This window comes from Stenotrophomonas sp. GD03877 (genome assembly GCF_029840555.1).
GTDB lineage: Bacteria > Pseudomonadota > Gammaproteobacteria > Xanthomonadales > Xanthomonadaceae > Stenotrophomonas > Stenotrophomonas geniculata.
In genome coordinates, this window is sequence record NZ_JAOCCT010000031.1 from 1 (window position 1) to 56,741 (window position 56,741).

58 protein-coding genes (1 of these 58 running past the window's edge) are annotated in these 56,741 nt (G+C 60.7%); 25 read left to right on the top strand and 33 right to left on the bottom strand.

The window, feature by feature from the left end; genetic code table 11:
• Window positions 1–280: 280 nt before the first annotated feature.
• The 16 genes from N5D20_RS19200 to N5D20_RS19275 all read left to right on the top strand — a co-directional run bounded on the left by N5D20_RS19200 (window position 281) and on the right by N5D20_RS19275 (window position 12,641).
• Complete coding sequence (locus N5D20_RS19200; protein WP_279914911.1) at window positions 281–2,281, top strand: ParB N-terminal domain-containing protein; 2,001 nt, start codon at window positions 281–283, stop codon at window positions 2,279–2,281.
• A gap of 1,181 nt (window positions 2,282–3,462) precedes the next feature.
• Entirely contained in the window at window positions 3,463–3,903 is a 441-nt protein-coding gene (locus N5D20_RS19205; protein ID WP_279914910.1) for a hypothetical protein, read from the top strand.
• A complete protein-coding gene (locus N5D20_RS19210) occupies window positions 3,896–4,849 on the top strand; it encodes a DNA cytosine methyltransferase (RefSeq protein ID WP_279914909.1) in 954 nt (317 codons plus the stop codon). The genes N5D20_RS19205 and N5D20_RS19210 overlap by 8 nt, the downstream gene beginning before the upstream one ends.
• Window positions 4,850–4,929: 80 nt before the next feature.
• Complete coding sequence (locus N5D20_RS19215) at window positions 4,930–5,358, top strand: hypothetical protein (RefSeq protein WP_279914908.1); 429 nt, start codon at window positions 4,930–4,932, stop codon at window positions 5,356–5,358.
• Between the two features lie 483 nt (window positions 5,359–5,841).
• On the top strand, window positions 5,842–6,237 hold the full coding sequence (locus N5D20_RS19220; RefSeq protein ID WP_279914907.1) for a hypothetical protein: 396 nt from the start codon (window positions 5,842–5,844) through the stop codon (window positions 6,235–6,237).
• Window positions 6,238–6,283: 46 nt separating this feature from the next.
• Window positions 6,284–7,153, top strand: a complete 870-nt coding sequence (locus N5D20_RS19225) for a SprT-like domain-containing protein (RefSeq protein WP_279914906.1) — start codon at window positions 6,284–6,286, stop codon at window positions 7,151–7,153.
• Window positions 7,140–7,568, top strand: a complete 429-nt coding sequence (locus tag N5D20_RS19230; RefSeq protein ID WP_279914905.1) for a hypothetical protein — start codon at window positions 7,140–7,142, stop codon at window positions 7,566–7,568. Before N5D20_RS19225 ends, N5D20_RS19230 begins: the two co-directional genes overlap by 14 nt.
• 65 nt (window positions 7,569–7,633) lie before the next feature.
• Window positions 7,634–8,131, top strand: coding sequence for a hypothetical protein (locus N5D20_RS19235; RefSeq protein ID WP_279947596.1), 498 nt, complete (start codon window positions 7,634–7,636; stop codon window positions 8,129–8,131).
• A 522-nt stretch (window positions 8,132–8,653) separates the two neighbouring features.
• Window positions 8,654–9,103, top strand: coding sequence for a hypothetical protein (locus N5D20_RS19240; RefSeq protein ID WP_279914903.1), 450 nt, complete (start codon window positions 8,654–8,656; stop codon window positions 9,101–9,103).
• Between the two features lie 107 nt (window positions 9,104–9,210).
• Window positions 9,211–9,477, top strand: coding sequence for a hypothetical protein (locus N5D20_RS19245; protein WP_279914902.1), 267 nt, complete (start codon window positions 9,211–9,213; stop codon window positions 9,475–9,477).
• A 368-nt stretch (window positions 9,478–9,845) separates the two neighbouring features.
• Window positions 9,846–10,142, top strand: a complete 297-nt coding sequence (locus N5D20_RS19250) for a hypothetical protein (protein WP_005421392.1) — start codon at window positions 9,846–9,848, stop codon at window positions 10,140–10,142.
• The gene (locus tag N5D20_RS19255; protein WP_279914900.1) at window positions 10,139–10,552 is read left to right on the top strand and encodes a hypothetical protein; all 414 of its coding nucleotides are present in this window, start codon (window positions 10,139–10,141) and stop codon (window positions 10,550–10,552) included. Before N5D20_RS19250 ends, N5D20_RS19255 begins: the two co-directional genes overlap by 4 nt.
• Before the next feature lie 395 nt (window positions 10,553–10,947).
• The gene (locus N5D20_RS19260; RefSeq protein WP_279914899.1) at window positions 10,948–11,304 is read left to right on the top strand and encodes a hypothetical protein; all 357 of its coding nucleotides are present in this window, start codon (window positions 10,948–10,950) and stop codon (window positions 11,302–11,304) included.
• Window positions 11,305–11,678: 374 nt separating this feature from the next.
• Entirely contained in the window at window positions 11,679–12,065 is a 387-nt protein-coding gene (locus tag N5D20_RS19265) for a hypothetical protein (protein ID WP_279914898.1), read from the top strand.
• A 112-nt stretch (window positions 12,066–12,177) separates the two neighbouring features.
• A complete protein-coding gene (locus N5D20_RS19270) occupies window positions 12,178–12,366 on the top strand; it encodes an antitoxin (RefSeq protein WP_279914897.1) in 189 nt (62 codons plus the stop codon).
• The gene (locus N5D20_RS19275; protein WP_279914896.1) at window positions 12,363–12,641 is read left to right on the top strand and encodes a type II toxin-antitoxin system RelE/ParE family toxin; all 279 of its coding nucleotides are present in this window, start codon (window positions 12,363–12,365) and stop codon (window positions 12,639–12,641) included. Before N5D20_RS19270 ends, N5D20_RS19275 begins: the two co-directional genes overlap by 4 nt.
• 555 nt (window positions 12,642–13,196) lie before the next feature.
• On the opposite strand, the gene N5D20_RS19280 is transcribed toward N5D20_RS19275, so the two are convergent.
• The 27 genes from N5D20_RS19280 to N5D20_RS19410 form a co-directional block, all read right to left on the bottom strand.
• Window positions 13,197–13,550, bottom strand: coding sequence for a hypothetical protein (locus tag N5D20_RS19280; protein WP_279948136.1), 354 nt, complete (start codon window positions 13,548–13,550; stop codon window positions 13,197–13,199).
• Between the two features lie 33 nt (window positions 13,551–13,583).
• On the bottom strand, window positions 13,584–13,754 hold the full coding sequence (locus tag N5D20_RS19285) for a hypothetical protein (RefSeq protein ID WP_279914894.1): 171 nt from the start codon (window positions 13,752–13,754) through the stop codon (window positions 13,584–13,586).
• A gap of 528 nt (window positions 13,755–14,282) precedes the next feature.
• Window positions 14,283–16,082 carry an autotransporter domain-containing protein gene (locus tag N5D20_RS19290; protein WP_279914913.1) on the bottom strand — a complete coding sequence of 600 codons (1,800 nt, stop codon included), beginning with the start codon at window positions 16,080–16,082 and terminating at the stop codon, window positions 14,283–14,285.
• Window positions 16,083–17,586: 1,504 nt separating this feature from the next.
• Entirely contained in the window at window positions 17,587–18,144 is a 558-nt protein-coding gene (locus N5D20_RS19295; RefSeq protein WP_279914892.1) for a hypothetical protein, read from the bottom strand.
• Complete coding sequence (locus N5D20_RS19300; RefSeq protein ID WP_279914891.1) at window positions 18,141–18,656, bottom strand: hypothetical protein; 516 nt, start codon at window positions 18,654–18,656, stop codon at window positions 18,141–18,143. Before N5D20_RS19300 ends, N5D20_RS19295 begins: the two co-directional genes overlap by 4 nt.
• Complete coding sequence (locus N5D20_RS19305; RefSeq protein ID WP_279948137.1) at window positions 18,653–19,177, bottom strand: hypothetical protein; 525 nt, start codon at window positions 19,175–19,177, stop codon at window positions 18,653–18,655. The genes N5D20_RS19300 and N5D20_RS19305 overlap by 4 nt, the downstream gene beginning before the upstream one ends.
• A 5-nt stretch (window positions 19,178–19,182) precedes the next feature.
• On the bottom strand, window positions 19,183–20,451 hold the full coding sequence (locus N5D20_RS19310; protein WP_279914889.1) for a hypothetical protein: 1,269 nt from the start codon (window positions 20,449–20,451) through the stop codon (window positions 19,183–19,185).
• 157 nt (window positions 20,452–20,608) lie between these two features.
• Entirely contained in the window at window positions 20,609–21,649 is a 1,041-nt protein-coding gene (locus N5D20_RS19315; protein WP_279947562.1) for a type II secretion system F family protein, read from the bottom strand.
• Window positions 21,650–21,675: 26 nt separating this feature from the next.
• Window positions 21,676–23,571 carry an ATPase, T2SS/T4P/T4SS family gene (locus N5D20_RS19320; RefSeq protein WP_279914887.1) on the bottom strand — a complete coding sequence of 632 codons (1,896 nt, stop codon included), beginning with the start codon at window positions 23,569–23,571 and terminating at the stop codon, window positions 21,676–21,678.
• Between the two features lie 3 nt (window positions 23,572–23,574).
• A complete protein-coding gene (locus tag N5D20_RS19325; RefSeq protein ID WP_279914886.1) occupies window positions 23,575–24,375 on the bottom strand; it encodes a hypothetical protein in 801 nt (266 codons plus the stop codon).
• A gap of 4 nt (window positions 24,376–24,379) precedes the next feature.
• Window positions 24,380–24,958 carry a type II secretion system protein gene (locus N5D20_RS19330; RefSeq protein ID WP_279914885.1) on the bottom strand — a complete coding sequence of 193 codons (579 nt, stop codon included), beginning with the start codon at window positions 24,956–24,958 and terminating at the stop codon, window positions 24,380–24,382.
• 18 nt (window positions 24,959–24,976) lie between these two features.
• Window positions 24,977–25,993: a type II secretion system protein gene (locus N5D20_RS19335; RefSeq protein WP_279914884.1), complete on the bottom strand. Its 1,017-nt coding sequence runs from the start codon at window positions 25,991–25,993 to the stop codon at window positions 24,977–24,979.
• Between the two features lies 1 nt (window position 25,994).
• Window positions 25,995–27,788 carry a hypothetical protein gene (locus N5D20_RS19340; protein ID WP_279914882.1) on the bottom strand — a complete coding sequence of 598 codons (1,794 nt, stop codon included), beginning with the start codon at window positions 27,786–27,788 and terminating at the stop codon, window positions 25,995–25,997.
• Window positions 27,789–28,262, bottom strand: a complete 474-nt coding sequence (locus tag N5D20_RS19345; RefSeq protein WP_279914881.1) for a TcpQ domain-containing protein — start codon at window positions 28,260–28,262, stop codon at window positions 27,789–27,791.
• Window positions 28,259–28,870 carry a hypothetical protein gene (locus tag N5D20_RS19350; protein ID WP_279914880.1) on the bottom strand — a complete coding sequence of 204 codons (612 nt, stop codon included), beginning with the start codon at window positions 28,868–28,870 and terminating at the stop codon, window positions 28,259–28,261. Before N5D20_RS19350 ends, N5D20_RS19345 begins: the two co-directional genes overlap by 4 nt.
• A 16-nt stretch (window positions 28,871–28,886) precedes the next feature.
• Window positions 28,887–30,284: a TrbI/VirB10 family protein gene (locus N5D20_RS19355; protein WP_279914879.1), complete on the bottom strand. Its 1,398-nt coding sequence runs from the start codon at window positions 30,282–30,284 to the stop codon at window positions 28,887–28,889.
• Entirely contained in the window at window positions 30,274–30,732 is a 459-nt protein-coding gene (locus tag N5D20_RS19360) for a hypothetical protein (RefSeq protein ID WP_279914877.1), read from the bottom strand. The genes N5D20_RS19355 and N5D20_RS19360 overlap by 11 nt, the downstream gene beginning before the upstream one ends.
• A complete protein-coding gene (trbG, locus tag N5D20_RS19365; RefSeq protein ID WP_279914875.1) occupies window positions 30,729–31,646 on the bottom strand; it encodes a P-type conjugative transfer protein TrbG in 918 nt (305 codons plus the stop codon). The genes N5D20_RS19360 and trbG overlap by 4 nt, the downstream gene beginning before the upstream one ends.
• A 26-nt stretch (window positions 31,647–31,672) precedes the next feature.
• The gene (locus tag N5D20_RS19370) at window positions 31,673–32,353 is read right to left on the bottom strand and encodes a type IV secretion system protein (RefSeq protein ID WP_279914873.1); all 681 of its coding nucleotides are present in this window, start codon (window positions 32,351–32,353) and stop codon (window positions 31,673–31,675) included.
• A 120-nt stretch (window positions 32,354–32,473) separates the two neighbouring features.
• On the bottom strand, window positions 32,474–34,117 hold the full coding sequence (gene trbL / locus N5D20_RS19375; protein WP_279914872.1) for a P-type conjugative transfer protein TrbL: 1,644 nt from the start codon (window positions 34,115–34,117) through the stop codon (window positions 32,474–32,476).
• Window positions 34,117–34,374 carry a hypothetical protein gene (locus tag N5D20_RS19380; RefSeq protein WP_279914871.1) on the bottom strand — a complete coding sequence of 86 codons (258 nt, stop codon included), beginning with the start codon at window positions 34,372–34,374 and terminating at the stop codon, window positions 34,117–34,119. The genes trbL and N5D20_RS19380 overlap by 1 nt, the downstream gene beginning before the upstream one ends.
• A complete protein-coding gene (trbJ, locus tag N5D20_RS19385) occupies window positions 34,374–35,171 on the bottom strand; it encodes a P-type conjugative transfer protein TrbJ (RefSeq protein ID WP_279914870.1) in 798 nt (265 codons plus the stop codon). Before trbJ ends, N5D20_RS19380 begins: the two co-directional genes overlap by 1 nt.
• Entirely contained in the window at window positions 35,168–37,636 is a 2,469-nt protein-coding gene (locus N5D20_RS19390) for a transporter (RefSeq protein ID WP_279914869.1), read from the bottom strand. Before N5D20_RS19390 ends, trbJ begins: the two co-directional genes overlap by 4 nt.
• Window positions 37,637–37,682: 46 nt before the next feature.
• Entirely contained in the window at window positions 37,683–37,970 is a 288-nt protein-coding gene (locus N5D20_RS19395) for a conjugal transfer protein TrbD (RefSeq protein ID WP_279914868.1), read from the bottom strand.
• A gap of 6 nt (window positions 37,971–37,976) precedes the next feature.
• Window positions 37,977–38,396: a TrbC/VirB2 family protein gene (locus tag N5D20_RS19400; RefSeq protein WP_279914867.1), complete on the bottom strand. Its 420-nt coding sequence runs from the start codon at window positions 38,394–38,396 to the stop codon at window positions 37,977–37,979.
• 3 nt (window positions 38,397–38,399) lie between these two features.
• Entirely contained in the window at window positions 38,400–39,329 is a 930-nt protein-coding gene (gene trbB, locus N5D20_RS19405) for a P-type conjugative transfer ATPase TrbB (protein ID WP_279914912.1), read from the bottom strand.
• 240 nt (window positions 39,330–39,569) lie between these two features.
• Window positions 39,570–39,812 (bottom strand): helix-turn-helix transcriptional regulator, encoded by a 243-nt coding sequence (locus N5D20_RS19410; RefSeq protein WP_279914866.1) that lies wholly within the window; start codon window positions 39,810–39,812, stop codon window positions 39,570–39,572.
• 146 nt (window positions 39,813–39,958) lie between these two features.
• Here N5D20_RS19410 and N5D20_RS19415 point away from each other — a divergent pair, with 146 nt between their 5' ends.
• Window positions 39,959–40,924, top strand: a complete 966-nt coding sequence (locus N5D20_RS19415; RefSeq protein ID WP_279914865.1) for a replication protein RepA — start codon at window positions 39,959–39,961, stop codon at window positions 40,922–40,924.
• Here N5D20_RS19415 and N5D20_RS19420 read toward each other — a convergent pair.
• Window positions 40,914–41,408, bottom strand: a complete 495-nt coding sequence (locus N5D20_RS19420; RefSeq protein WP_279914864.1) for a hypothetical protein — start codon at window positions 41,406–41,408, stop codon at window positions 40,914–40,916. The two genes, N5D20_RS19415 and N5D20_RS19420, sit on opposite strands and share 11 nt — an antisense overlap.
• A gap of 879 nt (window positions 41,409–42,287) precedes the next feature.
• On the opposite strand from N5D20_RS19420, the gene N5D20_RS19425 reads away from it, so the two are divergent.
• A complete protein-coding gene (locus N5D20_RS19425) occupies window positions 42,288–42,710 on the top strand; it encodes a hypothetical protein (RefSeq protein WP_279914863.1) in 423 nt (140 codons plus the stop codon).
• A gap of 86 nt (window positions 42,711–42,796) precedes the next feature.
• Here N5D20_RS19425 and N5D20_RS19430 read toward each other — a convergent pair whose 3' ends face one another.
• The 5 genes from N5D20_RS19430 to N5D20_RS19450 all read right to left on the bottom strand — a co-directional run bounded on the left by N5D20_RS19430 (window position 42,797) and on the right by N5D20_RS19450 (window position 45,992).
• The gene (locus N5D20_RS19430) at window positions 42,797–43,456 is read right to left on the bottom strand and encodes a DNA-binding protein (RefSeq protein WP_279914862.1); all 660 of its coding nucleotides are present in this window, start codon (window positions 43,454–43,456) and stop codon (window positions 42,797–42,799) included.
• Between the two features lie 565 nt (window positions 43,457–44,021).
• Window positions 44,022–44,249, bottom strand: a complete 228-nt coding sequence (locus N5D20_RS19435) for a hypothetical protein (protein WP_279914860.1) — start codon at window positions 44,247–44,249, stop codon at window positions 44,022–44,024.
• A 32-nt stretch (window positions 44,250–44,281) separates the two neighbouring features.
• On the bottom strand, window positions 44,282–44,779 hold the full coding sequence (locus N5D20_RS19440) for a hypothetical protein (RefSeq protein ID WP_279914858.1): 498 nt from the start codon (window positions 44,777–44,779) through the stop codon (window positions 44,282–44,284).
• Between the two features lie 18 nt (window positions 44,780–44,797).
• Entirely contained in the window at window positions 44,798–45,562 is a 765-nt protein-coding gene (locus N5D20_RS19445; RefSeq protein WP_279914857.1) for a conjugal transfer protein TraL, read from the bottom strand.
• Window positions 45,563–45,578: 16 nt separating this feature from the next.
• Window positions 45,579–45,992: a TraK family protein gene (locus N5D20_RS19450; protein WP_279914855.1), complete on the bottom strand. Its 414-nt coding sequence runs from the start codon at window positions 45,990–45,992 to the stop codon at window positions 45,579–45,581.
• A gap of 536 nt (window positions 45,993–46,528) precedes the next feature.
• Between N5D20_RS19450 and N5D20_RS19455 the strand changes: the two genes are divergently transcribed.
• From N5D20_RS19455 to N5D20_RS19485, 7 genes are all read left to right on the top strand, one after another.
• Window positions 46,529–46,903, top strand: a complete 375-nt coding sequence (locus N5D20_RS19455; protein WP_279914853.1) for a CopG family transcriptional regulator — start codon at window positions 46,529–46,531, stop codon at window positions 46,901–46,903.
• Complete coding sequence (traI, locus tag N5D20_RS19460) at window positions 46,900–49,365, top strand: TraI/MobA(P) family conjugative relaxase (RefSeq protein ID WP_279914851.1); 2,466 nt, start codon at window positions 46,900–46,902, stop codon at window positions 49,363–49,365. Before N5D20_RS19455 ends, traI begins: the two co-directional genes overlap by 4 nt.
• Entirely contained in the window at window positions 49,362–51,281 is a 1,920-nt protein-coding gene (locus N5D20_RS19465) for a type IV secretory system conjugative DNA transfer family protein (protein ID WP_279914849.1), read from the top strand. The genes traI and N5D20_RS19465 overlap by 4 nt, the downstream gene beginning before the upstream one ends.
• On the top strand, window positions 51,278–51,880 hold the full coding sequence (locus tag N5D20_RS19470; RefSeq protein WP_279914848.1) for a S26 family signal peptidase: 603 nt from the start codon (window positions 51,278–51,280) through the stop codon (window positions 51,878–51,880). The genes N5D20_RS19465 and N5D20_RS19470 overlap by 4 nt, the downstream gene beginning before the upstream one ends.
• On the top strand, window positions 51,874–52,722 hold the full coding sequence (locus tag N5D20_RS19475; RefSeq protein ID WP_279914847.1) for a lytic transglycosylase domain-containing protein: 849 nt from the start codon (window positions 51,874–51,876) through the stop codon (window positions 52,720–52,722). The genes N5D20_RS19470 and N5D20_RS19475 overlap by 7 nt, the downstream gene beginning before the upstream one ends.
• The gene (locus N5D20_RS19480; protein WP_279914846.1) at window positions 52,712–56,551 is read left to right on the top strand and encodes a zincin-like metallopeptidase domain-containing protein; all 3,840 of its coding nucleotides are present in this window, start codon (window positions 52,712–52,714) and stop codon (window positions 56,549–56,551) included. The genes N5D20_RS19475 and N5D20_RS19480 overlap by 11 nt, the downstream gene beginning before the upstream one ends.
• Before the next feature lie 103 nt (window positions 56,552–56,654).
• Window positions 56,655–56,741, top strand: partial view of a hypothetical protein gene (locus tag N5D20_RS19485; protein ID WP_279914845.1) — the 5' portion only. 279 nt of this gene lie beyond the right edge of the window; the window shows 87 of its 366 coding nt (coding positions 1–87); it begins with the start codon at window positions 56,655–56,657; its stop codon lies beyond the right edge, outside the window.

A 56,741-nucleotide genomic window follows, 5' to 3' on the forward strand; every position in this document is an offset into this window, starting at 1 on the left:
CCTGGCCTCTGCCGGCATGCCGGCAGGGCCAAGACCTCCTCCTGCTCCCTATGGCGTCCCATCGGCGGCGGGTGCTTGGCGGTGTAGCTGCCGTTGGCCTGAAGTTGTCGCAGCCTTGCACGGCTGCCCGACGTGCAACGCCGTTGGCGTCCTCCGCTTCGCTACGTCCCTGCGGGTGCACTTTCGGGCCCCTCGCCGTGCCTGTCATCGACAACGGCCTACGGCAGCCGCCCGCCCCAAGCCGCAACAACCGACGAAGCAGACACCATAGGAAGCAGTCATGATCGAAACCGTACTCGCCCCGACCACCGCCACCGTCCCTTTCAGCCAGCTGGTGGTGTCTCCCAAGAACGTGCGCCCCGAGCCGGGTAACGTCGATGCGCTCGCCGCGTCGATCCGCACGCTGGGTCTGCTGCAGAACCTTGTGGTGTCGGCCAATGCAGAGGGCTACTACCAGGTCCATGCGGGTGGCCGTCGATTTGAGGCATTGGGTCAGCTGTTCGCCGAAGGTCATCTGACTGCTGACTTTGCGGTGCCAGTTACCATCATCCCTGCGGAGGAAGCGACCGCCGCCAGCTTGAGCGAGAACGTCCAGCGCGAGGAAATGCACCCTGCGGATGAACTGATGGCGTATCAGGCAATGGAGCGCGAAGGGCTCAGTCTTGATCGCATTGCCGAGGTGTTCAAGGTCACGGTCAATTACGTGGAGCGCCGCCTGAGAATGAGCGAGGCAGCCCCGGAACTCTTTGAACTGTTCCGGGCCGATCAAATCAGTGCTAGCCAGTTGATCGGGCTTTGCGCAACCGATGACCATGCAGTGCAGCTTGCCGTTTGGAATTCGCTGCCTGCGCACTATCGCACCGAGCGCGAACTGCGGGCCGCTGTGCTTGCCCAGGACGTCGAATCCGCGACTGACCACCGCGTTGCGTTCCTCGGTGGCATTGAGTCATACATCGCCGCAGGTGGGCAGTGTCGGGTGGATCTGTTCTCACAAGACGGTCAGGGCGCGATCCTGTCTACTCCGGCCATACTCGACGTGCTGGTCAAGGAGCGTCTTGAAGCCATGCGGAGTGACCTGCTCGCAGAGGGCTGGGGATGGGTCGATCTTTGGGATCAGGTGGATCACACCGAACTTCGCCGCCTTGGTCAGCTCCCGGCATCGGTGACGGAAGAAGCGGAGCAGGAAATCGAGAGGCTGCGCGGAGTGCAGGAAGCGGCCGAAGCCGAACGCGATGCGCTGTATGACACTGCCGAGATTGAAGAGCGCCAGCTTACGGAGAGCGAAGACAACCGCGACACCGAACTGCAAGAGCAGTTGCAGCAGCTGGCAAGTGAAATTCGCGCGACGAAGGAAGCTGGCGCGTACTACTCGGACGAGGCAAAGGCAAGCGCAGGGGTCGTGCTGTACTTGACACGGCATGGGTTGACGGTTAGCCGTGGTCGCGTTCGTCCGGCTGATCGTGAAGAAGCTGCGCAAGCATTGCCTGACGGCGGGAGTATTCAGGGCGGTCGGGAAAGCGAGGTTGGCGGACGCAAAAGCGATTCGATTCCGGACGCACTGCGCCGCTCGCTGCTCGGTCACCGCAATCTTGGCGTGCAAGTTGCCGCCTCGCAGAACGTGCGGGTGATGAAGGTTCTGCAAGCGTGTTGGGCCGTGCAGAGCTTGCGCAGGGAGGTTGGTTGCAGCACGGGCGATTCTTGCGCGCCCACCAATCTGTCAATCAGCTGCAACGGCGGTGGTACGCGGACCGGCTACCCTATCGGCGACGAAGCTGGCAAAGAAGCGTCGAGCGCCTTTGAAGAAGCAGGCAAATTCCTGGTCAAAGAGTTGCCCAACTCGGAGGCCAAGCTTTGGGACGCATTGATGGCGATGGATGATGATGAACTTGATGCGATCATTGCCATCAATGTGGCGCGCTCGATCAGTCTGCACGAACAGCACAAGGGGTTGACCGCAAAGCTGATTGAAGCGCTGGGGTTCGACATGGCTGATTACTTCACCGCGACCGCTGAAAACTACCTGTCTCGCGTTCCCAAGTCGCTCATCGTGGAGGCGCTGACTGAGGCGAAGAAGGTGAAGGGCGCTGCCGATGCGGCGGGCCTCGCGGCGATGAAGAAAGCCGCTCTTGCGGACGAAGCGGAGACGCGCTTGGCCGGTTCCGGCTGGGTGCCCAAGGGCATTCGCACGCCCAAGCCGAAGAAGCGCAAGGGCAACCTGCAGGCGGTTGCCGCGCAACCGGAGCAAGAGCCTGTCGAGTGCACTCTGGCCGAAGCCGCGTAACCGGACGCAAGGGGGAGGGGCTAACCCCTCCCTCAGTGCCGCGGCCGTCCAATCCGGGGCGCGCCCCAGGCGCGGGAGCCGCCTGGCGGCGGCCGCTGCCAGGCGGCAGCGCTCTACATCCGTGCCGCCTGTGGCGGCTCCATGCCAGCCGCCTTGCTGGCTGGCATGCGCGCACCTGGCCGGTGCGCCGCGCAGCCTAACGGCCGCGCCCGGTCAGGGCGACGTCCGTCGCCCTGAGCATCATCGCGACGTTCGTCGCGTCGGAATCACTGGAAGCCCTTTCTGTGCCCGGCACCAGCGTTCCATCCAACGCATCGCCTGTTCCTGACTTCCCGCCGTTCCGTGATGCTCCTTTCCCTGCCACCGGATGACGTGATGCCACTTCCCATCTGATCCGAGTTTGGCGTAGCCGATTCCTCGGTAGTTAAACCGTAGAAATGCGTTTCCGTCTATGAAATCCCAGTGGAGGGGCATGGCCATGCGGGAAGGCTACGCCCCCGCAGTCGCAGCGGTTGAGACCACTGAGCGTTCATTCCTGCCGCCCGCCATTGCGGCCGGGTCCATACCAGCCGCTTTGCCGGCTGGTATGCGCGCGCCTGGTCGGCACGCCGCGCGGCTCACCGCCGCGCCTGGCCAAGTCGGCTGCGCCGCCTTGTCGTCTCAGTGGGGCAGCCCAGCCGCCCCGCTTACGGCCCGATCCGCCAAGGGTGGGGCGGTGCTGGGCGGCCCGGTGGCGGACGGGTGGTGGATCGGTCGGTGATTGCTTCCGTGTGTCGTATGCAATACAATATACGATATAGACTATAGGGGGTGGCCATGTGCTCGACCGTTGACGTTGTGAATGCTGTCCGTGCGGCATTGTCTCCGCAGGCTCTGCGTGCCTTGCTGCATCCTGGGTTTCGCGCCGCTGGCTGGGAGCCGCCAGCACCAGAATGCGCGACGATCCAGGAGCTGGTCCGCGAGGGGATCCTCCGCCGTGTCGACATGCGCTGTGGTTTTGAGCGCATGCGAGATGCGGGGGTAAAGCCGACCCTTGCGGGTCTTGCCGTCAGGGCATTGCTCCTTGAGGCCGCCAACAACGGTGGCCAGGTCGCCGGCGAGGTCTCCGCATGAAGGCGCCTACCGCTGATCGTCTCCTGCAGCTAGCACGCGAGTTGTCCGGGGGGAGCATGACGCCGGAGATGCAGCGCGAGCTGGGCCGATTGCTCCATACCGCCGCCAGCTGGCAGAGCAATCCGCTTCGCCGACTTCTGCCAAAGCACGCGCCGACCGAGACCTATGCCGAGCACGATGCGGCGATGATCCTCCGCGAACTGCTGCGGGAGCGGGAGCACACGCCCGATGGCGACCTGGTGGAGCTGGCGCTTCGGGCTCTACATTTGTCTCGCGGGGACCGCGACCTGATCGCAATGCGCGGCCGCATCATCGAGAAGCTGGAAGATCGGTCGTCCGCCAGCAACGTCCCGCGGATCACGCCAGCAATGTGGCGGGCAGGCTGGAGTGCATATGCCGACTGGCTCCGAATTGCATACCGCTACGGTCAGCCGTCTGAATCCCAGGTCGACGCCGGTGTTGAGATGGCAATCACGGCCATGCGGTTGGCGGGTGCTGACCATGGCTAATCTTGCATGGGCCGTGTCGGCGGCATTGGGCCTTCGCGTGATCGATCTGTTCGCCGGCCTCGGGGGATTCAGCTTGGGCGCGGAGCAGGCCGGTTGTGACGTCGTGTGGGCGGCCAATCACTGGCCGAGTGCGGTCGCAGTCCACGCTGCAAATCATCCGCGCACCGAGCATGTTTGCCAGGATCTGCAGCAGGCGAACTGGACGCTGCTTCCGGATTTCGATCTGTTGCTTGCGTCGCCAGCATGCCAAGGGCACGCCAAGGCGCGTGGGAAGGATCGCCCGCACCACGACGCCACGCGCGCGACTGCATGGGCCGTGGTCGCCGCGCTTGAATGCCATCTGCCGCCGTTTGCACTGATCGAGAATGTGCCCGAGTTCGCCTCATGGGCATTGTTCCCCGCCTGGTGCTCAGCCATCACGGCACTGGGCTACGCAATCAGCCCCCACCTGGTGGACGCGGCCGACTTTGGCGTACCCCAACACCGGAAGCGCCTGTTCATTGCGCTCACCCGTAGCAAATACCCGATCGAACTGCGTATCCCCAAGTTGCCAATGGTCTCTGCTGCAAGCTTCATCGACTTCGATGCGGGCAAGTGGTCGCCGATCGACAAGCCTGGTCGTTCGGCGGCGACACTCGCTCGCGTGAGTGCCGGCCGACGTGCTTTCGGTGACCGCTTCGTCGCGCCGTACTTTGGGCGAGGATCCGGTACAACTGGCCGGTGCTTGTCCAGGCCGATTGGAACGATCACGACACGTGACCGCTGGGCAGTCATTGATGGGTCGCGCATGCGGATGCTGTCTGTGCCGGAGGCGGCCAGTGCTATGGGATTCCCCGCGGCGTACCAGCTTCCGGAGAAGAAGCGCGAGGCGATGCACATGCTCGGCAATGCAGTCTGCCCGCCGGTTGCCAGGGAGTTGATCCGCTCGTTGATGGAGGCCGCGTAGTCGAAGAAACCCACACAAAACGGTTGACTATGTGTGTTGTATACAGTACATTTAATCATCGCATTAAGGAGTAGAGCCGGATGTCTAGCGTGTCGACCAGGTCGTCGTTCAAGTGCTTCGCCGTCCCGATGATTGGGCTCCTTGGCGGCACCTCAATCGTTGCCGCTGTGATCGGGAACTGGGCTGATGTTCGGGAGACAATCCGGATCGCAGTTACCTTCGGGGGCATTCAGTGGATGCCGGCAACTATCGCCCTGATCGCTGGGTCCATCATTGTGGGGTGCTACTGCGCTAGCGAGCCGGAACGGGGTGAGGACAGGGACATGTCGGCCGCTATGGTTTTTACACTGATCGCGGCTTGGGTTGTGGGTGCGGTAGCATTTCTCTTCACGATCGGTGACATACAGAGCATCACCGCTTACCAGGGAACTGCAGCAGTCGTCTCGGCGGTCTGCTTGTGCTTTCCGATCTGTACAGCAATGCTCGAAATATCTCTTGCAGGGCGCTAACGGCATGAAAACACCTAACCCTACGGTTGTCCTTGTTTGCTGTGGCGTGCTGCTTGGCGCCGTCGTTGGCGTCGCAGCGCTCACAAGCTGGACAGCGCCCTTTGTCATCGGTGCGGGGGCAATCGCTGGGGTCGCGCTGGCGTCAGGCAGCGTTGTATTTGGTCGCTCGCGTCGGGGCCAACAGTACCTGAAGGATCTGCAGTCCCGCTCTGCCGGTGTGCGCTCCCAACCCAAAACCCTGGCGGATGTGGTCCGCCAGGCCACGACGCCTCCTGACAAGGAGACGTAGGGCAGGGTGGTCACATCAGTTGGCTCCCCTGTGCCACCGGAAGCCTCACCCAATGCCGCAGCCTCGCGCGGCGGTGTACGTCGCAACAACTACGTTGTCCTGCTCTTCGTTTCGGCCCTACGGGTGCATCTACACCCCGTACCGCGCAGCTCTGGCATCAACGGTTCGCGGTGAACCCATTGGAGGAAGCCAACATGCTCAAGACCAACATCAGCATCCATCTCACCCTCTCCATGATGAGGGCTGTGTACCTGGTCACCCGGATCTACCTCGGGCTGGCCTTCCACTTCGGCCGCATCGCAACGGTTGTCGGCTTCCTGATGACGGCACTGACCACTTCTGCACTCCCCAACACCCTGGTCGTCCTGGTGGTAACGGTCGCCCACTTCATTGCCATCAAGCTTCTCGATGCAGGCTACCGGCGCGCCGCTGCTGCAATCGCACGGTCCCGGCCAGTTGCTAAGCCCAGTCGAAAGACTGCGCTCAAGTCGACCGCTCCCCGAGCCGCTAACGTGGTGCAACCCCGCAAGGCGGCGCCCCTCCAGCTGGCTACCCTCAGTCTCTCCAACTTCAGCCATCTACATCACTGATCCAACCAGTTTTGCTGGCCTTGCCGATTGGAATGCACACTCCAAAATGAAGCTACCCCACCTCAAATCAGGAACCCCGACGCTTGCCTATGCCGGCGAACTACAGCAGGCGTTTGACCACTACAACGCCCAGTTGTTTGACGGTCGCCTGCCGCCCTGCCTGATGACCTTGCAGCGGACTGCTAGAACGTTCGGGTACTTCTCTCATCAGCGCTTCTTGAGCGCCAAGAACGGGGTGGCCACAGACGAGATCGCCATCAATCCGCAGTACCTGGCCAACTTCCCTCCGCTGGAGGCCATGCAGACTGTCGTGCATGAGATGTGTCATATGTGGCAGTACCACTTCGGCAAGCCAAGCAAGCGGAGCTACCACAACAAGGAGTGGGCAGACAAAATGGAGGCCGTGGGCCTGATGCCTTCGAGCACCGGTAGGCCAGGTGGCGCGCGAACCGGCGAGAAGATCGCTGACTACCCGATCGAGGGCGGCCGCTTCCTGCAGGCCACGCGGCAGCTCTTCTCCGAGGGGCCATTTCTGACCTGGTACGACCGATTCTCCGCCCCTGGACGCAGCAGGCCGGGCATCGCTTCCCAGGCAATGTCCGTGTCGATCGCAGGAGCCGCCATGTTTGCAGAGGAAGCTGAAGACGAGGACCAGGATGACGTGGAGCACGGCGCCCCGATCGGCATCATTCTTGACCTTCCGAACTGGCTCACCAGTGCTCCCTCGGCCTCGGACACGACTTTGGCCGCTTCCCTGACTGTCAGAGAAGACGGACAGGGCGGGCAGCGCCACAAGTACCGTTGTCAGGCCTGCAGCATCAATGTGTGGGGTAAGGGCGGTCTGAAAATCGTATGCGGAGAATGCGGGCATCCATTCGCCTGCGATCAGAAGGGGGCTGGCCATGAAGAGCAATAGCGTCACGTTGCCCCATGCCGGCATTCACCAGGAACCTTGCGGGCACGATTCGATCAACGCACAGCGCATGGAGTACGCCAACGAGGTGCGCGTGCTGAGGCACCAACTGCAGCTGGCTTTGCTGCGGATGGCAGGCCCCGATGCCGGCATTGATGGTCCGGCTGCATCGCATGCCGAAATCGCGTGGGTCCACGATCAGGTGATGTCCCGTCCATTCATGGCGCAGGTGGTCACCCGCTGGTTTAAACAGGTGCGCCGCGCTACGCGTGCTCAGGTACAGGCCTTGCAGGAGGTGGCCAGCATCATCGACGCGATCGAGTCCCTGGCTACGCAGCGCCCTGTAGACGACCCTCGGATGCTTCTCGCTGTCTCGATGCGCACCATCGACCAAAGTGTGCAAGAAGAAGCGATATAAGTGTTGCGTGCGTGTATTGTATGCAGTACATTTAAATTATGATCTAAACCACGAAAGGCTCTACCATGAGACTCGATAAACCCTACGCAGTAGCGCGCCCGGAGGACGTCAAGTGGTTCGCTCTGCGAGCGTACGCCGTGAGCTGTGTTACCTCGCTCGCTGGCCTTGCCCCGTGGTACCTGGTGGGCAAGTTTGTCGATCTTTCTCCCGTGAAGGAAGCGACGGCGAGGTTCACCACGAACACCGACGCGATGGAACTGCTTTTCTGGGGGTTTGTGGTTTTCGCGCCGATAACTTTTGCATTGGGTGCGTTCTTGATGAGCCTGTGGCGACTCTGTGGCGAAATGGCCATGCTCCACGAACTGAAAACTCCGGATCTCAAGAAGATTGCAGACCTATTGCAGGCTGATCTGGAAGGTGTGGAACCAATTCGTGCAGCCATTTCACAGGGAATTCCGCTGCGTTACCGAGACTTGCTTTATGTCGAATCACGGGCTGAAGCCTTTGAGCGCGCCGCCGCGCTTGCCACCGTCAAAATGAAGGCGACCTTCGATGGCCAGTAAACCTGCGAAGTCGCGCCCGCCGCAGATCATGCCGTTCATCTTGGTAGCCTGCGTGTTGGGATTATCTGCGTTTGTCACTTATAACGCCCTACGCCGCGACCCGGGGTTCACCCAAGTGGTCGCTGAACAGAACGCGCTTACAAGCGCGTACGACGCCGCGAACGAGAAGTTTATTGCAACGGCCTACCGTGATGCTGAGCGTGTCGCAGGCGCGGCTTGGCTTGAGTGCTCCCGCAGTGTGACTCTCACTACCAGGCGATACCAGGTTGCGCATCCACCGACCCCCGCGGCTCTTGATGCCTGCGAGATCCAGGCCGTCGCCCTGGCGGGGTCACGCGGGTATCCAAAGGATGAGGCCAGCAAGTTCATACAGAGTGCTCGCGCTTCGTCAAATGTCGCCTACCTGGATGCTTTGAAACGCTCGGAGCAGGCTGAGGTAGCACGAAGTAGTGACGAGCACATGGCCGATGCACCGCATTAATACTGTTGGAACTCCCTCTGAAATTACTAAAAGGATCTGAGATGAATCTGCCCCAGCCTGTAGCACCCCGGATGAAGCGGGCGAACGATGCGATGGACGACCTGGTTGGAAGCGATCTGAAGGGAAGCACCCTGCAGATCGAATCCCAGCAGATGACGTTTTCGGCCGCACAGTTCAAGTCCACTGTCAGCGGCACATCCGGCGGAGATTACGCTGGGTGGTTCTTTTCCCGCGTTCGCGAGTTGACCAAAGTCATCGAACAGCGCCTCCAGGATGCGATCGAGTTCAAGGTGGCGGACGTGTCCGGCGAGATTCGCGGTGCCGCAGCTGACCTGTCCGTGTTGCTGACGCTGCTCGCTCAGGTCGAAGAGCATTGCAAAAACCTGACGATCTACAAGACATCCATCACCAATGCGCGTCTCAGGATCCAAGCGACGTTGACGGCCAACAGTGCCTATCTTAAGGCGGCCACGGCGGGTATCGAACACTGACAAGGGTAGGGCAATCGAGCTGACCACCGCTCCAATCACAAGAGCTTGTCCAATCCAGAGTTGTCAGGACGGCTCAACCAACAATCTAATCCCGAAGGAGTACGAACATGGAATTCTGGAATAGCCAGGCGAAGCAGTTGGAGAAGAAGCTGCTGGAGCATACGCCGGAACTGCTGCTGCATTTCCTCCGCACAGCGAGCGACGAATCGATCAAACGCCTCGCTGGCGAAGCGTTGCCCGAGAGTGACAACACGCGGGCCTCGATCATCTCTCACCTGGCCGCGAGTTTGATGACTCAGGACCAGAGTGACGTTTCCCGCATCACGCCCCAAATGGCCAGTGCGATCAGCGCGAATTGCCATCACGCGGTGTAGCTCATGTCAGATGTCAAAGCGCCACTGGCACCTGGTTATTACTGGTATCAAGAGAAGCCGGGATCAAAGGCGATCTTGGTGGAGGTCCATGCCGATGAGGTGTATTCGACCGAGTGGTCAGAGCACCACTATTTGCCCTGTGGTGAAGCAGTGGATCCGCCGTTCCTTACGTCCTACGCGACTGGCGTTTATGCGGGACCAATTACGGTCCCAGAGGACCTTACAAGCTGTGGGCTGCCAATTGTCACTGTCACTGCAGGCCCTGGTGACGCGTAAAGGAGCTTCGTCATGACCAGCGAAATCAACTTCCAAACAGCGAGCAGTTCCGAAATCGCCGCTGGAAACGCCGACGAAAGGAGCGGACTGAAATGTTGAACGCCTACGACCTACTGCTGGTCGCCCTGGCTGTGTGCATCATCATCATGCTCACCATTTCGTCGCGACGTAGGGGTGCGTCACTGAGCGCAGCCCTATCAGCGGCAAGCATGTCGACCGCAGGCGGGGTATTTTGGTCCTTGCTGCTCTATATCTATCATGGTGTGGGTCACAGCCTTGAACCTCAGCATGGAGTTCTTTACGCAGTAATTGCCGTCCTGATGCTCCTGGCGTCCTGGTTGACTTACAGATTCTTCTTTGCCCCCCAAAAGAAAGAACGATACCCGTGAAAGCGCGAAAGTCACACGTTGTCTTCTCCGAACGTCAGGCTCGCCGACGGCTAGTGATCATTCAGTTTGTCGCGTACACCGCAAGCGCGTCCATCGGCACAGCGGGAGCGATCATCGGGTTCGAGCTGGCTGGGCAGGGAGGGCGCGAAATCGCTGCAACCGCCACGTCTGTAATGGCCATCGTCTGTGTGATCGCACTTTTCGTTTGGGCATCAATCTCAAAAATTAACTACACACCTGCGAGCCCGCACGATGTTCAGGAGGTCTTGGACATGCTGGAAGCCGGTGTGCCGAACTTAGAACCCATTGCCAAGGCTGTGGGACAGGGAACTCGACTGGCGCACAGGGACGCGGAATTCGCAGCCCGCATGGAGAATGCATGGCATCGACGAATGACCCGACCACATTAGAACTTGGGCACGTCACCGGGGCGGTCGAACTGTCATTCGGTTCGGGACAGTGACGCGCAACACCCCCAAGAAGTACCACTTTTTCGTATAACGTATCTTATGTTTCACAAACATGAACAGGAGCTAGCGGTGAATAAAAGAGCCTTGTTGACGTTCGCGGTGTGGTTTTTTTCTTCTCTCGCATTCTGCCTAATCATGTTGCTTGCCCATTTATCGGACGAAGGTAAATCAATTAGCTGGGTCGGGGCGTTAATTTTTTTTGTTCCACCTTGTTTGATTCTTGCTGGTGTCGCAGCGCTTTCTATCAACAACGACTCGGCGCACGGCTAGGCCCACGCGCGGCGTGCCTGCCTGCGCGATTACACTAACTACCACACGCCGAGGAGGCGACAGCAATGACAGCCAGCAACACCGTACCGTTTCACATGACGACCGCAGGGCAGTCCATCCGGATGCTGCTGCAGATACTTCACGCAGCTTTCGTCGCTGCACTGTGGGGTGCGGCGGCTGTTGGCGCCCTGGTGGGATACATTCTGCTTGTTGCCCAGGAGCCCGTGTCTCTCCCTTTGATTCCGCTGGATAATCCGTTCACGCACTTCGCGGTCATCGTGTTCATCATCGGGGCGATTGTGGGGCTCATGTTCACCGCGTTCTTCGATGGATTCCTGTTCACCAAGCGAGCTGTGGTAAGCGAGGGTGTAGCCCTCACGGTCCCACTTGCTGAGCGTCAGGGCCATTCAGGGCAGAAATGATGAGTGCGCGGTTTTTTGTTTTCGTTGTTGTACCAATGTTGGGGTGCCTCTGCTACTTGCTTTGTCCGCAAGGTGGGCGGCAGGAAAGAGGATTGCTCTACTTGGCGATCGGCGCTTTGGGCTTAGGTGCATTTTTCCTTCTCCTGGAGTTCGCCGGCATCGGATTTTTCCCGTAGACGCCGAGGCCGAATTTTGACCATGAACATTGGAAACCTGAATGGACAACCCTGACTACTTAATCCAGTTCTACATCGCCATTTTGGAGAAGGCCTGACATGCCCGCAGGTTGGATCTCTGGCGGCCGTGGAACCCCAGCACGCCGCACAGTAGGAATCGCTCCAAATGCTCGGCCGGCACCGGCTACCGATACGGCGATGAAAGCGGTGGCCTCAGCGTCCCCTCGCCTGTCAGGCAACGTGAGCGGTCTGGATGCCGCTCAACTGTCGCGTGACATCAAGGATCTTGTCCGTCTTCTCCCGGAAAGCACTGAACAAACGCGGGATTTGATCAGTAGGCTTCTGGATGCGGCAGATACAGTGGATCCAGCGATTGAAGCCAAGGTTTACGCCCTGTCAGCCGGGCAACTGACGCAGATGTCGCGTTTGTTCACTGCTTCAGAAGCCGCATTGGAACCATTGGAGCAACCTGTGGTTGTCGTTCGCCATGACTCCCAAGGGCATGCCGGCCCTGGTCTATACGCTCAGAGGGACGGGGAAGGCCCCAGCATCTATCTTGATGGCAGGGTGCATCACCGCCGTTGATGGGCACCCCGATGGCGCTCATTGCCTGTAATATGAATACGTGGCGGTTTGTAGCTGCGTGCGTTCCACTAGGGTTACAGCACTGCACCGGTATTTGGAGTAGGCTTTGCCCATGACCAAGCTCGATCCCCGCGTATCCGAATTCGAGTCCACCGAAGCTGCAGAAAGCTACGATGGGTGGTTCCGATCCAAGATTGCGCGTGCCGCCGCCGATACCCGGCCGTCCGTGCCGCACGATCAAGTCGTGGCGCGCGCGCGCGCCGCCATTGAAACCGCCGTCAATCGTAAGAAGCTCGCTTGAGCCTGCCCGTTGTTTGGCGGGTTGAGGCTGTTGATGATCTTGTTGGGATCTCAAGCTTTATCGCCGAGCACGATCAATACGCCGCATTGGCGCTAGTTCAACGCATCGAGCTGGCGGCCATAAAGCTTTCCGACTTCCCATATTTGGCGCCAAACGGTCGTGTTCCTGGGACTCGGGAACTGGTGGTCCATCCGAACTACATCTTGGTTTACCAGGTGACGTCCCTCACCGTGGAGATACTGGGCGTCCTGCACGCTCGCCAGCAGTACCCCTGACTGGCCACGTCTCCAGGCAGCCGTCAGCGACGCCGGCGACGTGGATCTCCTGCAGGCCGATGCCGTTGGTCAACGCGCTGGCCAGCGCCGACATCGAGCGCGGCCGCATTGACCGCGCCTGCAGCCCGGGCCACACCGTTGGCTACCTCCCGCGGGGCGCAGCGATCGCACCAGGTCCTGCAGCTGCCGGCGGCGATGACGTGGATCTCCTGCAGGCCGATGCCGCTGGTCGACGCGCTGGTCAGCGCCGGCATCGAGCACGACCGCCCTGCCCGCGCCTGCGGCCCGGGCCACATCGGTGGCCACCTCGCCCAGGGCGCAGCGATCGCGCCAGGTCCTGCAGCTGCCGGCCGTGGATCTCCTGCAGGACGATGCGGACGGTCGACGCGCTGGCCAGCGCCGACATCGAGCGCGGCCGCCCTACCGCGCCTGCAGCCCGGGCCACACCGTTGGCTACCTCCCGCGGGGCGCAGCAATCGCGCCAGGTCCTGCAGCTGCCGGCGGCTCTGGCGACGTGGATCTCCTGCAGGCCGATGCCGCTGGTCGACGCGCTGGTCAGCGCCGGCATCGAGCACGACCGCCCTGCCCGCGCCTGCGGCCCGGGCCACATCGGTGGCCACCTCGCCCAGGGCGCAGCGATCGCGCCAGGTCCTGCAGCTGCCGGCGGCGCCGGCGACGTGGATCTCCTGCAGGACGATGCGGACGGTCGATGCGCTGGCCAGCGCCGACATCGAGCGCGGCCGCACCGGGTGGCGCCTGCAGCCCGGGCCACCCGGTGGCCACCTCGCCCAGGCCGCAGCGATCGCACCAGGTCCTGCAGCTGCCGGCAGCGCCGGCGACGTGGATCTCCTGCAGGACGATGCGGATGGTCGATGCGCTGGCCAGCGCCGACATCGAGCGCGGCCGCACTGACCGGCGCCTGCAGCCCGGGCCACCCGGTGGTCAGCCCAGGCCGCAGCGATCGCACCAGGTGTTGCAGCTGCCGGCGGCGCCGGCGACGTGGATCTCCTGCAGGACGATGCGGACGGTCGATGCGCTGGCCAGCGCGGCATCGCGCGTGGCCGCCCTGCCCGCGCCTGCCGCCCGGGCCACGCTGGCGGACCAATCGGGCAAACAAAAAAGCCCTGCTTATGCAGGGCTTTCTCTCCGCGACCGTTAAAGAGCACTCGCTACTGGGCAGGTACTGTTGCTCTCCGGCGAATGCGGACCGTGCTTACGTCAGGGCCAAAAAGAGCCAGGCCTACCGCTATACCGGTCAGGCCAGCTGTCAACAGCAGGGAGCCGAGCTGGGGAGTGTAGCTGTCGGTGGCCAACCATATGGCCACTGCTCCGATGCCGGCAAGGGCGGAAACCACGATCAACGCGATCACCCTTGCAGCTGACCACAACCTGCCGAGCAGGATCTCACGTGGAGTCGGTTCTACTAGTGTGTTCATCTCGCTCCTTTAGCTTTGAGGTGCACAGGTTGATGGGGCGGTGGACTCCGAGCAGACGAACCGCTTTGACTCCCCGCGGTATGGCTCTATGGCGAGGCCCAAGGACGCCAACGGGTAGTGAGCAGCGGCAGCATCAGTGATGACGATATTCATTTGATCCTTTCCAGTGAAGGACGCAGCGCCCAGTGGCGCTGCGTCTCCCGACTTAGAAGCTGCCGCTGAAGCTGGCGAACACGGTCATGTCACTTGCGCCGTTCTTGGCGGCGGTCGTGCTCAGGCCGATGTTGCTCTGCAGGCCGAACAGCTCCGCGCGTGCGCCCAGGATGGCGGTGGCATAGTTCTTGTCGAAGTCCAGGCCCGGCACGCGGTAGCTGCCCAGTTCCGGCAGCGTCTGCAGCCAGGCGCTGGCCTGCTTGGTGTCCTCGAATTCGTGGTCGTAGGTCACCTGCACGTAGGGCTTGACGGTACCGCCATCGAAGCGGGCCTGCCAGCCGACGCGGCCGACGGTCGAGTCGACGTTCTGGCGGTCGTAACCCAGCGCAGTGGCCATGGTGCCGGCGCTGGCGCTTTCGGTGTAGCCGTCGATCTTCACCTTCTGCCAGATCACCGAAGCGATCGGGCCGTGGCGGAAGCCACCTTCGGTGCCGAACTCGTAACCGGCATTCAGTGCAGCGGTCAGGTTGCTGCCATCCGGCGAACCACCATGCTCACGGGTGGCCGGGCCCAGCTGGACCTTGCGGTTCACGTCATACGACAGCCAGGTGTAGCTGACCTGGCCGTTGACCCATACGCGCTCGCCGTACCATGCCGCAAACAGGCCGGCAGTGGTGTCCTTCTGGGTGAAGTCGCCACGGCTGTTGCCGAAGTCGGCATTCAGGCGGCCGAAGCCGGCGAAGCCGCCGAGCACCACGCCGTCGCGCGCCCAGTCGATGCCGAACAGGCCGGCCGGAGCGAGGCCGTCATACAGGTCCGCGTGGTCGTAGCGCTGCATGTCGCCACGTACGCCACCCCACCACGACAGGCCATCGGCCGGACGGGCGCCCAGGTGATTGCTGACCTGATCGGCACGCGAGCGGCCGATGGTCTGTGCCGAGTGGCTCAGCACCTGCTGCAGGCGCGGGGCCTCCAGCACCGAGACGGCGTACTGGCCCAGCAGTTCATGGCCGGCAGTGGTAGGGTGCACGCCGTCGGCAAAAAGATACGTCTGGTAGGCATCCTGACTGACATAGCTGGTGGGATTGCAGGTCAGGATGCTCTGGGTCGGATTGGCCGGGTTGATCTTGCAAGCAGTGCTGGTGACATTGCTGAAACCGTACATACCCGGGTTGGCGGTCACTTCACGTAGGATGTTGAAGGTATCGAGCGGGATGAACTCGATGCCGGCGTTCTTCAGGCCGCCGTACAACGCATTGTTGTAGCGCTGCGACATGGTCGTTGCGAGCGGAGCCCTGACCCCGGCGAACTGCGGGGTGATGCCCACATCCGGCAGGTTCGGCACCAGCACATACTGGGCACCGGCCTGCTTCAGGGCCCCGACCAGCGCGATCTGGTCCGTGGCGGCGGCGCCGATGATGGCCTGCGCCTGTGCAGGCGCTGCCGCAGCAGCGAAGAGGTCGTTTGCACCGCCCCAGACTGTATATAGGGCACGGCCATCAGCCTTGCCCCCATTGGCCGCCAAATAGCGTGCGGCCTGCGACTTCAGCGACGGAATGGAGCCAAGCGCACCACTCCCTTCAACCGACACGCGAGCACCGCCGACGGCGTAATTGTCGCCATCCTGACCGTTGCCATTGGCGCGGTTGTCGAGGCCGTAGTAGTTGGCTACCTGCTGCGACCACACCCAACCCGGGTTGGTCGTGAACTGGCCGGTGACACCCTGGGATGCCTCCGGCAGCAGGGGGCGGAAGTAGCCAGCATCGCTGAGGCTATCGCCGAAAAACACGGCGTCCGAGAAGGTTGACGAAGCGATGGCCGGCGAAGCGGCCATGGCGACTGCCATCGCGATCAGGGTGCGGGAGAGGCGGGTACGGGCGATCATTGCTGGTTGGCTCCTATTACATGAAAAGGTGTGGCTTTCCGGCCACTTGGGCGCACAGACGCAATTGAAAAAGGAATGCGAGGGTCGGCGTCAGCGTTATCGACCTGCAACTGTCAACTTTGAGCCGCAGTCGCTGCGGCAATGAAGCTCCATATGTGTTATGGACTATACTGTATTCTATGCAACACACATATGCAACAACTTCTTTCAAGTGTTGAGCTTCAAGACAGTGCAGGAAAGGATACGGCCCGCCGCGAGGGAAATTTGGGGAATACCTCGCGACGGGCCGCACCGGAGAGCATTGCTAGACGTTGCGTCTAACCTGTCAAGCACTATTCTAAAGCTAGCCGTGTCTTACGAACACCAACTGTGGCTCACTCGGTGACGATTCGCGTGCAGCTGTACTTGACCAGCGAATTTGCTCCACTTGGCATCCCCGGGAATCCAGCTGCGCTAGCGTCCATTTCAGCCTGGTACGCCTCCAACTGTGCATTCCAGTTGGCGTCTTGATTCACGTACTCGATCGGGGGCAGGTAGTTGGTGTCGGTCTTGCAGTTGGTCCCTCTGCCAGTGATTCGCCACCCGTTGGAGGTGCATACAAAGGACGCGCCCGAGAGGGGCACCGTCTCGCCACCGCCACAGTACTGGCCGTAACTGTAGTTTGGTGCGAACCAGTACTGTGGCTGGATCCAGTACGTCGTATTCGCGTGCTGCCCGCGATTGCTGGCATTACAGGTCGCCGGAGGGTATACGATCCACTGATTCGGTTGCGATACAAATGTGTATGCCTCCCCCTTCGTGCATCCCGGGCCAGGCGACGGGTTCTCGGGCGGAGGTGGTGCCTTGCAACTGTTGCTGTGGTTCCGGGTTGCGCCTGTGGCGCCCCATGCACCGCCGCCGACACTCCGCTGTTCAGACTCCCACGTGATGCTGCCGCTGTGCCCGCTTGGGCAGCTACTCGATTGGGAAACCCAGCGTGTTTCAACCACCGCCGTGCAGTTCTCCGCATAGCTTCGGATCTGGCCGGTTTCGGTCCATTCCGGATTGGTTACCGTCTGAATCTCCTCAACCTGCCAGGTCACTGCGCCAGTGTGGTACGCAGGGCATGCTCGTGATCTGGACGACCACCGTGATGCGGCCCCCCGTCGAACAACGGTAGGCGCGCTGGTCGCCGCACCACGGCTCAAATCGACAACTGCGCCCTTGGGATTGAGCTTGACTGTCTGATTGCCGCTCGACGTACCAACAGTCAATTCGCCTGACTGGGGTGCTATCCAGTCGGTACCGAGCTGCCGCTTGCCGCTAACGATGACCAGTGGTGGTGCGCTAGTCGGCGCCGTGGACCCCGATGCTAATCCGGAGCGCTTGATCTCAATCGCTCCGTCTGCTGTTCGGGTTGTAGAAGCCTGTTGCGCCAGCACGGGGAATGCGACCGCAATCACAGCGACCGCAAGAATTGATCTCTTCATGCTCACTCTCCTTTGAACTGCGTCCAGTAGTAGGACGCGAACGCCAAATCGACGATGTTGGTTGGGGGGTTCGGGTCGGGCGTGGCAATGCCCAACTCGATCAGGGTGATGTTCAGGGGCTTGCCTTCGATCCAGACCACGGCCTTGTCGCGGTCATACACCTCAAATCGGGCATCCTTGAATCGACTGGCGCGAACAACCTCATCAGCTTGCCGCGGCTCTTGGACGACGACATCCGCGAGATGAAGCGACTCTTCCAGAAATTCGGCGCCGCGAGGAATCGACGCTACAACGGCGTCCGTCTCAAAGCGCACGACGTTCCCGTACCGGACCTCGAACGCCAGGTCTGAGGAAGAGGCATGGATCACTGACCGGCTGTACCAGTAGCTCGCGCTCTTCAGTGCGTGCCCTCGCCTTTGCGCATCGGAGATCCCCAGCGCTTCGAAGAAGGCGTTCTGCGGCAGGACGAGGAACACAGCCAACAGCCCCAGGGCCAGGACTGAGAACACCCCGCCCCAATAGGCCTTAGGGTAGTCATATCGGATGTCGGTCAAATTCAATGCCAGGCCCCCCCTTCCTTGGTCATCACCAAGGCGGAGCCTCCCACTTCAAAGACCACGCGGGTCGGCCTTGCCGCTACGACGCGAGGTACAGCGGTAAGGCCCTCGGCTGACATCTGAAGCGCAGTGACCTCGCTTCCCACGGCATAGAACCTGCCCGCGACGAAAACCCCGCCGCTGCTTACGCCATCGATCCTGACGGTGCCCCGGATCAATTCAGCGAAGTTCGGAGCAGGTGCGGCAGATTCCTCATCTGCACGGCTGCCAAAGGCTGCCTCAACTGAATCTGCATCCGCGCCAATGGTGGAGGCAGCAGGTTGCTGCCCTGGCCGAACTACGACGGGGAACATCGACTCGACCGCTATCGCTTCCTCGATCGTAGACACATCGGCTGCCTGTTCAACTGGGAGCTGTGACAGATTGGTGTTTACTTTGTTGCCAACCCACCACAGCCCAACGAGAACCGTCAGGCCGGTGGTCAGCCGCACTATGCTGGAGTCGAGTAGTTTCATGCGGCCCCCTGGCGCGCCAGAATGCAGAAGTCAGTCAGGACTGCAGTCGGAAGATCTCCCGTCCCGTCGAAGGCCATGCCACCAATGTAGACATTGGGCCTTTGAGCGAGCACGCCTACTCCCGAGAGGAGCTGGCTGTAGGTCGCCGCAGTAACCCTCAGACCCGCCGAAGTGTTGTCAGCACTGGACGCCAGACAAATGCGCGCAAGACGCAGGTCGACGTTGTTCTGCTTCACCGCCTCCGCCTTGGGAACGCTGATCTTGTCTACGTCAGTGCTGAGTCCCAGCTGCCCCAGCTGAAGTGAACTGACCAGCGCCAGCTGGTCGCTATAGCGTTCCAGGCTCGGGTAGCGTTTGTTCCATTGCACGTTCGACGCCTGTAGTGCCCTGGCGGACTGCTTCCACCTGGCCACATTCTCTGTAGACGCAAGCTGCTGTTCGGTCCGTTCGCTCAACCGCGCGTACCCTTGGCTCCCCATGTAGACCAACAGGACAAATGTGGCCACACCGAAGATCGTCACCGCCCTCATTGAAATGTCCCCTCTATCGTCAGTTTCCGGGTGTTAAGCCCGACATCGTCATTCCATCCGCCTGCCGTCAGACGAAGAGCCAGACCCGTTGTTGCGCTGATCTGTGCCATGGTGGCCTTGGCCTGTTCCATTGCTGGCATAGGACCAATCGGCACCGTTATCACCATGACCACATCCGCCGGCGCCGCCGGCGCAAACCCCGAATTCAGTGGCTGCACGCTGGGTGTTTCAGGGACTACTGCAGGACCGAACTGCCCTTCCACCTCACCCGCCGCGCTCGCGCCAAATGCGATGTTCACGATCTGAATCCCGGGTACCGCCGCCACGCCGTGCACTACTCGCCTGCCACGCTCTGCAAGCAACGCTTGCGGCCGCCGGGCCTCCATGAATGCACGCTGCTGTTGCTGAAGTTCCAGCTTTGCGTTATTCACGCCGCCAGCAGCTGCCAGCAACGGGTCCGCAGCTTCAACCTGGTAAGCGGTTCGAGCTGCCGAGTACTGATGCCAGCCATATCCCAGAAGGCCGCTGAATACGAACATCCCCGCCCCAGCAAAAACCGCTGCCGTCCGGTAGCTGGCGCTAGACGAAGAGCGCGCACTGATGGGCGCAAAGCGCAGCGATCGTAGCGGTTTTGCTCCCAGGTACTGGATCGCATCGTGGCTCCAGTTTGGCAACGGCGCAGCAGCAACGATATGTGCGGCAGGGTGCTGTCCACGCAGTTCGTCAAGAAGCACCCGGAGCGAGTGGGAAAACCGCGGCTCGCTGTGCGCCGGCAGCTCGCGATCCGAGATCGACACCAGCACCTTCTTTTGGAACACCAGCACATCGAGGTAGGTGGCACCCTCGCTCTCCACGCCACCCAGCAGGATCGTGGTATCCGTGGATGAAGACAGACCCCATGCCAAGTAGGCATCGATCGCCAGCGCGTAGCGCGTCCGTGCCTTCTCGAACAGTCGCGCATCCAGGGCGACCCGCATGCCACGCACCCTTTTCCCGAGCAGAGCCTGCAACTGACCTCGGGGGCTACGTTCGGGCTGCAGCACCATGTTGTCTGGCACCGCATTAGCTGGATCCAGCGTCGCCCAGGCGCAATGGCCCACCAGTAGGATCTTGCGCTTCGCCGTTTCGTCCACCATCTCCGGATGAGCGAGAACCGCATAGTCGCCCTCTTCGCGCTCCTTCGCCGCCCTCTTCGCGGTTTCCTGTTTGCGTGGGCGGGGGCTGTCACGTTCCGCCTGTCGCTCTGGCAGGGCCTCGGAAGGCATCATTGGTTCTAACCGCATCCCGCCCGAGCCAACAAGATCTTCGACGTCCCCAGCATCTAGCGTAGCAAGGTCAGCGTGGAGTGAATCGCCGCTGGCATCTACCGGGGCGTCACCTTTTGAAGACCGAAGACGATTCAGGAGGTTCTTAAACATTAGGTCACCGGATATTCTTGAAGTTGCTAAGCATCGGCAGATAGATCATCAGCATGGTCGCTCCGACCAACGCGGCAGAGATCGCGATCGCAACGTAGTTGCTGATGGTGATGAACTGATCAAATGCTTCCTCACCATTTCGCACCAGTTCCGGTGAAACACGGTCCAGTTCTTCGTCGAGGAGACCGGTCACGTCACCCGTAGTGAATGCGTCGACTACGTAATCCGGCCAGAGCTGGCGAGGGTCATCGAGCGCCAGACGTTCGAGGTCGACAGCGTCGGCCAATGCCCGGTGTTTTACAGTCAGATCGTCTGCCAGTAGTAACACCCCGGGCCTCAGCAACTGCGGCAGAACCGCAGCAGTGGTTCGCACGCTCGTTCCTACAGGAATGCCAGCGGAGAACGACATGGCGACGTACTTTGTCCATAGCCCGAACGCCATTTCAGTCAACGCCGTGCCGACAATTGGCGCCTGCAGGACGATCCTCTGTGCCTCAAGCTGCACGGCAGGAGTCCGCACCCATGCAACCAAGGCAACGATCGACGCCAGCGTCATCACCGTGGCCGCGAGCCAGTTGTCCACCAGCCATGCCTGGGTAGCAATGCCGGCGCCGGTGAAGCCCCCAATATCGCCCACGCGTCCGCTCATGTCTTGCACGCTTCGACCGACGACGGGCACAACCGTGACGAAAAGCGCGATGAAGACCAGGACCGCCGCAATCACGATGCCGAAGGGATATTTCAGGCGTCCGGCAGACTTCAATAATCGCTGCTGCAGTTTTAGCGATTCACAATAGTGTTCCAGAACCGCTGGCAGCTTTCCTACACTTTCGCCCGCGCGGACGACGACCACGCCCTCCTCTGGCCATACCACGCCCACGATCTCGGACAGAGGCGTACCGTTCTGGATACGGCGCATTGCGCCCTCCCAAAACTGCGCGTAGGCCGGCTGCTGTTTGACCAATTTCCCGACTGCCCAGCTCAATGGTCGACCTGCAGCCAGCTGGGACCGCAACGATGACGCCGACTTGATGACGTCCTTCATCTTCATCTTCTTTTCCAACGGCGCGCTCACAGGTGCAGGACCGAGTTCATGTCAACGCGCCCAGCGCACAGCTCGCGATGTGCAGACTGGACCATTGTCAGCGTCCTGGCTTTGGCCATGGCATCGCGTGCCTGAGCCGTACCTGGCTCGCGGGCGGCAAGGATACCGGCGGCGGTTCGCACCTCCCTGGTAAAGGGCAGCACCTCACAGATGAGCGCGTAGCCCAAATACCCATCCTGGCACCGCGTGCAGCCTGAATCAGCATGCGAGGTCGCTTGGTAGAACTTTGCAGGCAGCTCGACCGATTCACCACTGAATTGCATGTACTGATTCCACCGCCGCTGATCTTCCAGCGTCACCGAATGCTCTGCTTTGCATGCCTCACACAGCGCGGGCACCAAGCGCTGGCTGATGACCAACGACATCGCCTCCGCGAGCTGGAAACGTTTCGTAGGATCCACATACTGGCTCAGCAGGTCGAAAGCCAGTACGCAGTCCTTGGCGTGGAGCGTAGCGAGCGCAAGGCAGCCGGATACCGAGGCGTTGACACAAAACTCTGCCGTTTCCGGATCACGAACTTCGCCAATCCAGAACACGTTCACATCGTGACGCTTCAGCCCCCGCATGATCGTGTTGAAGCGCTCCTGGTCCTCAATCTGAGTGCCATCTCTACGGTGCATGACCATGGGAACGTTGAACTGCGAAATGTTGCCCAGATGCCGTTCGATGGGGTCCTCCACCGATACACGCTTCTTCGTGTCACCAAAGATCGTGTGATGAAGCCCAATCATTCCGCCGATGGTCGTGGATTTTCCGCTGTTCATCGGTCCTGCAACGACGACGCCGCCGGCTGGCATGCGGATGGCGTCCTCGATCGCAGCACGGACTTCAGTCGGGAGATTCAGCTCATCCAGGTCGATCTTCTTCTCGGATCGAGAGAACAACCGGATACTCACCGATGGGCGCCCCCTGATGTCGCCGGCATGGTTCAGAGGAATGAACGATAGGCGCATGAATGCGTCGCCCTCGGTCGATCTGTAGGTGATCTGGCCATCGAGCGGTGCACGATACTGCGTGTTGTCCGGGTTTGCCCCGGACTTGTTCTGCAACACCTGGATCGCAGCGTCGGCCACTTCGGGCGGCCAGGTTCCGCCCGTTGCAGCAGGCGTCAGCGCACCCCAGCGGCGAACGAAAACGCCGTAGCTGCCGTCCAGATTGGGGACAAGCGCGATGTCCGTTGCCTTGGTGGAGATCGCGTGGTCGAGCAGGCGGATCAGCTCACGGCGCTCCGGATGATTGGTCGTGTCTTCAGTCGTTGCATGCCACGCCTGAGCCTGGTCATTGGTGTAGGTCTCGCCGTTACGATGGCGAGCCAGGAGCACGGAGATGTCATCGTTCGAACCGACCGCCAGAAGTAGTCTCTCTCCCGCGACGGCGGTGAGCGGATCGCGCTCACGCTCTGTTCGCCCCATTGTCTCGAACTTCGTCATCGCGGTATGGGTACCGAACACCAGTACCGGCCGCGAAGCCTCGATGGTCATCAACACGCAGTTCAAGCCGTCACAACGCGTGCGAATGTCCGGCTTTCCCATCTCGGGATGGACGCTGAGAACGCTAAGCTGCCGGTAGAAAACGGACCCGCTTGTCATGGAGACAATCTGCTCTCGGACCGGCTGCACCGCCGAGGGGTGTTGTTCAGCGGCGTAGCTCAACAGGTCCTTTGCTGCAGGCTTGTTGGCATGCAGCCGAGCGACTTCAACCTCAGTCAGAGTGGTCAGCTCACGCAGCGCTGCAGCATGACTGCTGCCGATCAGGACCGCCAGGTCAGCCAGTTGCCGGATTTCCTCCGGAGGGTTTGCCCATCCCCATTCGGCGATCAGCTTTTCGACCTCACGACTAACATCTTGCTTTGCAGCGGACACGTTCTACTCCTGGGCCTGCAGTGGGGTTGCGACCACGACGGGCAGTCCGTCTGCGGCCTTGAAAGGGGTTTCGGTTGAAAGAACCATCAGCGTGGGTGATTGGAACTGGTACTTCACCGGCTGTCCCCACACGTCGAACAGCGCGCCGCAATCGAGCGGTATGCCGCTCCATACATGGACTCCAGTGCATGAGCCAGCGGCGCCCTGATAGCCAGCGAGTGAGGCGAGCGCCCGATGCTGGCCACCGGAGAGGACGGCACCATCGTTCCCGGTCGACGGAAACGCCTGCTTGGCAGTCCAGTGGTCGGCGAAGAGTTGGAGGGTTCTCGCCATCTGGATACGCTGCGCCGACATTTCTTGGTTGTACCGTTCCTTCGTCTCGTTGCGGTACCACGTCCCGTCAGCGCTGCCACACCACGCTTGCGCGGATCCAACGTCGCCGGTGCCGCAGGTGTTCTCGCTTCTGTAGGTAGCGGCCCCGTCCGGACGAATTGCTGTCCAGGCGGCGGCACGTTGGAACTGCCACACCCCGTCGCTGATCGTCGCCGAGCGTTCATAGCGCTGCCAGGGATTCCTGGCAGCGCGAAGGTGCTGGAAGCCGTCCGCATCCATCAGGGTGCTTATGTCGGCAGGGGCTTCACCGTTTAGCTGGATGTACCGCTCAATGCCCTCTGCGATTTGAACCTGGTCGGCTTGCGCCATGGCATCCTCGCGTGCGGCAGTTTCCTTACGTACGCCAGCAGTCAGCGAAACGAGGCCTGCCATCAGAGCGAGAAACACTGCGGTAACCCAGGTCACCCACATGGCGTCAGTCCAGTAGAACGCTTACGGTACGGGTGCCACCCGTAGCCGCGCTATAGCGTACGACGTCGCTGGTGGTATCCGAGGCAGCCAGGGTGGTGAGCCCTTCCGTATAGGTCTGTGCCAAGGCCAGCACAGTCGCCTCCGGGACTCGCTGGAATTCAACGGTGAACTTGTTCAGCCCACCGCCAGTGATGGTCATGGGGAATGCACCCACCTGCCATGTGGATCCATTCTTGGTTACCGAGTCCCGCAGTGCCCGCACGGACGAGTCCGCATAGCAGTTCTTGTAGGTAGCCGATACGGCGGGTTCGCCAAGGAAAACGATGTCCAGAGGCGTGCGGCCAGCCGCTGGCAGAGGACTGCCGGCGATCGCGCTGGAGGTGCCACAGGTGCGGGCAATCTGCGCAATCGACTCGGTGCTGCTCTTTGCAACACGTTTGAGCAACTGCGACCGTGCAGCATCCGTGTTACCAACCATGTTGCTGATGATGATGGCCGCAATGATGCCGATCAGCACGATCACGATCATCAGTTCGACGAGGGTGAATCCGCCTTGGCGGCGCTTGATGTGGAACTTCTTCACTTGTATCTCCTTTGACTGTTACAGGGTTAGCAGGACGTTGTTGGAAAGAACCGATGGGTCTGGCGGGCTTCCCGATGAAGCGCTGGCGAGGAAACGCAATGCAGCTGCGTGCGGGGGAGCATTGGGGCTCTTGGATGCGAGCGGATCATAGTCAGCGCAGTACTCCACCCTCCCTCCCCAAGCCGTGACGCCGAACTCTTCGCGGGAAAGCCCAATCAGAGGCAGGATCTGAGCGCTGTCCAGGGCATACCACCCGTCGCGGCAACCTTGGTTTCCTGCAGGCGATTTGCCCGCGAGGCTCGATCCTGGATACCAGTTGGTGCTGTCGGTTGGTGCCGCGGCCAGCTGCTTGCCGCGGTAGTACGAAAGCAAGGCGTCACGGACACGGTCAATCCGGCGCGCAGTGGTAGCCAGCATGTCCATTTCCGCAGGCAGAGTGGAGGCAAACCGCGCGCCAACATCAGGGCTCACCTGCGTCCATGTTTTGAGGTTGGTTGTAGTCAGCGCCGGGGATGCACCAGGGCGTCCTGTAGCACCGTTGGGATTGCAGCTGCTGCCTACGAATGAGCACTCAGTCAGATAGACCAGCCCGAGGTCGTAGGTGAGCGTTACCGCTGGACCGGAACGGCCGTACAGCGGCACAGCTCGGGTCAGGCCCGCGACACGCTGATACACCCGCACGTTCCTGGCAGTGCTCCCATCGTCATTGATCGCGTTACGTGCCAGCTCAAGCCCTGCCAAGACATCGTTGAATGAGATCTCCGCCGCCGTGGTTGGCGAAGGATTCTGGACGGTCATGGTGTAGCCGCCGCCGGTATAGGGTGCCGGCAGCCGACCACCATTGTTCCTCGCCCACAAGGTCATCGCTGAGGTGATGGCCTGGTTGTCCTGAGCCGCTTTTACGCGCCACTCGTTCCGCATGGACTTCACGTAGTCCATAACGAGCGGTGCAGCGGCGAGAAATAGAATGGCAACCAACACCAGCGTAATCAGCAGTTCAATCAAGGTGAAACCGCGTAATGCTTTCTTGCGCACCTCAGCGCTCCTTTACCGAGACACGCAGTGCGAAGTAGTAGGTCTGCTGATCGCGCGATACCGACTTCTTGCCGAAGGGCCCGCTGATTGTTCCCTTCCGACCCGGCAAGCCGTCTTCGGTCAGGGCTCGGTTCTCCTTGCTCAGGCCACCAATGACGATCAGGTCGCCATCACGCAGAAGAGCCTCCCCGTTGTAGGACATCTGTGTATCCAGCGGAATCGTGGTCGGCACAGTGGTGAATGAGTTGCCAGAGCTGATCGTCTGATTGATCTGCTGCGAACCGTTCGGGAGAACATGGTTCAGATTGATCTGCGCACGGATCAACCCAGTGGCGTAGTCGAATCGCGGATTGATCGTGAGCTGCGTTCCGAACGACTTCGACTGCAGGGTGTTCTTGGTGGCGCTGACTGCACCGCTGATGCCGCCCGATGCAGTTTCCTGTGTGACCAGGTTGAAGTAGGTGGGCGTCTTGTTGCTGAACTCGGCTGGGACGCCAGAGGTAGTCGTGATCCTCGGTTCCTCGATGATGGACACCTGGCCCATCTCCGACAGCCAGGCACTGAAGATCTGCAGCGAGTCGGCCACAGAATTGACGCCAATAAGTGCGCCGCCAGTCAGCTGCGCGCCAGCCGACACCGAACCCAGCGCATCTTTGGGCATCGACACCGTTACGCCGCCCAAGGCGTTGTTCTGGATCACCGCGTTGTACCGACCGTTGGCAAACTTCGCGAACGACGTCACGTCCAGGCCTTCGGTTTCGCCGCGCTTACGCGACACCATCAGCAGCTCGCCCTTGAAGCTGATCGAGGCGTTGTACATCGCCTGGACCTTGGTCAGGTAGGTGTCCAGGTCCGACAGAAGCCACGCCGGGCCTGAGACGGTCACAGAGCCGGTCTCGGGGTTGATGGCATAGGAGCCGATCCACGACCTGGTACCCTGGCCGGCAGTCGCTCCAACGCCGGCGGCCGCCGGTGCAGCGGCGCCGCCAACGATCGGAGCTGCGACGGGGACAGCGGCGGCGGGTGCAGGTGAACTGGATTGCCCTGAAATGCTGCCCTGCCCTGCAGGCAAACGGACCTGCAGGCGGTTGTCCAGCTCTTGGGTGAGAGACTGCCAGAAGTTGTCAGCCGCGTAGATGCGAGCCCCCGTGCCCGATTCCTGCCCGCCCCCAGTTGTAGCTCCACCATAGCTGCGGCCGCCGACACCGCCACTGCTGGCGTTCGTGATATCGGTGTCGTTGGCATTCAGCGCGGTGGCGTTTGCCCCGCCACTGGCGAAGGTTGTCGAACGCGGGCCGACGTTCAGCGTCCAGGTTCGTGAACGAACGGGCCGTACGGTCACCAGCTGGCGGCTGTCGTCGACGTCGTAGTCCAGGCCCACATTGCCAAGAACCACCCGAAGGACGGTGTCCAGATCAGCGTTATCGATTCGGCCGGACCACATGTAGTTGTCGAGCGAGAGATCGCTGACCACATTGACGCCCTGGTCGTTCACCATCTTCAGAACGGTGGCAAGCGGCACTGCATTGTCCAGCCCGAGCGTGATCCGCTTTGACGCCAGCCACGTGCTGCGCTGCTGGCTGGCCGTCAACTTGATCCGGCGAACGGGAATAAATAGTTGCTCGTTGGCCTGCACAACTGCAGCCGCCGTCGCCACAGCCGGCTGCGCGAACGCTGTACGGACCTCGCGGTCGTGTACATCGATCTCCTTACGGACTTCGGTAGACATACACCCCGCGAGGGCCAAGCCCAGCAGGGCTACCATCGGGGTCTTCATTTTGGCGGGCTGGCGCATTTATCGGATCTCCGACGAACCATCGGCGACGATGGTTTGCCTGCGGGTTGACTCACTGACATGCAGGAGCTTGGGGTTGTTGGCGCGATTGAACGTCACGGCAATGCTGACGTCCGGCGGCAAGCCGTTCGCGAAACGGGTAACCGCGTCCTCGAAGGTGGCCGCTCCGAAGCTCACATCCACCTCGGATACCAGGTCAGTGGTTTCGTCGGCCTTCGGCCAGTACACCTGCCAGCCTTCCGACCGCGCCCACTCGGTCAGCACCTGACGCAAAGGGGTGTTGGCACGCACCGTCCATTGCTTCAGAACCTTCGCTGGCGGCGGCGGTGGCGGCGGCGGTGGGGTGTAGTTGCCCGCCTCCACTACCACGAACCCGTCATCGTCGGGCGTCACGCTCGGGCTTGTGGCTGCGGCCACCTGGCCTACGAAGATGGCCAGCGAGCAGGCGATGAACATATGGGATCGAGTAATCACGGCGTTGCTCCAGAAAGAGGTTCAGTGCGGATGGCATGACCAGCCGCGGTGGTCTGTTCAGTGATTGCCGTGGCGTCACGGACCTGCACAATGCGATCCGCTTTGAACACCAAAATCTGCAAGCGCGCTCCGTCGGCACCAGTCCACTGGCGGCGCGTGCCTGCCAGCGCTTTCACTGCGTCCAGGAAGTCATTGGCAACGAGCGCGGTAGTAGCACGCGGCTGTTCCTTGGTGTCCCATTTGAGCTGCCAACCTGCCGGCAGCCAGCTGCGAATCGTTGCTTCAACCGATCCGTTCGGCGCAATTGCCCATTGCTGTGAGGGACGAGGCAGCAGAGCGGCGCTGGTCAGTGGGGCGCTACCTGCAGCCGGTATGGAGGCACTGGCCCGTGCGCCAATAGCTACAGGCTTGGCAGCGCGCTGCACGATGATCGGGTTACGCAGGCAAGCGTCGAAAGCAGGATTGGGCGACAGCGAACCGTCTTCATTTCGCACGATGGGCTTCACGCTATCGAGGCAGCGAAGGGCATCGCTCTGCTGTGCTTCGGCACTCTGGCTGCAGCCGAGCAGTATTCCCAGGGTAGCGCCAGCGGTGATTAGAATTTTCATTTGACTGACCATTGGATTATCGCTGCCGGCTGTACGGCGGCAGGATGATGTCCTTGCTGACCATCACGTTGAACTTGTAGCCCGGACGGATCTCGACCGTTGCTGATCGGTCCAGGTTGCGTTTGGCGTACTCGGCACCCACCTGCCCCAGCTGCCGTCCCAGCTCGCCAGCGAGGATCTGCTGCGAGTCGTAGGTTCCGGCGGCCCCGGTGCTGCGCGGCTGTGACAGCTGCACGCCACCGGTGAATGCAGCGATCATGAACGCGCTACCAAATGTGCTGAGGTAGTGGTTGTTGGTCTTGTCCGCAAATCCCGCATACCCGGCACGATCCGAACCCGGCATCAGGCCCAGGTTCAGCGACGAACCATCCGGGTAGATCACACGGGTCCACCCGGCGAGCACGCGGTTCTGCCCAAAGCTCACGCCGGTGTCGTATGTTCCGATCAGGCGCGAACCCTGTGGAATGAGCAGAAAGCGGCCCGTCGCTGAGTCATAGACGTTCTCGCGTACTTGGCCAATGACCTGGCCCGGCAGATCCGAGTTGATGCCACTGATTAGCATGGCCGGAATCAACGATCCGGCCTTCAATTCATAGGGGGTAACAGCAGGCACACGCGTACTTTTCAGGTAGGTTTCAGCGCTCCCAGGCTGCTCCAGGAAGGCGCGCTTATCCGCCTGCGCTTGGCGGTTTGCGTCGCCGGCACCTCCCCCCATTGCCGCGGCGCCCATGCGCTGCAGATCAGCGATGCGCGCCGCCGTCTCCGCGTCCATACCACTGGTATCAACGCCTGCGAGCCCCGCCAAGGCCGCTGCAGTGGCCTGGTCCATGCCCTGGATGCCCGAACGGTCCTCCGCTTTGCCAGCACCGCTGCTGTCTCCCTGCAAAGCGGCCCGCTGGGCCTCGAACTTTGCTTCTTCAAGCTCCTTCAGCTTCTCCAAACGAGACATGCGCCACTGCGTGGCAAACTGTTCTTCCGGTGACGGTTCCGGAACAGCACTCGCCAATCCGCCAACCCCGGAACCGGAGCCATCACTCGGCAGGGAACCTACCGGGATCTCCATCGGGGTCGGTGGCCCGCCCGCCGCTGGCGAAGGATCAGCCGGGAAATCGGGTGCGATATAGCCATCAGCGGCGGTGGAAACTCCGGCGCTGACGGGTGCGGCTGCTGCCTCGTCAATCTGCGCTGGGATTGCCGGAGAGGTCTGTTCCCGCTTCGTCTCTGCCTCGCGCAGGCTCATCGTGTAGGTGATTGCGAACACCACAGCCACTACGATCACGCCAATGATGATTAGCGGCACCTTATTGATGCGCTTCAGGCCTTTGGGGGGCACTGGCGCGGGGTGAAGCTGGACGTCGGGAGAGTCATCTGGACCGCCAATTTCGTCCATAACAGCCTGGCTTTCAGTAGCCATAGTTGGCCTCCCGAACAGCAAACGGGGAGACCGCGAGCAAGCCGCCGCCCGCACTTCGCACGTACCAGCGTGAAGCGATCGTTCCATCAAGGACGATCTGGACGGAGACGCCGTCTGCCCATGCGGAAACCGCATAGCTGACATGGTGTGCGCTGGAGGGGATCACTGCTCCAGTGTCAGTCTCCATGACGGCAAAGCCGCTGCGGCGCAGTGATTCCGCCAGCACGGGTGCAACAGGATCACGCCATCGTGCAAACCGCGGAAGATGGATCGCGATGATGGTCTGTGCTGGAGGATGGATTCGGCCAATGTACGCAGCCATTTCGACCGCAATCGAAGCTGCATCCGCTTCGGACACACCCCTCGAAATGTAGGGCTTGCGCAAGATCCCGCCGCAACCGCTCAGGACTATAGCTACGCCAATAGCCAATAGGAGTCGGTGGATCATCGTGCCTTCGTCCTGGCGATGGTCACACGCCGCTGGTCACGGCCGACACCGGAAATCAGCGCCGCGCGCTCAATCACCTTGTCGATCACATAACGGTCGCCAACGGCGCGATAGTTGACCAGTTGCTCCTGCCCTCCATCCATGGCAACGAGCGCCGGCGATTCGCCGTGCTGCATGCTTTCAGGGAACTGGATGAAGGTCTTGACGCCATCGGTGTATACCCGCAACGGAAGCCACGCCGGCTTGTCCCCACTCATGCGGAAGCCAAAATCGAGTTCCCCGAACGTCTGCCCTGTGGGAAGTGTGGTCGCGACCACCTTCTTGGCCCGCGCTTCCGCGTAGACGGCCCACTCGCGGTCGACGTCTTCGGGGTAGTCGAATGCGAGCATCGGCATCCAGGTGTCGGGGGTGCTGCGCAGCTTTATGGAGTACCCGCGCCGATCAGTTGCAATGCGAATGCTCTGCTCCAGTCCGGAATCAGTGACCTTCACGACAACCTCGGTGATCTCACCCTGTGCGGAGCCAATTCGGCTCGGGGCGAACTTCCAGCGCGTTTTGTCAGCCGCATCGATCTGATTGACCGTCTCACCTGGTTCAAGACGAATTACGCAGATCTGCATGGGTGCGCACACCAGCGTCGGCAGCGTGGCTCCAAAGAGGTAGCGAACGCTTCCGTCATTCTCCCAGCGCGGCTTGTCCGGGTTATCCATCCACTTCGCAGCCAGTGCGACGGCATGCTGCTCCTTGTCGGACAGCTTGATCGGTGCGTTAGAGATCATGCTCACCTCTGGCACCACCACTCCCTCAATTGTGTGGCGTTTCAGCGCAGGAACCTCCTGTGCATACGACGGTGCCACCGACAGGATCGCGGCCAGTGTGGTTGCGATGGTCGCCTGGCCAATGCTCAGCTTCATCTGTACGTTCCTAAATGGGCTTTTCATTACAGGCGTTCGGACCAAGAGAAATTGGTGACAAACACACCAAATGAATTCTTGACCAGCTCGGCGGCGGACGTGGGCGAGCGAATTTCCACAGTTGCCGTGGCCTGCCACCGGTTCTGCTTCGTTTCTCTGCCGCTGCGCGTCCGGATAACCTCGACCCATTCGATCCGCCAGGTGTTGTCACTGAGCGGCAGAACAGACTCGACGCGAACATCCACCGTCTCTGTCGCGGCGCGGATGTATGGCTGATTCACGCGGTGGTAGTCCGACAGCTGCTGGAAGGCCGCAGATCCGGGCAGGGTCATCGCATAGGTCTTCTTGTTGACCATATCGATGGCCTTGGCGTCCACGTAGACAACCCGCGCACCAACAATCCAATCGTTCAGCGCAGCACGAATGTGCTTCTGCTCGGGCTTGGCCCCGGACTTCATCTCACTCACGCCGGTAACGCCACCGTCAGCATTGGTCTCGATCACGAATGCAACCACCCGCTGATCGTTCTTGACCATCACCAGGCCGCCAACCGCCAGCAATGCGACGCCCAGGCTCCCAAAGGCCGCATAGCGCCAATTGCGAGCCGCCGCAATGTAGGTGCCGTATCGCTCCAGCCAAGCCTGCTTACTGGAATCATACGTACTGGCCGCCGGCCTTGACTTCGGATTTCTATCGTCGCGCTTCATATAGTCTTTATCATATATGGCTGGAAACGCGCTGACCAGCCCAGTAACGGCTGATCGCGCGCGTTCTTTAGTGGTGGAGCACGCGAGCGGCCGTTCTGTGACGACCGTCGCTAATCTCCGTTACTCCTTCTGCGGCGGTTTGGCGTCGCTGCTTGGCCGGTCAGAGGAAGGGGACTCCGGCCGGATTACGTTCTCTGCCAGCGGCGCTGGCGCGGCGCTGCTACTCGATCCCGCTTCCTCCTCGCCGCCCCCCTTGAGGTTGCCGGGGCCAGACGTAAGACCGTCGGCCGAGGGGTTGGTCTCCATGCCGGGGGTGACCATCGCCGCCGCCGCATATGCTCCGCGCCCGCTGTGCCTTACAGCGTCGAACAATCCGCCAAGAGAGAGGCCTCCGCCCTTTTCCGCCTGTGCGGCATCGCCTGCCGGCTCCTGTTCATCGGCTGTGACGTCACTGTCACCGTCATCACCGCTTTCGTCGTCGTAGGTCTCATCGTTGGAGGCAGATGGCCCGCCCTCCCCCTCGCTGTCCGTAGCGTTCTGCTCGGCACCGTCCCCACCTGTACTTTCTGGCGCTGCCGACTCGCCACCAATTGCGCCCGGACCATCCGCATCACCGGCAGAGGCAGCACCACCACGGCCAACCCCTTCGCCCAGCTCCGCCGCGCCTGCCGAAGCACCCTCGGCTGCCTCGGCAGTGCCGACAAGACCCTCTGCTGATCCCAGGCCCGCCGCAGCTCCTGCAGAGTTGGCCGCGTTCGCCACCGCGCCAGCAGCTGCAGGTGCAGCCAAGCCACCCGTAGCAATGGTTTTGGCGACCGCTGCGGTCGCTGCCGCCGCCGCAATGCCCGCGGCGGCGATTCCACCTACAGCGCCGCCGCCGCCCGGAGACGTGCCGGCAATGACGCCCTGGATGAGTTCTGGAATGGTCTTGCAGCAGTACGCGCAGCACAGCGCTAAACCGAGCAGGGTGAACGTTGAGGATCCATCGGCCGAAAGGGGGGAGTATGCGTCCGCCCACGTTGCCGATGCCTGTTTGATTAGGCCCACCAGCAACGACAGCACGAACAGCTTGGCACCCACGGAAACACCGTATTTTAGGAACTGCAGCGTCATATCCCTGGTCCAGGACGCGCCAGCGAACCCCATCATCAACACACCGGCATTGATGATGATGTAGCTCTCAAAGAGCGCTACCGCCATCAGTACCGCGATGAACGCAAAGCACAGTAGAACAAGGAGGGACGCAAGCGAGGTGAGCACCTGCGCGAAAGGATTGAGCGGCGATGCCAGACCCGCGCCCGACTTGGCAATCTTGGTGGCGAATTCTACGGCGAGCGTGAACATGTCTGAGGGGATGAGCCCTTTTGACCCGCCGGCCGCTGCAGCTCCGGCCTCGCGAAAGCTGTCTACGATCGCAGTGTTCCACTCGACCGAATACAGGAGAAACGCATACCAAAAGCCGATCACCATGACCTGCCTGAAAAGCTCACCGAACAGCTCACCAAAGTCGGGGCTCTTGAACGCCAGCATGCCCAGGCTCCAGGTGAACTGGATCACTGCCAGCAGCCAAAATAGCGTGTTGGCGTACCCCTTCAGCTTTGGCCCCCATGTGGCGGCTGTCTGCTGCACCAACTGCAGCAGACCGTCGAACGAGGCAGTCGGATCTTGAAGGTCCGCAGCAGCATGGGCTGGCGTGGCGACCACTACGAGCAACGCAAGCAGAATGCAGCCCACCGCCTGTCCGCTCACACGGGGGGTGTTCATCAGAACTCTGCCCCCTTCGTCTTCTCTTTGGCCGCCTTCTTTCTCACGCCGCTGGCATATGGCAGATCCTCACCTGTCTCCGCCTTGTACGCATCGCAGGCATCCACGCTCCCCAAGTAGCATTGGTCTGCCTGCTGCTGCCCTTTCGTAACGCCAGCGCCGGCATCACCGGTTGGGACCGGCGCGGACGGCTTGTCACAGGCCGAAAGCGCAAGCGTGAAAGCGAGCGCGACAGCGATCTTGATTGACGTTCCCATCAGAACTCCCTGCCCTTGCTCTTCTTCGGGTCGTTGAAGAATCGATTGGTGTTGGCGTCCTCTGCGGCTTGGCGCTGCGTTGCTTGCGCCAGTGCCTGAGCTTGCATGTTGGTTTGAGCCGCAAGCAACTGACGCAGCTTCTGCGACTGCTGCACCTGCTGGGCGGCGATCTGATTCGCCACCTGCAATGCTTCCATGCGTCCACCGGCACTCTGGCTCTGTGAAACCAGGTCGGCGAGCAGGGCATCCTCATCGGCCATCATGTCGATCTGCATACCCCCGGCCTTCATCGCCGCCTTAGCGTTGTCGAAGCCAGAATCCGCCCAGTTGGCGTACTCCTCCTCGAAGCTCTTGCTGCGCTGTTCGCTGGAGAACGTCTTGTAGTCCTTAAAGGTGCTCTTGAATCGCTTATCGAACTGCTGCGCATCGTAGGCAAGTGCTTTGGTCTGGCTGTAGACGTCCTTCAGCCGACGGATATCCCTGGACACGGTGTACCACTCGGATTCGGTCAACTTCTTGCTGTTGCGAGCCATGTCCTGATACTGGTCGATCTGCGTCTTCAACTGCTGCGCCATGCTGCTGTACTGCTTGGCAGCGTCTGCGGCCCGCTTGATCTCGGAAAGCATGATCTGCATTGTTGCGATCGGATCGTTCGTGATGAGCTGCGCCTGCGCACTCGGTGCCACGAAGGAACCTGCGCCCAAGCCAGCTACTGCCAGTGCAAGCACACATTTCCTCGCAATGGACACCCAGGCATGCCCCTCGCCCGCGCCCCGCTGATTGCATTCGACCTTCATGCTGCGTTCCTCTCGTTGAGATACTTGTGGTAGTTGACATCGTTCTCCGCCAACCAGTGGCGTGGCCAGGCCTGTCCATGTTCGCGATGTAGCGCCTTGATACGGCTGATCTGCTTTTTGTCGGACGCGGCAGTGAACGCCATCGTCAGGGGGCCAAGGCGCATGTTGAACAGCCGCGATCCCAGGTTCGACTTGTAGTAGTACTCGGCCTTCGGCTTTGCCTTGGAGATAAGCTTGATCTCCTGTAGGTTGAGTCCGAATTCCTGGTACACCTTGGTGTCCGCGATCGCATCCTTGTTGGGCAGGAAAATCTTGGTCGGACAGGACTCTCTGAGGACATCCAGCAAGCCCGAATTGACCGCGTCCGAGAGACTTTGCGTAGCGAGCACCACCGCGCAGTTGGCCTTTCTCAGCTCCTTCAGCCACGAACGGAGCGCGGCGCGGAACACGGGGTTTCCAAGTGCCAGCCAAGCCTCGTCCAGAATCAGCATCGCTGGCTGACCCTTCAAGCTCTTCTCGAATCGCCGGAACAGATAGCGCAGAACAGGGAGTGACGCCTTGTCGCCAAGCTTCATCAACTCGTCAATTTCGATCACGTTGAATGGGTTATCGGCGAGACCGTCTGTTTCGGCGTCGAGCAGATAGCCCATTGGCCCTGCCACCGTGTAGTAGCTCAACGCTGCGCGCAGCCGCTCAGGCAATTCCGAGCACAAATCGGTCATCGATCGATGCGACTTCTGCTGCAGGCTTAACAGGGCCTCGTAAACGGACTTCTTCTCTGAGGGCGTGATGGCATCGTTTGGCCCGGTTGCCTGCAAGGCGTAGCACATCTCAACCCATTCCTGCGCCCACGCGACGTCAGATGGGCTGTCCAGGAACTGCAGCGGACAGAACTGAGGTCCGCCCTCCTCGGATCCGATGTCATAGTGGTGCCCCATCGCCAAAGCCAACGGCAGCAGCGAACGCCCCTTGTCGAACGCCATCACGGTACTGTTTGGATAGCGTTGGAACTGAGCTGCGATCGTCGCCAGCAAAGTGGACTTGCCACCACCTGTTGGCCCGAATATCAGCGTGTGCCCCACATCACTGACGTGGAGATTCAGGTTGAACGGTGTCGATCCAGTCGTCGCGGTAAGCATCAACGGCGGCGATCCCTTGGGGTAGAAATCGCACGGATTATTAGACAATCCCGCCCATGGCGAGGAAAGTGGCATCAAGTGCGCAAGGTTGCGCGTGCTTATCAGCGGCCGGCGCACATTGGCATGGCCATGTCCGGCAATTGAACCCAGCCACGCCTCCATGCAGTTGATGCTTTCGATGCGGCTAGCGAATTTGACCTGGCGAAGTGCCTTCTGCACCAGGCGCGCCTTTTCTGTTACCCAGCTGGCGTCCTCATGCATAAGCACGATGCACGATGTGTAGTAGCCATAGGCGCTTTTGCCGTTGCGCACCTCATTGAGCGCTGCCTCTGCCTGCTGGGTCATGCTGAGGGCGTCAGTGTTGATCGATCCCTGTTTATTGGTCATCTGCGCAACGAAACCGCGAATCTTCTGCTTCCACTTGCTCACGTAGCGACCGAGCGCAAACTCTGCTTCGTGTCGGTCCAGGTGGATAAAGCGATTTGACCAACGGTATGGCAGCGCCATCTCGTTGAGCATGCTCACGATGCTGGGGTAGGACTGCGAGGGGAACCCCTCGATACCCACTACAGCAATGAACTTGTCCCCGAGCTTTGGCGTTGTTCCGGCATGGAGGTCTTCACCAAACAGCCAACTGTCCATGTACATCCCACACTCGGGAAGGGCAACTTCCATCGCCTCGCCCGTCACGATGCAACGAAGCGTATTCACCAGCTCATCGCCGATGAACTGCCCGCCGTATCTGTCCTCTCCTTCATAGCGCCCCATACGCCGGATCAGGACCGCATTGCCCATGCGGTCCTCAAGATCACGCAGCGTTTTGTTGAACTCCGCGAGGATCCGATCCTGCACTGAGTCGTCTTCATCATCGGCGCCGTCGATGACCATCTCACTGACGGCTTTCATCTTTGAGCCGGCCTTCAACTCTGGCCGAATCGGCGGCAGGTATTGCACGATGAGGATGTTTTCCGACTTGTAGACGTTCTCGCCGGTGAAGGTCTCGCGTCGCTCAGCTTCAATGAGTCTTGGTACTTCGTGGGTGAAATGCGAATCTTCGGGGGGGTAGTAGCCAGGGGCGCGGAACCGAATGGTTTCAGTCCATGTCGTCCAGCCTGAGCCCAAGGACCGCATCGCTTCGTTGACCTGGTGCGCAGCATGGTTCTTGTTGGCGTTCGTCGAAGAAGCATGGTCCTCGCCACGGAAGAAGAACCCGGCGAGCAGAGCCCCGCTTTTGCAGAGCACTGTGCCAGGCTCAATGATTGCGGCGAAGTTGAGCAGATCGGGCAACCCCTTGGCCTTGGACCTGAACTCTTGGAGATTGATCATTTTCGATTCCTGGTGGCCGGTGGGGGGCGCGAAGCCCCCCACGCGGTTACTCGACAAACGGAGTGGAGTGCGCGGGGTAGTACGGTCGATACTTCAGCTGAGTGATGTAGACCTTGGACATGATCGGGTCCGCCTTCGCCATCTTCTTCAGCAGCCACCAGCACACCATCCAGATGCCGCCACCTACAAAGGTCGTGGTCCAGTTCATGCCGGTAAAGATGAGAGCGCCTGCGAGCAGCATGCTGAAGAGCGTCAGCTCGCGCTCGCCCCCCAGCACTTCCTGGGGCCGGTGCAAGGCGTAGTAGAAGTTTGCCGTCTCAAGCTCTTCGTCCATTTGGCGTCAGCCCCCCGTCGCAGCTGCGTACTTGACCTGCAGGTAGGTCATCGCGTCGGCTGGGAGGGACGCACCACTGAACAGCGCGCCGCCGATCAGGTTCTTGGCGAACACGATGATGCTGATGACCAGCACCACGTAGAGCAGCGTCTTCATGAAGGTGCTCATCTCGCCGCCCCAGATCAGGCCGGCGCCGGCACCGATCAGGCCCAACAGCGAGATGCCGAAAGCCACCGGCCCACTGATCGACGCCACAATCTTCTCGACCGGCTTTTCCCAGGGCAGCCCACTACCACCTCCGCCGGAGCCCGCGTCGCTGGCCATCACCTGCGAAGCGCAAAGCATCAGCAGCAGCATCAGGAACATGCGAGCGCCGGGATTGGTGAGGATGCGAGCCAGTTTGCTGCCCGCGTTTTTGAACGTCATATCTCAGTCTCCAGGTTGGAACAGATAGGTGTTTTTTGAGCTGTCGTAGCCCACCACCTCGGTGATTGCCTGCACTTTTCGGCCGTTCGCAGTCTTGGCGATCGAAGCGATCACGTTCACTGCCTTGGCGATCAGGGCCTGCTGTGGTGCCTGTGTGGCGCGTGCCACCAGGCTTTCCATGCGCAGAAGAGCCGCTTCCGGATCTCCCACGTCGGAATGGATGGTGGCGATGCCACCGGGATGGCCTGTATTCCAGGCTTCAATCAGGGTGAGCGCAGCACCGTCACGAACCTCACCCACCAAAATTCGGTCCGGTCGCAGCCGGAGAGATGCTTTAAGCAGTCGCTCCATGGTGACGCCTTCAACCGCGCGCATGATCACCGCATTGGCAGCTGCGCACTGCAGTTCACCGGTGTCTTCGATGATGAGAATCCGGTCGTTCGAGTGCTCTACTGAGATTGCTTCGATGATTGCGTTGGAAAGCGTGGTCTTGCCGCTACCCGTGCCGCCCACAACCAGGATGTTCTTGCGCGACCGCACAGCTCGCAGCAGCTGTTCCATCTGCGCGGAACTCATGATTCCGCTTTCTACGTATTCCCCCAACGTGAAGATACTTTTTGCCTTGGTGCGGATGGCAAACGTGGGAGCGGAAACAATGGGCGGGCGCAACGCTTCGAATCGCGATCCATCGATTGGCAACTCGCATTCGAGGATTGGCTTTTCGCGGGTGATTTCCGTATCCAGGAAAGTGGCCACCGTCGCCATAACGGACAAGGCCGCATGAGACGTCATTCGACCCACCTCCTCCATCTGCTTGCCCTGACGCTCGACCCACAAGACCCCATCGGGGTTGAGCATGATTTCCACGACGGTCGGATCACGCAGCAGCTCCATGACCTTCGGACCCAGCTCGCGTTCCAATCTTTCTCTCAAGCGATCGCCCGAGCTGCCGCTATTACTTGGCTGCGCGGCCGCGACATGCGTGTTCACTACGAATCTCCTACGGGATCCATTCCCTGTCGATAGTCTATAGACTATAATCCGTACCGTCCAACAGCGCCGTTTTGCGAACTCGATCACACAACGGCACTTGGATCTGCTGGGCGCGAGTCCGGGCTAGGCCGGGCCAAAAAAAAAGCCGCCCGAAGGCGGCTTTGGTTTGGACCTCTGTTCTTAGCGAAGTAGAACCCATAGGGGTTTGTCGACCAGGGCTGCCAACACTTCCATGTTGTCCAGGCTGATGTTGCTCAGGCCCCGCTCTACTTCGCTGAGATACGGCTGCGACAGGTTCGCTGCGTCGCAGATGGCTTGTTGTGTGAGGCCAGCCTTGAGTCGTGCGTTCCGGAAGTTCTTGGCGAACCTCTTGCGCATCTCAGGAATTTCGGACTCTTCAACATTGGCTGGAAGTCGTTTCATTGTGTGCTGCTTGGCCACTTCCGCTCGCGGAAACGCAAAGTTTTGCCCTTCCATAAATTCAGGCTAAAGTAAAGTCGGCCGAGGGCTGCCACCCTCGACCGACGCGAAACCACACTCTGCACACCAAAGAGGAGCGGCTACAGAGCATGGCTACCTACGAATCTACCAAATCACCCGTTCAGGTTGAAAGCGACATCATCATTCTCCCTGGCGGCGAGACGCCCCTTGGCCGCCGTCATCGCGCCATGCTGGACGACTGGATGGCGATCGAGCGTGAGGACGCCCTATCAGCCGGAGCCTTGGGCTACATGGCCCGTATCTTGGCTCAGGCTACCCTACCGCACACGGACCCTAAGCTTCCCCCGGGTACGATGTACTCCAGAACAACCGGCAGGGCGACGCTGAACATTGTGGCCACCAGCCGCAAGTACGGCATCCCCTATGGATCCATCCCCCGCGTCCTGCTGGCCTGGATCTGCACCGAAGCTGTTCGGACGAAAACCAAGCAGCTGGACTTGGGCCGCAGTCAGGCTGAATTCCTCAAGCGCATTGGCCTGCATAGCAACGGTTCGGACATCTCTCGTTTCCGCAAACAGGCGCTGGCGCTGTTCAGGTCGGTCATCTCTGTAGAGTACGAGGATGACGCCGAAGACAGCAGCTTCCGTCTCCCCATCAGCAATTCAGAGCGCGTGTTCTGGCATCACGATCCTGACATCCAATCTCTTTGGGTCAGTACGCTGAACCTCACGGAAGAGTTCTTCCAAGAAGTCACTGAGCGACCGGTACCGGTTGATCTGCGCGTGTACCACTCAATGGCCAAATCGCCGTTGGCGATGGACATCTATTCCTGGCTCACCTATCGCATGTACGTGTTGCGTCATTCGCGCCGTACTGAGGCCAAGATCCCATGGGTCGGCTTGAAGGGGCAGTTTGGCAGCAATTACGCCGATACCTCTGCGGGGCTACGCTCTTTCCGCTTCTACTTCCTGAAGAGACTCGAAGAGGTCTTGCTGTTCTACCCGGAGGCCCGTGCTCACATCAGCAATGTGGGAGCTAACCTGGTCCTTACGCCGGCACCGCTCCATATCAGCTCCTTGCACCCTACTCGCTGAATCCAAGCCGGTCCAAAAGCCCTCCCAAGGTATCCAGATCGGTATAGAACAGGCGCAGCGCTCCCCCCGAGCCTGCGCCTGTTTCTATTTGGACCACGGTGCCCAGGTGCTCACCCAGCCGGCGCTCTAGGCTGGCCACATCGGCATCCTGGTGCGTGTCATCACGCCCCCGCTTACCGCGAGACCGATCGATCTCTTGACCAAGCCGAAGGGTCGTCCATCGGCCCGCTATAGCGGCCTCAGCAAGCTGCCTCTGGGCCTTGGCGTCCTTGATCCCTGCCAGTAGCTCACCGTGCTTCGAGGACAGCCTCCCAGCCCTGACCCAGGCCAACAGCGTTGGTGGCAGCCCCAACACCCGAACGAGGTTGGCCACTCTCGAACGGCTCAAACCCGTCAGCAATGCCATTTCTCTCTGGAGCTTACCGGCAGCCTGCAGGCGCTCGATCTCGGCGAGAATTTCTAGGGATTGTTCCTTGGCGAACATTGGATCAGTTTACGCCTTGGCCTTTGAGCACGTGCAATCTCTAACGCGGGGTCCGCACGTGCAATCTCTAACGCCGATGGAAGGCATGCAACATCAGCCAGGCACCTGCGGATGCACCCTCTGCGCCACGTGCAATCTCTAACGCTCGCCGGCGCTGCGCCAAGAACCCGTCGCGTGCAATCTCTAACGCATACCTTGCTTCGCATCCAATTGGAATGTCCATTCCAATCCAACCGCTCGCCAACAGCCATCTTCATGCCAAGCTACGCTCTATCTGTTTGATTTTAATATGTGTTTCTGACTTATACACCGATCCTGTGGATAACCCATGTATAACTCTATTTTATCCACGTGCAATCTCTAACAGATAAATTCTTATTGAAAATCAATGACGTGCAGCCTTATCCACTGATGAACGCTAACGAAGGCACGTGCAATCTCTAACGGTGATGCGTGCAATCTCTAACGGTGATGCGTGCAACCTCTAACGGGCACAGCCGAAAATTGTCTTGTAAGACTATGATTTACAGGGGTTTTTAGGCGTTAGCGATGTCTTCCAAGTAGCTCTCCACGTAGTCTTCACAGGTATGCTTCTCAAGTTTCCTATACATCAAGTAGCTAAGAGCCCCGCGCTTGTGAATTGAACCAAAGCAAGCGAAGCGAAGAGCTGACCAGCGCCGGCATCGAGAGCGTCGCTGATACCGAGGCGGCAGTAAGGGCCACAACGGTGCCCACGCGCCCAGGACGTCGCGTTTGTACCAGGTCCTGCAGCTGCCGGCGACGTGATCTCCTGCAGGACGATGTGGATGGTCGAGGAGCTGGCCAGTGCCGGCATCAAGCGCGGCCGCCCTGCCCGCGCCTACTGCCCGGGCCATAGCGGTGGCCACCTCGCCCAGGGCGCAGCGATCGCGCCAGGTCCTGCAGCTGCCGGCGGCGCCGGCGACGCGGATCTCTTGCAGGGCGATGCTGCAGGTCGACGCGCTGGCCAGCGCCGGCATTAAACGCGGCCGCACTGACCGGCGCCTGCTGCCCGGGCCACCCGGTGGCCACCTCGCCCAGGGCGCAGCGATCGCGCCAAGTCCTGCAGCTGCCGGCGACGTGATCTCCTGCAGGACGATGCGGATGGTTGACGAGCTGGCCAGTGCCGGCATCGAGCGCGGCGCCCTGCCCGCGCCTGCCGGCCGGGCCGCACCGCTGGCCACATCGCCCGAGGCCCGGCGATCGCGCCAGGTCCTGCAGCTGCCTGTGGCACCGGCGACGTGGATCTCCCGTAGGAGCTGGCGGGCGATTATGTCGCACTAAAGTGCATATAATTGCATTCCGTCGCGCTATATCGCATTAAATAGCGCTTTTTGGTAAGGCTAGTGTTCCCCGGGGAACATCTCCGATCAGGCCTTATCCTGACCCGCAAGCCGGCGCAGTAGATCATCGGTTTGCTGTTGCAAGGCATCGACGCGGCCTTGCAGCAGCATCGCGCCCTCTGCCTTGGAGCGTTGCTCTGACAGTTCCGCTGTCAGCTCCTGGTTTCTGCTTTTCTCGCTGGCAAGTTGTTCATGAACACGCGCCGACTCTATTGCGCAGGTGCGGGCCTGCTCCTGAGACGCAGCCAGCTGCTGTCGAAGTTCAGCTACCTGTGTTTCCAGGGAGGACACCTGCCTGTCCAGCTCATCAACAGCGTTGGACGCATCCGTCAGCTCGCGGTCAGCTTGTTCGCGCTGAATGGCACTCTCCTTCAGAACATCATCAATCCGGCGCGCTGCAGCTCGAACAGCTTGGTCATTGAGCCCGGCGATCACCTGCAGAAAACGTTGACCAACCTCCTCGGCGAGCTGATTGACCCCCTCCACAACTTCTGGAGGCAGCTCGGCCGTTGCGGCCGGCGGAGGTGCTGACATTGCCAAGTGCTCTCGCCACACCCGGAAGAGTCGTTCAGGGTTGCCCCCTCCGATTCGCTTACGCAAAGCGAAACCCGTCACGTTAAAGCCGGCGCTTTGAAGCGACTTACCGGCCTCGATGATGTCGTTGTCACTGACCTCTGTCGGACGCATGGCGAACTCCTAGCGTTGTTTGATGCGTCAAGACTACTCTAGTTTGTTTGTTTACACAACAAACAAACAAACTATCTAACAAACCAGCAGTGCATTTAGACGCCAATGAGTCACTGCCACGCCGGAGGCCATCTCACCCGGGGCGCAGTGATCGCGCCAGGTGCTGCAGCTGCCGGCGGCGCCAGTGACGCGGATCGGTCGACGAGCTGGCCAGCGCCGGCATCGAGCACGACCGCCCTGCCCGCGCACGCAGCCCGTGCCACGTCGGTGGCCACCTCGCCCAGGGCGTAGCGATCGCGCCAGGTGCTGCAGCTGCCGGCGGCGCCAGTGACGCGGATCTCCTGCAGGCCGATGCTGACGGTCGACGCGCTGGCCAGTGCCGGCATCGAGCACGACCGCCCCACCCGTGCACGCAGCCCGGGCCACGCCGGTGGCCACCGCGTCCAAGGCCGCGGCGATCGCGCCAGGTCCTGCAGCTGCCGGCGGCGGCGGCGACGTGGATCTCCTGCAGGCCGGTGCGCAAAAGGTGTCAAAAAAAAACCCACCATGGTGGTGGGTTTGGACATCAGGATGACTTCTTTGTTTTTCCTCGCCCCGAACGGGGCGGCAGGAACAAGGGGATGCAGCCGAGCAGCATCACGACGAAGATGGATCCGCCGATCAGATTCTTTGTCGATGCAGCCAGTGCGTCCATGCTTCCAGACTGCATAGTCGCATAGACCACAGAGGCGTAGAGCACTGCGAGAAGTGGTGCCCATGCGTAGTTGTCCAAAAACCACCGCTTAAATTTCATTGCCTTCTCCCTCCATTTGACACCACCAAGTGTCATTTCAAAATGGCCACTACACAAGCAATCACGGCGATAAGTGATGCGGCAACCGAGATCACCATCGGGACATTCATGCCCCGTCGTGAGTCCATAATTTCTGTGCGCATGCTGTGCACCTGGTCGTGGATCCGCCTGCTTTCGGCCTGCATCCTATTGCTCTCCGAAACGGCTGCTTGAATGATGTCGCGCTTTACCTGGTCGCCTGCGTTGGTGATCTGTTTCGCTGCCCAAACTGCCGAGTCGGTAATCAACTTGCCAGCGGTTTCCTTGGAGGCCTCCACTGCCGTTTGCATCAACGTCCCAATGATCTCCTGGTTGCGCAGTAGTTCATCGCCAACGTTCTGGCCGTACGCTTTGATTACTTCATCCATGATGAGGACCACGGACAGAATCGGATCGCCCTTGGTAAGAAGGACGTTTTGCTCCGTTGCCACGCGGGCCCTGATCCGTTCGATCAGAGCCGCGTGTTCGGAGGGCTCGCGCATGTCAGCCATTTGGCCCTCTCCAGCTAATTAGTAGATGAGATCCAGCTGCTGCCAGATGCTCTTTCTGACCGTCTTCAGTCGCTGCTGGGCCATCAGGCCGAACTGACCAGACGTAGCGACTTCTTCGAACGTCAGCTTGTTTTCCAACATCAGCTGCACGTCGGTGCCGAATGTTGCGCCGGTCTGACGGTGGATGGTAACGAGGCCTTTGACCTTGTCCTTGTACTCTTTGTAGACCTTCATCTCCTCGAAGCTCTTACCGTCCGCTTCGATGGGGCCGAAGAACTCGTTAAGCCACACGATCAGCTCGGCACCTTCAGGCAGCTGGCTGGCCAGAGTCTTGAAGCCGTTGAGCGTGTCCAGCATGGCCTGGCCGCCGGTAATCACAGTGTGGATCATCACGCGACGACCGCTTTCCAGGAGAAGCTGGATAACGTCGTTCTCCAGCAGATAGCTGCTGAGCGGGATGAAGCTGCTAGCGCCGTTATCGATGACGAAGCTCTGTTCTTCACTCAGGATGCGTTCGATCACCTGATCGAAACGGCGCTCGTTGAGGGTGCCGTCTTCCATCAACTCAACACGTTCGGCACCGAGTGCCTTGTAGCCGCAGAAGGTCGCGTTCACCGGGTCGGTGTCTACGAGGCCCTGACGCTTACCGGCGTCGTTCTGATGCTGTGCGAGGAACGCGGCCGCGACGGTCTTACCGACGCCGCCCTTGCCCTGCAGGATGAAGTGGACGATCAGGGACAGATCGGTCGAGGAGGGCTGATTGCTGTTCACGATGGCGTTCATTTTTTGTTGGGTTCCTTCAACCGATGAGGTCGTCTTTGTCTGATGCGACGGAGTTGTGCTGGATTCGGGGCTGAGCACCGGGGCGAGGTCCGGTGGAGGCGGGTTTCCCGGTGCCGTTTGCAGGGGGGCGGGGGAGGGGGTCGGAGGAGGTTGGGGCAGTTGGTGCGAGGGCGGTGATGCCTGTCCGGACTCCGGGGGCGGGGTGCGGCGGCGGGGTTGCTTGGATGTCATGGCTCTTCCCTGGAGTAATGAATTTGTTCACGTAGCGCATGAACTGGCTGTAGCTGATCCCGAGCTTTTCGTCTCCGCCCAGCTGGTCGTAGATCGACCTGGCGACATGGCCGGCTTCGATCAATTCGCGGATCGACTCGCGGTGCTTCAGGAACGCGACGCGCCCACCGCCCCGCGACTTCTTCTCTGGCGTACTCATCTCATGGGCCTTTCCCGTTTTGTTGGGGTGGAGGGTAGCGCTAATTAGCGCTACGGTGCAAAACGATTATGCCACGTAGTGCGAATTAGTGCAACTCAATGCGAGTTAGCGCTAAGTAGCGCTAGTTAGCATTCATTCACCCTCGCTCTTTACTGCCTACGGTGCGGGAAAGAACGGGATTTCCTGTATCTCCTGGGTAGATGGCCGAAAGCCTTCTGGCAGAAGGCTTTCGCATCCGTGCCCGCTGCTTCGCAGCGGGGGAGAGCGGCGGCTTTCCCAGGTTCCCAGCAGCACCTGCGGCTGAAGACTGGCCGGGGGTGGAGCAGGGACGAGCAAACGCATAAAATCGCGGAAAGAAGGATGACAAGATGTGTGATGTACGGGTGCGGGCAAGCCCGCACCCATCCATCACCTGGCCTTACTCGCCTTCGGCTCGACGTCATCTTGGTCTGCGACGCCCACAGTCGCTGCCGCGACAGAGGCAGAGCACCAGCAAGAGCACCACAAACAGCAATGAACGCACCAAGGGGTAGTAGATGACGGACAACGCAGCGGCACCCGTAAAGAAGGCCCGGCGGCGTGGCAAGCCGATAGAGGTATGGGTCAACGACGAGGAGAAGGCCGCTATCACAGCCCGGGCGGAGGAGGCGGGCTTGTCCCGGTCTGGCTACCTGAAGCTGGTTGGACTGAATCAGCCCATCAGATCGAAGCTGGATCTGGCAGCGGTAGCTGAAGTTGCCAAGGTGAATGCCGACCTTGGCCGCCTGGGTGGCTTGTTGAAGCTCTGGCTCGCCGACCCTGACAAACGGGGGAGGGGGGCCAGGCCGCGCGATGTTCAGGCCGTTCTCGACGAGATCCGTGACACCCAGGTCAAGATGCTGAACATCATGGGCGAGGTCTTGCGGCCGTGATCGCCAAACGCATCCCGCGCGATCGCGCTACGTCGAACATGGCCCGCTTGGTGCGCTATGTAGTCGACGCCCAAGGCCGGGAAGATCCGCGCTCTTGGACCAACACGGCCGAGTACATCCTGGCCACCCGAAGTAACGGCGAAAAAGTTGGTGGGGTGCGCGTCACCAACTGCCATTCGACCGAGCCGGTTGCAGCCACCTTGGAGATCATGGCAACGCAAGCGCTCAACACGCGCTCTAAGGCGGACAAGACGTATCACCTGGTGTTCTCTTTCCCGCCTGGTGAGCAGCCGCCGCTGGACGTACTGCACGCCATTGAGGACGAACTCTGCGCCTCAATCGGCATGGCTGACCATCAACGCATTTCAGCGGTGCACATCGATACCGACCACCTGCACGTCCATGTGGCCATCAACAAGGTGCACCCGAAGACCTATCGCAACATTGAGCCCTACTACGACCACAAACGGTTGATGGAGGCTTGTGACCGCCTAGAGGTCAAATTCGGGCTTCAGCCCACCAGTCATGGCCGCGAGCACTTGAACAACAAGCGGCATCAACAACAGAAGGAACGTACAGATGAGCGATATAGAGATCGAGATCGAGCCCGAGGAGCAGGACGACTTCCATCCGCCGGCGACGACCGGAGCCGGGAGCTTGCGGGACTACGTGAGTCCGACCTTGCTTTCGATCCCCGCCGATCAGCGCCCCGCCCAATACACGGCCTGCCAAACCTGTCCAGCCTCCGTATGGTTCGCGTCAGCCGGAGCGGTGCAGTGCTACTGCAGGATAATGCACGTGACGACGTACACGCTGGAAAACCCGCAGGCATTTCGGTTCTGCGACGGTCGGGAGATGGCGTTGGCGGAGAGAGAGGCCAAGATGCTCGCCGCGATGGGGATGGGGTAAAGCTCGCGACACGTGTAGCTGCGATGGAGGCGTACACGGGCGAGGAGAGCATGCAGACTTGGGTCCGAAAGAACGCTCTCGCCGATCTTAAATCAGCAACTACCTGGAACGACGCCCATCGGGTGTTGGGCGCGCTTGGCTTGGAGCTGAAGCAGCGTGGTGCGGGTCTGACCATCTACGACCCCGCAGCGGGCATCGGTATCCGCCCAAGCAACGTGGACCGGTCGCTCTCTTTGAAAGCACTCAGCGAGCGCCTAGGCGCGTTTACGCCATCGCCTCACGCGATTCCTGCTGGTAACGGGTACGCGCGAGGTCCCCGCGAGGGGGCGACAAGTAGTGCAGAACTGTATGCCGCGTACCAGCGGCAGAGAGATGCCACGCAGGTGCAGAGACGTGCTGCGTTGGATGCAGTAAACAAACAGGGGGCGGCCAAGCTGCAGCATGCGGCGGCCGTCTATGCGGCAAAGCGGAAAGCTCTAAAGGTGATCCGCGGCATTCCGAAGCACGCCAAGCAGCTGAGCTACCAAGCATTGCGAATGGAGCACCGAGCCACCGTAGCGGGCATTCGTGCGGAGCAGGCCAGGACCCGTAGGAACGCTGTGCAGGGACATGCAGCGCCAAACTGGGACGAGTACGTTCGCGAACGTGCAGCTGCCGGCGACAAGGACGCACTCGCGCTGATGCGTGTACGCGCGAATAAGCTCATCAAAACCCATCACGACCTGTTGAGCGCGGCCGACGCGGCTAGAGCTAAGGCCGTGGTGTTCAAGCACCTCAAGCCACGCGTCGCTCGCAGTGGCGAGATCCACTACCGGACACTGGACGGTGGTCTGGTCATTGACCGCGGCACTGAGGTGCGTTCGGTCAAGTCCACCGCCACCGCAGCATTCATCGCGCTGAGCTTGGCATCGAGCAAGTTCCCAGGTCAGCCATTGATCGTCTTGGGAACGGAAGAGTTTCGCCTTCAAGTTGCGGAGCTGGCCGGAACGAAGGGCGTCCAGGTCACGTTCGCTGATACTGCGATGGAGGCGCATCGCCAGCTGGCGGCAAAGGCGAAGAAGGCCAGTGTCGGAAGCGAGGACAGCGCTCTTCAGGTCGATGCCGGGCAGACTTCCCAGGTTCGTACCTCCGCCAGTCCGAGCGGTATCGCTCAAACGCCCCAGGCTGTAGATACGGACGCCAGACCGCAGAAGCCAGCACGGCAGGCGGATGTGGCAATTGGTGATGCAGGTCGCAAATCTGGCCCGCAAGAATCTGCCAGCGCTGCCGTTATCAGGTGGGTCGAACAGCGGAACAACACCGCCCTCCGCGTATCTGATATAGACTATACGCGGCTTTGGCTATCCACCGATGCCGGAGAGGCTGCGTATCAAGGCCGCCGCCGGATGGAGGATGGAAGCGAGGTGGTTTTGCTGGGGCGCCAGGGGCAGACCTTGGTCAAGCCAGTCACCGCTGCTGTTGCTGCCAAGGCCAGCCGATTCAAAGTTGGCCAGGTCGTCATGCTAGACGAGCGTGGTCGGTTCGTTGACACATCACGAGGTCGAAGACGGTGACAGAAGAAATCAAGGACAGGGAGAAGCGATTCCATGCCATCGGCATTCCAGCGCTGACTCTGTACTGGGGTGTCGTTTCCTCGCTCTGCACGCAGTACACAGCAGCAAGGCTGAAATATCACCCCGCATTGGGCGAACCCTTGTTCGCCCATTTTTATGCGCCATGGTCCTGGTTCTCCTGGCAGGCGAAGTTCTACAGCACCGCACCAGCCACGTTCAACAACACCTATGTCGGCTTTCTCGCCGGCGCCGGACTGGGCCTTGGTGCCTATGTCCTAACGCATGGCTTGAAGAACCGACGCCTGAAGCAACACGTGGACGCTCATGGCACCGCGCACTTCGCCGGTCGCGCGGAAATCGAAGCGGCTGGGCTTCTTCCCCAGGATGGGAAGAAGGGCAGCGGTGTTTTCGTGGGGGGATGGAAGGACGAGAAGGGTGTTCTTCACTACCTGCGGCACAACGGGCCGGAACACATCGCAGTGGTAGCGCCGACGCGCTCGGGCAAGGGCATCTCCATCGTCAACAACACCTTGTTGTCATGGCCGGATAGCGTCGTTGTCGGCGACCTGAAGGAAGAGCTGTTCAATGGAACAGCCGGGTGGCGATCAAGGTATGCGAAGAACAGAATTCTCAAATTCGCTCCCAGTACACCGCGGTCGCCAACACGCTTCAACCCGTTGTGTGAGGTTCGCCTCGGCACCGAGTATGAGGTGGGTGACGTCCAGAACATCACGACCGTCATCGTCGATCCATCGGGCAAAGGTGTTGACCGGCTGGGGCACTTTGAAAAGACGGCGCAGCAGTTCCTGGTCGGGCTGGTATTACACGTTCTCTACACGGTATTCGCCCAGGAGGGGCGACGCGCGAATCTAGGCGACGTCAGCGACGCAATGTCCAACCCCACCCGCGCCCACACCGAGCTGTACGAAGAGATGATGAACAACACGCATCTCAACGGCTTTGTGCACATGACCGTTGCGAAGCAGGGGCGGACTCAGGCGGATCGTCCAGAAGAAGAGCAGGGCTCGGTCCTGTCTACTGCCCAGTCTTTCTTCTCGCTTTATGACGATCCTATTGTTCGCGCCAATGTGTCGGAGAGCGATTTCTCGGTCATGGACCTGATGAACGCAGATGACCCGATCACGCTGTATCTGTGCCCGTCGCCGGAGAACAAAGACCGGATGAAGCCGCTCTTGCGCCTGGTTAAAAGCCAGATCCTGCGAGTGCTGCTGCGTCCTTCCATCAAGATGGTGAACGGCCGAGAAGTCTCCCCGCACAAGCGAAGACTGCTGCTGCTGTTCGACGAGCTGCCTAGCTTCGGAAAGTTGGAGGTGCTGCAGGAAAACCTTGCCTACATGGCTGGCTACGGCATCAAAGCACTTCTCATCATGCAGGACTTCTCACAGCTACGCTCACGGGAGGCCTACGGTCCTGAAGAGCAGATCACGGCCAACTGCCATATTTTGGCGGCTTTCGCGCCGAATCGACCGGAGACTGCCGACATCCTTTCGAAGATGACGGGCACCAGTACCTACTTGAAGGAGAAGACGACTCTATCCGGCAAGCGTATGGCTGCGATGCACCAGAACGTGTCCGTGAGCATTGAGGAGCAGCAGCGGCCGCTAATGACACCGGATGAAATCCGTACCCTTCCTGGTGCGAAGAAGACGAAGGAAGGCAAGGTTGTCGCGCCGGGAGAGATGCTGATCTTTGCGGCGGGCACTTCCGTGATTCGTGGTGTGCAGCCTGTCTATTTCTTGGACCCGCAGATGAGCAAGCGGTGGGGCCTTCCCTACGCATCACCGGACTGGGTAGCCCCGTCGCCGGTGATCGTGAGCGAAGACGTTGAACTGGCGATGGCTTCGAACTTGCAGCAGTCCGAGACGGCTTCGGTTGCAGAGTTCCGTGTCCAATGAAAGCGCGCACCCGCATTGCTTTCGGTGTCCTCCTGACCGCCGCCAGCACTGCTGCGCTGGTTGTGACCGGTGGCACCTATGGCTACCGGCTCAACCTCACCGATTCAGCGCCGTCCGGTATCTGGCGAGTGCTGCAACGTACTAAAGCAGTCACCCATGGGGACATCGTATCTGTGTGCCCCCCCAACACCGCGATAGTGGTGGCTGTCCGCGATGCGGGGCTCATTGCTTCGGACATGGGACCTTTGCAATGGGGTTCTAAAGGTTGCAGCTCAAAGACCGTGCCGCTTTTGAAGCCGGTCGTCGCCACTGCCGGCGACCTTGTTTCCGTGACCCGTCACGGCGTGTCTGTGAACGGTCGCGTGCTGCGCAACAGCGCTTCGGCCGATCTTGTTCTTGGAATGCCGGCGACTCCTGAAGGCACATACCAGGTACAGCCTGGCCAACTGTGGGTGATCTCCAGTTACAGCCCTCAGAGTTTCGACTCGCGATACTTCGGGCCCGTATCCGAAAACGCCGTGCGTGGCTTCGCGCATGCGGTAGCAGTGCGTGGTAGCGAAGCATCAATTTTCAGCGACGCGGGGGAACACACATGGTAGGACTTGAACTGATCCTGGCCTGTGCGCCGCAGGTAGCACCGGAGACGGTGCAGCACATCATCCACGTCGAAAGCCGTGGAAATCCCTTGGCCATAAACGTCAATGCACGCAAGGGGCAGGAACGGCCGCGATACCGCCAACCCGCCACGGCTGCAGAGGCGATCGAAGTGGTGACTCCACTGATTGCTGCCGGCTACAGCGTCGATCTCGGTTTGATGCAGGTCAACAGCAAGAACCTGCCGAAGCTTGGCTACTCGGTCGCTGAGATGTTTGAGCCGTGCACCAACATTTCAGCGGGCGCACAGATCCTTACCACGTTCTACAGATCCGCCAGTTCGCAGTACCAGGCAGGACAGCCAGCACTACTCGCGGCACTGTCGGCCTACAACACCGGCGACTTCCGCAAAGGCTTTGCAAACAAGTACGTCGATCGCTACCTGCTCGGTGCGAGCAATCCGGAGGTGACGGTGCGATACGCGCCACCCGCCTTCGATCCATCAACTGCAACAACTGTCTACACGCGCAAGGAGATCCAGCGAATGAACCAGCAATCCTCAGCGCCGCCACACGCAGCGGCAGCTCCCAACGACAGCACCGTGGTGTACTCACGCAGCGTTGAAGACGTGAGCATCCCAGGTGTGATGGTCCAGGTCGATGCCGATGAAGCTGAGCGCATGGGTGCGTTCCAGGAGGGCGCTTTGTCCGAATCGGCGGCGTGGGATGCCAACGCATCTCTGGATGATGCCGATACCACCCCCGAATCTGTCGCGCAGTCCCGCTACAAGGCCGGCGTACAGGTGAACAAGCTGGCCACCGGCAAGGGCGGCGACCATGGCGAGTGATTACGCCCAGGAGGTGAGTCAGTCACTGATTGACCAGCTGGAGCGTGGCGTCGCTCCTTGGCAGAAGCCTTGGGCGGCGGGTGAACGCTTCCGGCCATTCAATCCGATCAGTGGCAACGACTACCGCGGCATCAATTCGGTCTACCTGATGAGTCGGGGCTTCAGTGACCCACGCTGGCTCACGTACAAGCAGGCGCAGGCGCAGGGTGCACAGGTTCGTCGAGGCCAGAAGGGCACGCGGATCGAATACTGGAAGTTCCACGGTACCGAGCCTGTGCTCGATGATGCCGGCAACCCGATCAAGAATGCAGACGGCTCGGACAGGCTGCAGAAGGTGGAGTACACGCGTCCACGCGTGTTCCATGCGGTCGTGTTCAACGCCCAGCAGATCGATGGAATGCCACCGCGGGAGCTTCGTCCGCTGGGGCCGGAGCTGGAGCGTCATGCGGCCGCTGAGGCGATTCTCCGTAGTTCCGGGGCTCGTATCACGCACGGTGGTGATCGGGCTTTCTACAGCCTCTCCACGGACTCCATCACGCTGCCCCCGCGTGAGCAGTTCCAGGACGCCGGCGGATACTACTCGACCGCGCTCCATGAGCTGGGCCATTGGACTGGCCACGCTGAGCGGCTGGATCGCGATCTGAGGCATCCGTTCGGATCTGAGGGGTACGCGCGCGAAGAACTGCGTGCTGAGATCGCCTCGCTGATGATGGGGGACACGCTGGGCATCGGTCACAACCCCGATCGCCATGCGGCGTACGTCGGGAGCTGGATCAAGGCTCTGAAGGAGGATCCCCGCGAAATCTTCCGCGCGGCCGCCGATGCCGAAAAGATCCAAACCTACGTGCTGGGGTTGCAGCAAGAGCGCATCCGCTTCCTCACTGAGGAGCGCGCGGAAGACCTGAGCACCTTGCTGCATCTCCGGGCGGAGGCATTGCAGGCGTCCCGAGATGCGGAGGCCATGATGGATATGGTCCGCAATGACCCGGGAATGGACGCTGCCGGCATCGCCGAACAGCAGGCCCTCGCAAGCACTTGGAGGGACACTGCCCAGGCCAACCTCTCCAACGCTGTGTCCGGTGCGCCGGAAGAAGTCCGGCAGCAGTGGGACATGCTCATGGCCGCAGAGGGGGATGCATCCCAGGCGTACTCGGATTTCCAAGATCGTGCCTTCGACGTAGAAGTGGCCGCCGAGGAAGACCGCGGCCCGCTGCGTGCAGCCGCTTCTTCGGCCCAGCAGGAGTGGCGCGACGGGATCGCTCGGTTGGCCATCGTCCGCGCCGAACTGGGCATAGCTGTGGACCAGGTCCATGCAGTCAGCCACGAGGATCGTGTGCGGGCGGACCAGCGCGCTCGCTTCGCGCTCGATTCTCATAGCTCCGCCCTGGCCATCGGCCAAGCTCCGAAGGACGCTCTGAAGACCATCGATTTCATGGCCGAGGAGAAGGGGCTGCGGCCCATGGTCAGGTTCGCAGGCCTGTCCGACTGGGCTGGTTCTGATCCGAACCAGCCGACCTATACGGTGGACTACATCGATGCGGACGGCCGCCTGCAGCCCAGCTCCTTGGTGTTGGACCGCCGGGGCAGGGCAGCAATCGTGGAGTCGGGCGCAGTACAGTCGCCGCCGCCGATTTCGTGGGAGCGCGAGCAGCCGCAGCCGTTGGCCATCGATTCGCCCGACATCTCGGAGGCCCAGGCTGTCCAGGCAAATGACGCACGGATCGCGCAACTGGTCGAAGAGGCTGTTTCTGCGGGCGTGGCACAGCAGGAAATACCGATCAAGGAGCCCGCTATCGTGGAAACCGTGGTGCCGCCGGCGGCGGCGATCAAGCCAGACCGTGTCTACCTCGCCATTCCCTTCGCCGACAAGGACGAGGCCAAGCAGATGGCCCTTGCTGCAGGGTTCCGTATCGAATGGGACAAGGAGGCAAGAACCTGGTCCGCGCCCAGCGATGCGGACCTCTCCCAGTTTGGGCGCTGGATGCCAAGCGGGCAGGCTGCCCAGGTTGTCAGTCAGTCCACCGATCGTCTTACCGATGTCGACTATCAGCGAGAGTTCACCGACGTTCTGCAACGACAGGGCTTCGTCATGCATGACCTTGCCGTAATGGACGGGAGGATTCATCGCGTGCCGATCGAAGGAGACCGTGGCTCGGAGAAGAGCGGCGCATACAAGGGCTATCTGGACGGCACGCCTGCTGGGTACTACGAGAACCATCGGACTGGCGTAAAGGAGACGTGGAGGACGGAGAAGGTTGTCCAAGCGGTCTCGCCGGAAGAGCGGGCTCGCCTCAATGCCGAGGCAGCTGCTCGACGCGCCGAGCGCGAGGTTGCACAGGAACGTCAGTACGACCAGGCTGCCGAGATCGCACATGCGATGTTCGCCACCGCTGCTCCGGCTACCGCTGATGATCCCTATTGCCTCAGCAAAGGCATCGACAATCCGGTTGGCCTGCGTGTGGTTCCGCCCCCGAGCACTGCCAACAGCCAGTTCCTTATCGCCCAATCCCCGTTGGAGATGAAGAATTTTAAGCAGGAGCATGAGGGGCGTCCGGCTTTCATGGTCGGGGATCTGTTGGTGCCGGCTCGCGACATGGACGGCAAGGTCTGGACGGTCCAGCGGGTCAACCCACGGTTCAAGGGCTTCATGACTGGCGGCAAGATGGCGGGCCTGCATACGGTTGCCGGCAGTGATCTGCCGCTGATGGAGGGTCCGCTGGCCAAGGATGCCTCGCTCCCGCTGATCGTCGCCGAAGGCTATGCGACGGCCGACACGATTTCCAAGGTCGCGGAGCAGCCAGTTATTGTGGCGTTCAATGCCGGCAACCTGCAGTCGGTTGTGTCGCAGCTGCGCGAGCGCTTCCCCGACCGGCAAATCATCGTTGCCGGCGACAATGACCACGCGAAAGAGAACACGATTGGCCCTGATGGGAAGCCGCAGAAGAACGTGGGCAAGGAGAAGGCAATCGCTGCTGCTGAATCGGTCAATGGCCTGGTCATGCTTCCGCGATTCAGCAAGGGTGAAGCAGGTTCTGATTGGAATGACAAGCTTATGGCTGCAGGTGCATCACTGCCCCAGCTGCAGCGTGAATGGCGGGCGCAGCTTGGCGCTGCGCGCATAGCCTCGACAGCGACGCAGGCTAAGACGCTTCCCCAAGCGAGCACGGTCACTCAGGCGCAGCAGTCCAAGCCATCCATCGGCAACGATCTGCAGGGGCCGCGATGGACGGTTAAGGACGTGACGGGAAAAACGGTTTTGGAAACCGACAGTCCCAAGGCTGCGATGAACGCGTTCGATTACACCAACGGCGGTGCGATCGTAGATCGCACGACAGGAGCGCAAAGCGCGCTCTTTGTTGACGAGCCAAACCTCAAGGGTTGGAAGTATTCCGACGCACTGAGCGAAGCAGCAAGCGCTGAGCGTGACCTGGAACGGACCATGGAGAAGGTGCGCAACGCGGGCGAGCCCCGATGGGTTGTGCGTCAGTGGGTGCCCAATGAGCAGCCACCGCGGCAGGAAGTCCTGCTGGAGACCGACAGCGCGACGGAAGCCCTCAAGGCGTTTGACTATCGTGTGGGCCGGTCGGTTGATGATCGTTCCTCGGGCCTCCTTGTGCCCGTCACGTTCGTCATCGACAAGCCCATCAAGACCTGGAAGGTGGCACCTGAGCTGACTCAGGCCGCTGCAGCCGAGAAGGCCCTTGCAGCGAGCCTTGATCGTGCGCGTGGTTCGGAGGGGGCGGACCGGTCGACTGGCAAGAGTGCTCAGGGCCAGAGTCAGTCCCAGGCGGAGGAGAAGGTGACCCGCAAGCGCAGCACCGGGCGCTGACCCACCGAGGGCGCCGGGCTAGAACTGCCGGCGCCCTTTCTTTGGCCTTACAACTACGTCTATAGACTAATGCGAAGGGCATGCATCGCCCCCGGAGTCATCCTTGATCCACATCCATCCAATTTCGCTATCGCCGCATCTTTGCGTGTATGTCGAGCTGGTTCCTGACAAGAGCCGACCAGGTGAGGGC

Bases quoted from the DNA above. Each gene is read 5' to 3' on its own strand.
- N5D20_RS19390 (WP_279914869.1), bottom strand. From the start codon at position 37,636: ATGATCAATCTCCAAGAGTTCAGGTCCAAGGCCAAGGGGTTGCCCGAT.
- N5D20_RS19350 (WP_279914880.1), bottom strand. From the start codon at position 28,870: ATGAAAATTCTAATCACCGCTGGCGCTACCCTGGGAATACTGCTCGGC.
- N5D20_RS19440 (WP_279914858.1), bottom strand. From the start codon at position 44,779: ATGGCTGACATGCGCGAGCCCTCCGAACACGCGGCTCTGATCGAACGG.
- N5D20_RS19395 (WP_279914868.1), bottom strand. From the start codon at position 37,970: ATGGACGAAGAGCTTGAGACGGCAAACTTCTACTACGCCTTGCACCGG.
- N5D20_RS19205 (WP_279914910.1), top strand. From the start codon at position 3,463: ATGCAGCGCGAGCTGGGCCGATTGCTCCATACCGCCGCCAGCTGGCAG.
- N5D20_RS19360 (WP_279914877.1), bottom strand. From the start codon at position 30,732: ATGATCCACCGACTCCTATTGGCTATTGGCGTAGCTATAGTCCTGAGC.
- N5D20_RS19430 (WP_279914862.1), bottom strand. From the start codon at position 43,456: ATGCGTCCGACAGAGGTCAGTGACAACGACATCATCGAGGCCGGTAAG.
- N5D20_RS19420 (WP_279914864.1), bottom strand. From the start codon at position 41,408: ATGTTCGCCAAGGAACAATCCCTAGAAATTCTCGCCGAGATCGAGCGC.
- N5D20_RS19260 (WP_279914899.1), top strand. From the start codon at position 10,948: ATGACAGCCAGCAACACCGTACCGTTTCACATGACGACCGCAGGGCAG.
- N5D20_RS19265 (WP_279914898.1), top strand. From the start codon at position 11,679: ATGAAAGCGGTGGCCTCAGCGTCCCCTCGCCTGTCAGGCAACGTGAGC.
- N5D20_RS19230 (WP_279914905.1), top strand. From the start codon at position 7,140: ATGAAGAGCAATAGCGTCACGTTGCCCCATGCCGGCATTCACCAGGAA.
- N5D20_RS19200 (WP_279914911.1), top strand. From the start codon at position 281: ATGATCGAAACCGTACTCGCCCCGACCACCGCCACCGTCCCTTTCAGC.
- N5D20_RS19370 (WP_279914873.1), bottom strand. From the start codon at position 32,353: ATGAAGCGCGACGATAGAAATCCGAAGTCAAGGCCGGCGGCCAGTACG.
- N5D20_RS19250 (WP_005421392.1), top strand. From the start codon at position 9,846: ATGTTGAACGCCTACGACCTACTGCTGGTCGCCCTGGCTGTGTGCATC.
- N5D20_RS19210 (WP_279914909.1), top strand. From the start codon at position 3,896: ATGGCTAATCTTGCATGGGCCGTGTCGGCGGCATTGGGCCTTCGCGTG.
- N5D20_RS19410 (WP_279914866.1), bottom strand. From the start codon at position 39,812: ATGAAACGACTTCCAGCCAATGTTGAAGAGTCCGAAATTCCTGAGATG.
- N5D20_RS19355 (WP_279914879.1), bottom strand. From the start codon at position 30,284: ATGGCTACTGAAAGCCAGGCTGTTATGGACGAAATTGGCGGTCCAGAT.
- trbG (WP_279914875.1), bottom strand. From the start codon at position 31,646: ATGAAGCTGAGCATTGGCCAGGCGACCATCGCAACCACACTGGCCGCG.
- N5D20_RS19400 (WP_279914867.1), bottom strand. From the start codon at position 38,396: ATGACGTTCAAAAACGCGGGCAGCAAACTGGCTCGCATCCTCACCAAT.
- N5D20_RS19435 (WP_279914860.1), bottom strand. From the start codon at position 44,249: ATGAAATTTAAGCGGTGGTTTTTGGACAACTACGCATGGGCACCACTT.
- N5D20_RS19215 (WP_279914908.1), top strand. From the start codon at position 4,930: ATGTCTAGCGTGTCGACCAGGTCGTCGTTCAAGTGCTTCGCCGTCCCG.
- N5D20_RS19415 (WP_279914865.1), top strand. From the start codon at position 39,959: ATGGCTACCTACGAATCTACCAAATCACCCGTTCAGGTTGAAAGCGAC.
- N5D20_RS19225 (WP_279914906.1), top strand. From the start codon at position 6,284: ATGAAGCTACCCCACCTCAAATCAGGAACCCCGACGCTTGCCTATGCC.
- N5D20_RS19315 (WP_279947562.1), bottom strand. From the start codon at position 21,649: ATGAAGGACGTCATCAAGTCGGCGTCATCGTTGCGGTCCCAGCTGGCT.
- N5D20_RS19480 (WP_279914846.1), top strand. From the start codon at position 52,712: ATGGCGAGTGATTACGCCCAGGAGGTGAGTCAGTCACTGATTGACCAG.
- N5D20_RS19445 (WP_279914857.1), bottom strand. From the start codon at position 45,562: ATGAACGCCATCGTGAACAGCAATCAGCCCTCCTCGACCGATCTGTCC.
- N5D20_RS19310 (WP_279914889.1), bottom strand. From the start codon at position 20,451: ATGCCTTCCGAGGCCCTGCCAGAGCGACAGGCGGAACGTGACAGCCCC.
- N5D20_RS19340 (WP_279914882.1), bottom strand. From the start codon at position 27,788: ATGCGCCAGCCCGCCAAAATGAAGACCCCGATGGTAGCCCTGCTGGGC.
- trbL (WP_279914872.1), bottom strand. From the start codon at position 34,117: ATGAACACCCCCCGTGTGAGCGGACAGGCGGTGGGCTGCATTCTGCTT.
- N5D20_RS19240 (WP_279914903.1), top strand. From the start codon at position 8,654: ATGAATCTGCCCCAGCCTGTAGCACCCCGGATGAAGCGGGCGAACGAT.
- N5D20_RS19455 (WP_279914853.1), top strand. From the start codon at position 46,529: ATGACGGACAACGCAGCGGCACCCGTAAAGAAGGCCCGGCGGCGTGGC.
- N5D20_RS19475 (WP_279914847.1), top strand. From the start codon at position 51,874: ATGGTAGGACTTGAACTGATCCTGGCCTGTGCGCCGCAGGTAGCACCG.
- N5D20_RS19245 (WP_279914902.1), top strand. From the start codon at position 9,211: ATGGAATTCTGGAATAGCCAGGCGAAGCAGTTGGAGAAGAAGCTGCTG.
- N5D20_RS19325 (WP_279914886.1), bottom strand. From the start codon at position 24,375: ATGTGGGTGACCTGGGTTACCGCAGTGTTTCTCGCTCTGATGGCAGGC.
- N5D20_RS19235 (WP_279947596.1), top strand. From the start codon at position 7,634: ATGAGACTCGATAAACCCTACGCAGTAGCGCGCCCGGAGGACGTCAAG.
- N5D20_RS19450 (WP_279914855.1), bottom strand. From the start codon at position 45,992: ATGAGTACGCCAGAGAAGAAGTCGCGGGGCGGTGGGCGCGTCGCGTTC.
- N5D20_RS19470 (WP_279914848.1), top strand. From the start codon at position 51,278: ATGAAAGCGCGCACCCGCATTGCTTTCGGTGTCCTCCTGACCGCCGCC.
- N5D20_RS19300 (WP_279914891.1), bottom strand. From the start codon at position 18,656: ATGAAACTACTCGACTCCAGCATAGTGCGGCTGACCACCGGCCTGACG.
- N5D20_RS19270 (WP_279914897.1), top strand. From the start codon at position 12,178: ATGACCAAGCTCGATCCCCGCGTATCCGAATTCGAGTCCACCGAAGCT.
- N5D20_RS19380 (WP_279914871.1), bottom strand. From the start codon at position 34,374: ATGGGAACGTCAATCAAGATCGCTGTCGCGCTCGCTTTCACGCTTGCG.
- N5D20_RS19220 (WP_279914907.1), top strand. From the start codon at position 5,842: ATGCTCAAGACCAACATCAGCATCCATCTCACCCTCTCCATGATGAGG.
- trbJ (WP_279914870.1), bottom strand. From the start codon at position 35,171: ATGAAGGTCGAATGCAATCAGCGGGGCGCGGGCGAGGGGCATGCCTGG.